General features: G+C 66.9%; 40 protein-coding genes. 15 read left to right on the top strand and 25 right to left on the bottom strand.

Annotated elements, in window-relative coordinates; genetic code table 11:
* The 6 genes from AB4Z27_RS24295 to AB4Z27_RS24270 form a co-directional block, all read right to left on the bottom strand.
* A partial coding sequence (locus AB4Z27_RS24295; RefSeq protein ID WP_441645455.1) for a T6SS phospholipase effector Tle1-like catalytic domain-containing protein occupies positions 1-1,453 on the bottom strand: 1,453 nt, incomplete at its 3' end.
* Between the two features lie 66 nt (positions 1,454-1,519).
* On the bottom strand, positions 1,520-1,996 hold the full coding sequence (locus tag AB4Z27_RS24290; RefSeq protein ID WP_255370695.1) for a DUF3304 domain-containing protein: 477 nt from the start codon (positions 1,994-1,996) through the stop codon (positions 1,520-1,522).
* On the bottom strand, positions 1,986-2,858 hold the full coding sequence (locus AB4Z27_RS24285; RefSeq protein ID WP_177219850.1) for a DUF4123 domain-containing protein: 873 nt from the start codon (positions 2,856-2,858) through the stop codon (positions 1,986-1,988). The genes AB4Z27_RS24290 and AB4Z27_RS24285 overlap by 11 nt, the downstream gene beginning before the upstream one ends.
* Positions 2,859-2,869: 11 nt before the next feature.
* Entirely contained in the window at positions 2,870-5,164 is a 2,295-nt protein-coding gene (locus tag AB4Z27_RS24280) for a type VI secretion system Vgr family protein (protein WP_441645454.1), read from the bottom strand.
* A 108-nt stretch (positions 5,165-5,272) separates the two neighbouring features.
* A complete protein-coding gene (locus AB4Z27_RS24275; RefSeq protein ID WP_441591561.1) occupies positions 5,273-6,748 on the bottom strand; it encodes a sensor histidine kinase in 1,476 nt (491 codons plus the stop codon).
* A gap of 1 nt (position 6,749) precedes the next feature.
* Positions 6,750-7,424 (bottom strand): response regulator, encoded by a 675-nt coding sequence (locus AB4Z27_RS24270; RefSeq protein WP_092291052.1) that lies wholly within the window; start codon positions 7,422-7,424, stop codon positions 6,750-6,752.
* Between the two features lie 180 nt (positions 7,425-7,604).
* Here AB4Z27_RS24270 and AB4Z27_RS24265 point away from each other — a divergent pair, with 180 nt between their 5' ends.
* Positions 7,605-8,726, top strand: a complete 1,122-nt coding sequence (locus tag AB4Z27_RS24265) for an ABC transporter substrate-binding protein (protein WP_441645456.1) — start codon at positions 7,605-7,607, stop codon at positions 8,724-8,726.
* 12 nt (positions 8,727-8,738) lie between these two features.
* On the opposite strand, the gene AB4Z27_RS24260 is transcribed toward AB4Z27_RS24265, so the two are convergent.
* The gene (locus tag AB4Z27_RS24260) at positions 8,739-9,455 is read right to left on the bottom strand and encodes a TetR family transcriptional regulator (protein ID WP_092291054.1); all 717 of its coding nucleotides are present in this window, start codon (positions 9,453-9,455) and stop codon (positions 8,739-8,741) included.
* A gap of 499 nt (positions 9,456-9,954) precedes the next feature.
* Between AB4Z27_RS24260 and AB4Z27_RS24255 the strand changes: the two genes are divergently transcribed.
* From AB4Z27_RS24255 to AB4Z27_RS24245, 3 genes are read left to right on the top strand one after another with little or no spacing between them, the layout of a single operon-like run.
* On the top strand, positions 9,955-11,121 hold the full coding sequence (locus tag AB4Z27_RS24255) for an efflux RND transporter periplasmic adaptor subunit (RefSeq protein WP_092291056.1): 1,167 nt from the start codon (positions 9,955-9,957) through the stop codon (positions 11,119-11,121).
* Between the two features lie 43 nt (positions 11,122-11,164).
* Positions 11,165-14,320 carry an efflux RND transporter permease subunit gene (locus AB4Z27_RS24250; RefSeq protein WP_441645453.1) on the top strand — a complete coding sequence of 1,052 codons (3,156 nt, stop codon included), beginning with the start codon at positions 11,165-11,167 and terminating at the stop codon, positions 14,318-14,320.
* Between the two features lies 1 nt (position 14,321).
* On the top strand, positions 14,322-15,800 hold the full coding sequence (locus AB4Z27_RS24245; RefSeq protein ID WP_092291060.1) for an efflux transporter outer membrane subunit: 1,479 nt from the start codon (positions 14,322-14,324) through the stop codon (positions 15,798-15,800).
* 69 nt (positions 15,801-15,869) lie between these two features.
* Here AB4Z27_RS24245 and AB4Z27_RS24240 read toward each other — a convergent pair whose 3' ends face one another.
* The 7 genes from AB4Z27_RS24240 to AB4Z27_RS24210 all read right to left on the bottom strand — a co-directional run bounded on the left by AB4Z27_RS24240 (position 15,870) and on the right by AB4Z27_RS24210 (position 24,283).
* Complete coding sequence (locus AB4Z27_RS24240) at positions 15,870-16,655, bottom strand: OmpW/AlkL family protein (RefSeq protein WP_441591627.1); 786 nt, start codon at positions 16,653-16,655, stop codon at positions 15,870-15,872.
* 80 nt (positions 16,656-16,735) lie between these two features.
* The gene (locus AB4Z27_RS24235) at positions 16,736-18,034 is read right to left on the bottom strand and encodes a DUF2957 domain-containing protein (protein ID WP_441645452.1); all 1,299 of its coding nucleotides are present in this window, start codon (positions 18,032-18,034) and stop codon (positions 16,736-16,738) included.
* Between the two features lie 41 nt (positions 18,035-18,075).
* The gene (locus AB4Z27_RS24230; RefSeq protein WP_441645451.1) at positions 18,076-19,467 is read right to left on the bottom strand and encodes a DUF2957 domain-containing protein; all 1,392 of its coding nucleotides are present in this window, start codon (positions 19,465-19,467) and stop codon (positions 18,076-18,078) included.
* 227 nt (positions 19,468-19,694) lie between these two features.
* Positions 19,695-20,621, bottom strand: coding sequence for a DUF1571 domain-containing protein (locus tag AB4Z27_RS24225; protein ID WP_092291068.1), 927 nt, complete (start codon positions 20,619-20,621; stop codon positions 19,695-19,697).
* Between the two features lie 200 nt (positions 20,622-20,821).
* Complete coding sequence (locus tag AB4Z27_RS24220; protein WP_441645450.1) at positions 20,822-21,763, bottom strand: TetR/AcrR family transcriptional regulator; 942 nt, start codon at positions 21,761-21,763, stop codon at positions 20,822-20,824.
* 331 nt (positions 21,764-22,094) lie between these two features.
* Positions 22,095-23,690, bottom strand: coding sequence for a GMC family oxidoreductase N-terminal domain-containing protein (locus AB4Z27_RS24215; RefSeq protein ID WP_441645449.1), 1,596 nt, complete (start codon positions 23,688-23,690; stop codon positions 22,095-22,097).
* An 11-nt stretch (positions 23,691-23,701) separates the two neighbouring features.
* Positions 23,702-24,283: a hypothetical protein gene (locus AB4Z27_RS24210; protein ID WP_441645448.1), complete on the bottom strand. Its 582-nt coding sequence runs from the start codon at positions 24,281-24,283 to the stop codon at positions 23,702-23,704.
* 318 nt (positions 24,284-24,601) lie between these two features.
* On the opposite strand from AB4Z27_RS24210, the gene AB4Z27_RS24205 reads away from it, so the two are divergent.
* The 4 genes from AB4Z27_RS24205 to AB4Z27_RS24190 are packed head-to-tail and all read left to right on the top strand — an operon-like array spanning position 24,602 to position 28,947.
* On the top strand, positions 24,602-26,155 hold the full coding sequence (locus AB4Z27_RS24205) for a flavin-containing monooxygenase (protein WP_441645447.1): 1,554 nt from the start codon (positions 24,602-24,604) through the stop codon (positions 26,153-26,155).
* 31 nt (positions 26,156-26,186) lie between these two features.
* A complete protein-coding gene (locus AB4Z27_RS24200; protein WP_441645446.1) occupies positions 26,187-27,080 on the top strand; it encodes an SDR family NAD(P)-dependent oxidoreductase in 894 nt (297 codons plus the stop codon).
* Positions 27,077-28,078, top strand: a complete 1,002-nt coding sequence (locus tag AB4Z27_RS24195; RefSeq protein WP_441645445.1) for an alpha/beta fold hydrolase — start codon at positions 27,077-27,079, stop codon at positions 28,076-28,078. The genes AB4Z27_RS24200 and AB4Z27_RS24195 overlap by 4 nt, the downstream gene beginning before the upstream one ends.
* Positions 28,075-28,947, top strand: a complete 873-nt coding sequence (locus tag AB4Z27_RS24190; protein ID WP_441645444.1) for a metal-dependent hydrolase — start codon at positions 28,075-28,077, stop codon at positions 28,945-28,947. Before AB4Z27_RS24195 ends, AB4Z27_RS24190 begins: the two co-directional genes overlap by 4 nt.
* Here AB4Z27_RS24190 and AB4Z27_RS24185 read toward each other — a convergent pair.
* Positions 28,944-29,756 carry a MerR family transcriptional regulator gene (locus tag AB4Z27_RS24185; RefSeq protein WP_441591544.1) on the bottom strand — a complete coding sequence of 271 codons (813 nt, stop codon included), beginning with the start codon at positions 29,754-29,756 and terminating at the stop codon, positions 28,944-28,946. The genes AB4Z27_RS24190 and AB4Z27_RS24185 overlap by 4 nt on opposite strands.
* A gap of 79 nt (positions 29,757-29,835) precedes the next feature.
* Between AB4Z27_RS24185 and AB4Z27_RS24180 the strand changes: the two genes are divergently transcribed.
* The 4 genes from AB4Z27_RS24180 to AB4Z27_RS24165 all read left to right on the top strand — a co-directional run bounded on the left by AB4Z27_RS24180 (position 29,836) and on the right by AB4Z27_RS24165 (position 35,145).
* On the top strand, positions 29,836-30,780 hold the full coding sequence (locus tag AB4Z27_RS24180) for a LysR family transcriptional regulator (protein ID WP_441645443.1): 945 nt from the start codon (positions 29,836-29,838) through the stop codon (positions 30,778-30,780).
* 197 nt (positions 30,781-30,977) lie between these two features.
* Complete coding sequence (locus tag AB4Z27_RS24175; RefSeq protein WP_441591540.1) at positions 30,978-31,958, top strand: Bug family tripartite tricarboxylate transporter substrate binding protein; 981 nt, start codon at positions 30,978-30,980, stop codon at positions 31,956-31,958.
* A gap of 14 nt (positions 31,959-31,972) precedes the next feature.
* Positions 31,973-32,947: a M14 family metallopeptidase gene (locus AB4Z27_RS24170; protein ID WP_441645442.1), complete on the top strand. Its 975-nt coding sequence runs from the start codon at positions 31,973-31,975 to the stop codon at positions 32,945-32,947.
* Positions 32,948-33,132: 185 nt separating this feature from the next.
* Positions 33,133-35,145 (top strand): methyl-accepting chemotaxis protein, encoded by a 2,013-nt coding sequence (locus AB4Z27_RS24165; RefSeq protein ID WP_092291092.1) that lies wholly within the window; start codon positions 33,133-33,135, stop codon positions 35,143-35,145.
* Between the two features lie 46 nt (positions 35,146-35,191).
* On the opposite strand, the gene AB4Z27_RS24160 is transcribed toward AB4Z27_RS24165, so the two are convergent.
* The 10 genes from AB4Z27_RS24160 to rpmH all read right to left on the bottom strand — a co-directional run bounded on the left by AB4Z27_RS24160 (position 35,192) and on the right by rpmH (position 43,262).
* Positions 35,192-35,791, bottom strand: a complete 600-nt coding sequence (locus AB4Z27_RS24160) for an Sbal_3080 family lipoprotein (protein WP_092291094.1) — start codon at positions 35,789-35,791, stop codon at positions 35,192-35,194.
* Between the two features lie 198 nt (positions 35,792-35,989).
* Positions 35,990-36,556, bottom strand: coding sequence for an OB-fold putative lipoprotein (locus AB4Z27_RS24155; protein ID WP_441645441.1), 567 nt, complete (start codon positions 36,554-36,556; stop codon positions 35,990-35,992).
* A gap of 33 nt (positions 36,557-36,589) precedes the next feature.
* Positions 36,590-37,213 carry a TetR/AcrR family transcriptional regulator gene (locus AB4Z27_RS24150; protein ID WP_092291098.1) on the bottom strand — a complete coding sequence of 208 codons (624 nt, stop codon included), beginning with the start codon at positions 37,211-37,213 and terminating at the stop codon, positions 36,590-36,592.
* Positions 37,214-37,252: 39 nt separating this feature from the next.
* The gene (mnmE, locus tag AB4Z27_RS24145; protein WP_441645440.1) at positions 37,253-38,680 is read right to left on the bottom strand and encodes a tRNA uridine-5-carboxymethylaminomethyl(34) synthesis GTPase MnmE; all 1,428 of its coding nucleotides are present in this window, start codon (positions 38,678-38,680) and stop codon (positions 37,253-37,255) included.
* 46 nt (positions 38,681-38,726) lie between these two features.
* Entirely contained in the window at positions 38,727-39,524 is a 798-nt protein-coding gene (locus tag AB4Z27_RS24140; RefSeq protein WP_092291102.1) for a CHAD domain-containing protein, read from the bottom strand.
* Between the two features lie 116 nt (positions 39,525-39,640).
* A complete protein-coding gene (gene tam / locus AB4Z27_RS24135) occupies positions 39,641-40,411 on the bottom strand; it encodes a trans-aconitate 2-methyltransferase (RefSeq protein WP_441645439.1) in 771 nt (256 codons plus the stop codon).
* A 122-nt stretch (positions 40,412-40,533) separates the two neighbouring features.
* On the bottom strand, positions 40,534-42,216 hold the full coding sequence (gene yidC / locus AB4Z27_RS24130; RefSeq protein WP_441645438.1) for a membrane protein insertase YidC: 1,683 nt from the start codon (positions 42,214-42,216) through the stop codon (positions 40,534-40,536).
* Between the two features lie 22 nt (positions 42,217-42,238).
* Positions 42,239-42,538, bottom strand: a complete 300-nt coding sequence (gene yidD / locus AB4Z27_RS24125; RefSeq protein ID WP_092291108.1) for a membrane protein insertion efficiency factor YidD — start codon at positions 42,536-42,538, stop codon at positions 42,239-42,241.
* Between the two features lie 8 nt (positions 42,539-42,546).
* Positions 42,547-42,984 carry a ribonuclease P protein component gene (gene rnpA / locus AB4Z27_RS24120; protein ID WP_092292073.1) on the bottom strand — a complete coding sequence of 146 codons (438 nt, stop codon included), beginning with the start codon at positions 42,982-42,984 and terminating at the stop codon, positions 42,547-42,549.
* Positions 42,985-43,127: 143 nt separating this feature from the next.
* Positions 43,128-43,262, bottom strand: coding sequence for a 50S ribosomal protein L34 (gene rpmH, locus AB4Z27_RS24115; RefSeq protein ID WP_008650850.1), 135 nt, complete (start codon positions 43,260-43,262; stop codon positions 43,128-43,130).
* A gap of 815 nt (positions 43,263-44,077) precedes the next feature.
* Here rpmH and dnaA point away from each other — a divergent pair.
* The 3 genes from dnaA to gyrB all read left to right on the top strand — a co-directional run bounded on the left by dnaA (position 44,078) and on the right by gyrB (position 50,049).
* A complete protein-coding gene (gene dnaA, locus AB4Z27_RS24110) occupies positions 44,078-45,829 on the top strand; it encodes a chromosomal replication initiator protein DnaA (protein WP_441645437.1) in 1,752 nt (583 codons plus the stop codon).
* 367 nt (positions 45,830-46,196) lie between these two features.
* The gene (dnaN, locus tag AB4Z27_RS24105) at positions 46,197-47,312 is read left to right on the top strand and encodes a DNA polymerase III subunit beta (RefSeq protein WP_092291124.1); all 1,116 of its coding nucleotides are present in this window, start codon (positions 46,197-46,199) and stop codon (positions 47,310-47,312) included.
* Between the two features lie 211 nt (positions 47,313-47,523).
* Positions 47,524-50,049 (top strand): DNA topoisomerase (ATP-hydrolyzing) subunit B, encoded by a 2,526-nt coding sequence (gyrB, locus tag AB4Z27_RS24100; protein WP_092291126.1) that lies wholly within the window; start codon positions 47,524-47,526, stop codon positions 50,047-50,049.
* Positions 50,050-51,144 lie beyond the last annotated feature (1,095 nt).

Genomic DNA, 51,144 nt, shown 5'->3' with positions numbered 1-51,144 from the left:
GAGTCTCGGCGTCCACGGGCTCGGTTACGTCATCCTGCAACACGCGCAGGACGGCAGCGCCGATGGGGTTAAGGGTGCCGACGAGGTCAGTCTGCGACGACCCGGCATGCTGCAAGCGGCGGCGCAGGGCCGTAATGTGCTCGGCGAAATCATCGACGCCCTCCTGTAGTCTGGCCCGGTCCGCGCCCAGCTTCGCGTCCAGGTAGAAGCGCCGCGTCTTCAGCGGATCCTTGTACGCCATCAGTTCCCCGCGCCACTGCAGGTATTGCAGCGTGTGAGACTTGAGCACCCCGGTGACTCCAGCCTTRCCTGTTGCCGTGGTGTCGAYGCCGCAGGTCTTGAAGAAGTCGTTCGCCGCGCTGACGAGCCGCGGTGAGCAGTGGTAGTCGACGGCGAGGTTGGGCGCTTGCCTGATTTCCGCCATGGTCATCAACGGCACCCCGGCGCTKAAGGCGGCGTGATGCATGTCGATCAATGGAATCTGGGACAGATGTGGCGATGCGCCCCATTCGGGCATTGCCTTGCCTTGCTCCCCGGGGCGATAGCCGCCACCGACGTCGGAATGCATGCCGGGATAGCCGACCTGCCGCGCACGCGCGGCGAGTTCGAGAGGGAAACTTGCACGCTGCTCGTGCAGCGCAACGAAGTGCACGCACTGATCTACCGCAGGGCTGATATCCATGTAGCCCTCGGCCCAGTCCAGATGGCCATTGAATCCCGGCACGATGTCTGGCACGCCGACCGACGCTACGGTGTCGAACAGGCCCATGAAGTAGATCCGGATCGGGACGCTGGCCAGCCGATAGGCGCCATCCTTCTGCTCCATCAACTGGAGCAGCCAGTTGGCGAATACCCGCGCTATGGCCGCGCCACGTGAGAAGCCGAACACTGCAACGTTGATCCGGGTGACCTGACGCTGGCTGCTTCTTATGATGGCTTCGAGTTTTTGCTCCCAGGCGGTTAGCACCATGCGGCGGTATGGTCCCTCGAGGCCCATATTCGCGAAGAGGGAACTTGCGTTGTTGACGACGGTTCTTGCCGTTTCGTCATCGAGAAGGAGCGCCTCGGTCAGGTAGTAGTGCACCGAATTCAGAATGCGCGTGATCGCCCAGTTAATGCGGTCCGCACCCATGTAGCCCCCCGCCATGCCCTTGTGTCCGCCGGGATCGCCGATTTTCTCGAACGGAGTGCCGAGTCCCGGTACGTAGTGGGAGAAGAATCCATCTTCGAACCTATCAATGCTCGCGTTATACAGGCGGGCAACATTGCTATGCTTACCGACGGATGTCTGAGTGCCGTTGAGGCCGGGCTCCTTCCAGTCCTTGTTGTTGCCGGTACCATCGAAGAATAGATTGACATACACCTGCCCGTTGCATTGAACAGGGCGGCATTCTTCTGGGCACGTGATTGCTCGGCAGCGCTGCAGCGATTCACGTACGGTGAGCTTGCGCATGCCGCTATTAGGCATTGGTGAGGGTGGCGAGATGCTGTAAGGCAAGTTTTTTCTCCATCCAGCGTGTTACAGGCGGGTTTCGTCCCCTCGTAGGGGATAGGCAGGGTGGCGGGGTCCGACCATCGTCACAAAGACCTTGACGTTCCCGTCGCGCAGAAAATGTACGGACAGCATTCCTCCGTCTTCGGGCCGATAGGACGGCACCATCACCTTACGTTGCTTCGGAGTGTCCTTAACGTTGTTGACCCATTCGACGTTCAGTGTCATGCCGGGCCGATAAATTCGCGAAATGCTGGCGCAACACGTGAACTTCCCGCCCCCCGAGTGCGGACCTAGGTACGCACCGCCATAGCCGTTCACCGAGAAGCTGTAGATGCCTTCGTCGGTATGGTTGTAGCCAACCACTTCCAGTGTCATAGGGTCTTCGCCACAGCCGGACAGTGCGACAGACCCTGCTGCCAGCATTACCACCAGAAATGTTCGAAACCTCGGGCGCCAACCGGCAGTGGCAGTGCTTGTCATTGAGATGGCGTTATGGTTCATGGCTTGCTCCTCGGTTGTCATCGATCGTGTCCCACAGCGGTCTTGCAATATCCAAGATGTCGTCCCCAAGGCCAGCCAGCCAGTCCTTGAAGGCTTCCTCGTGGGCGGGCGCAGGCATCGACAGGCGCTGCGCAACCCGAGGATGGTCGACATAACGTCCGGACGTATGGAGCGCCAGGGTCAGGAGTTGCAGACGGTCTGGCCTCGCGGTTAGTCCGTGCTGCCGCGCGACAAGCAGGTGCTCCTGGACGAACGGATAGAGCGTGCGATACGGTACGGACCGGAGTTCGTCCCGATTTACCTCGCGTAGATCCACGATCATCATGTCGGCCTCGCATGCGCTCATTAGCGCTGAAAGCTGGTTGTCATCGAGGCGGATAGGGGCTGGCGGCGGTTCCGTCGCGCCCGCTGCAGGCAAGGGTAGTTGTTGTGGCTCGCCGAAACGGTCGAAGTAGGTCCATGCCGAGACGTGCCGCGTGAAAAGGGCGCGCTGGTCAGCCCCCAGAATCTCCAGCCAGGCTGGAAGGATGCGGCCGTCGTACCAGCGCACGATCATTTCCCGGCCGTTGGGTATCTCGGTCAGATGGAACTGGCGAAGATGCTCGGCAAGCTCGTCAAATGGCACCGAGGCGATGAGGAGGCTGACGCAGGGCTTCAGTTTGCCCAGGTGCTCGGCTGCCGCGAGTAGGTTTTTGCGGAGTTCGTCATCTCGGTTCAAATCGATCAGGAGCGGCGCCATGTCTAGCAACGATTCTTCCGGATAGCCGGCAAAGAGGGACTGGTACGTGGCGCCCGAGCGGTCCAGTCTTCGGTGAAATCGCATCTGTTGGCTCGAGTCGATCAGTGCAAATCGATAGTCCATATCGGAATTCCCTATTTGAGAATGACGCCAGGCGTACCCCGGCGCATGGCGTCGAGCAGGCAGCTTCTGCATGTGGTACGGGGGAATTGAGGCAGCGGAACGGTCATCGACGCGCGTTCCTGGGTGCTCCAGTACGCCGACTTTTCGTAGATGTCGCCCAGCGTGACGTTCTCGATGCGCTCCCCGGTGATGCGGATGTAGGATCCTCCGGCACCGATCCAGACCTCTTTGTCTGCGGTAAGAACAAGCTTCCCGTCGGTACTGCTGATGGTGACGTCCTTAAGTGCCGCCAACTGCAATTCATCGCCCTGCGCCTGGATCTCGACCTTGCCGCGCGCCGCGAACAGTTTCATGCCGAGCTTCTGCGCGAACAGCAACACGGCGTCGCCGGCGGCGACGGTGAAGCGCTTCATCACGCCGATGTCCGCGCTGCCCCCGGCGGTGGCGATGAGATGGTTCGCCGCGCTGGTTTGCAGGTCCGCGCCAGACACCAGGGCGATACCGGCGGGGGCGCTGGCGAGCAGGCCGGCGGCGCGCAGTTGCTTGAGGCTGTCATTGAGCAAGGCCTGCTGGCGCTCGCAGTCGGCGGCGAGGGCCTGGGCGGTCTTGGCGGTCTCGGCCAGTGCCTGGCTTTGCTGGAGCGCTTGTTCGAGCAGGCGCTGGGCTGGGGCCATGTCGAGTTGCTGTCCTGTGGCCTTTGGCTGATCGTCGGCGGTGATGAACAGCCCCTTGCCGCCCCGGATCGCCCCCCAGCCGGAAGTCCTGAGTTCGAAGCCCTCACCCCGTCGCTTCCACTTCCCATCCACCATGTGGCCAAGCGTCAGCTGACTCTTCCCCGAATGCTCGGTGGACAGCTTGATGTGCTCCTGCCCCTCCCAATCCTCGAATTCGAGCTTGTTATCGCTCTGCGTACGGATGACGTTGCGGGACAGCCAGCGATCCTGATTAGTAATCAGATCCGTCTGACGACTGTTATGGTGAACGTGGGCGATATACGGCTTATTGGGATTACCGTCCCGAAATGCGATCGCCGCCTCGGTGCCGTCGATCAGCGGGAAGTGGAATCCCGTTTGCAGTGCCCCGGCGAATGGCTTGGCCAGCCGCAGCGGCACGCATTCCCCACCGCCCGGCCAGTCCTCGAAATCGAAGTCAAAGCGGACGGTGTAATAACCCTGCTGGGTCAGGTAGGCATATGGATATTGGCTCGGGGAGGTAATGCGCGCACTCAGCGTGCCCTGAATCTTCGGCCAGTTGGCCTCGTCCAGCGGTAGCCGGAAGCGCCGATCCGAAGGGATCGATTTGAAGGTATTGCGATACGCGGCGTCGCGTGCGCCGGTGTGGATGACCTCGGTGATGACCTGCCCATGCGGCGCGTCCGCCAGCGCAAGATCCATCCGCAGAATCCGCGCCGGACGCAGTTCCAGCACGTTGCTTTCGCCCTCATACACCACCTGCGAAGCCACCGCCGCCTCATGCCGAAGCTGCGCCTCCCACTTGGCGCCTTCGAAATCCAGATGATGAGTGCCGAAGACATAAGGCTGGCCGTAGGTGGTCTTGTCCTTCCTCGCGACATTGGCTTCGCCCTTCAGCGGCTCCCATGCCAGATCGGGGTTGTAGTCCGCCACCAGGAACGATGCTGGAACGGTTTTCGCAATAGTACGAAGGGCGAAGACCGCTTCGATGCCCGCTTCCAGCCCCGCCGTCTCCCGGTACGGCACCCGCAGTTCAGGCTGGTAGAGGTAATGGTCGATGTCATCGCCAAACACCACCATCTCGCCGAACTTGCCGGGAAGGAAATAGGAATACAGCCCCTCCTGCTCCATCAGCAGACGGATGGTTTCCCAATCRGACATCTGATACTGGAAGCGGAACGCGTGCTGGGGATATTGGCGTCGAAGCCTGAAGGAAAACTGATGCCCGACCAGTTCATGCCGCCGCAGAATCGCCTCGATAATCTCTGGCGCGGTCTGGTGCTGGTAGATGCGGGTGGAGCGCGTCAGCCTCAGGCGGGCGACSAGCGGTTCCACGACCATCTCATACGCATGGAAGTCCGGTGTTTGCGCCGTCTTGGAGAAGCGGGTGATGCAGCCGGCAAAGGTGCGCGGCTCGGAKTCATCGCCGGGGTCGATCAGGAATGTGGCCGGCTTGCCGAGATAATCGGCGCGGTCCAGTTCAAGAGGGTGTGTCAGTTGGACGATGGCCTCGTAGGGCTCGCCYAGCCGCTCCACCGCCTCGAATGACACCACCGACAACCCTGCGGCGCTTGTCGCACCGGGGACTTTCAGGAAATACGACTGCCGCGCCATGATTCTCGCTCCGTTGCCCGCGCAGYCCGGAAAAGCTGCGTAGGGGCCATGCTAGAAGCGTCGAAGTGGGCACTACAATCGTACTAGTTCGAAAAATCGCTGTCGCGTCTACGCGTCGCCAGCCATCGGCAATCTCAACTCCGCTCGCACCCCCCTGCCCTGYACGCCTTCGCGCAGCACCACGGTGCCGCCGAAGCGTGCGGCCATTTCCCGCGAGATGGCGAGGCCCAGGCCGGATCCCGGTTCGGTGTTTTCCACCCGTCGATAGAAGCGCGCGAACACCTTCTCGCGCTCAGCTTCGGGGATGCCGGGGCCGTCGTCTTCCACCACCAGCAGTGCATCGCCGCCCACGCGCGCGGCGGAGAGCGTGATGCGGCTGCCGCGCCCCGAGTATTGGATCGCGTTGTGCACCAGGTTGGCCAGTGCCTCGCGCAGCAGCGCGGCGTCGGCGCGCACCGGCAGCGTCAGGTCCGTCGGCCGTTCCCAGCCGAAGTCCTGCTGCTTGCCGCGCGCCAGCGGCAGGTAGTCGAGTGCCACCTGTTCTGCCACGGTCACCGCGTCGATCTCGGCCACGAATTCGGCCGGCCCGCCGCCCTCGCGCACTGGCTGCCGAGCACGCGCCAGCGCCAGTAGCTGGTTCGTCAGCCGCGCGGCTTGCTCCAGTTGCGTGACGATGCCGCCCACCGCTTCGCCAGCCGCCTCGCGCCCGGCCTCGCTGTGGCGGGCCGCCAGCTGCCGCTGGGCGAACTCGGCCTGCGTCTTGAGGATGGCCAGCGGCGTGCGCAGCTGGTGCGCGGCATCGGCGATGAACTGGGCCTGCGACTGCGCCATGGTCTCGGAGCGCGAGACGTGCAGGTTCACCGCGTCCACCAGCGGACGCACTTCCACCGGCACGCGGTCGAATTCGAGCGGCGTCAGGTCCTCGGGCGAGCGCGCGCGCACATCGTCGCGCACGCGCTGCAGCGGACGCAGCACATAGGTCACGCCGCCCACCAGGATCAGGGCCGACAGCACGATCAGCGCCAGGTCGCGCAGCAGCGCGCTGCGCCAGACATTGGCGATCAGCGCCGAGCGGGGTTCGGCGGTCTCGGCCACCTGGATGATCACGCGGATGCGCGCGTCGGGCCGGTAGACCGGCCGGGCCATCGCCGCAATGCGCACCGGCTCGCCGCGATAGGTGGCGTCGTAGAAGCGGGTCTGATTGTTGACGAGGGTGCCCGCCGGCAGCGGCAGGTCGTCATAGCCGGTCACCGTCTCCACGCGCCCTGCCCGCTCCATCGACACCCGGTAGAACACGTGGGTCTGCGCGGCGGTCTCGAACATCTCCATCGCGGCATCCGGCAGCGTCAGCTGCACGCTCTCGCCGGCCATGCCGATGGCGTTGTCGATGGTGCGCACGGAGCCGTAGAGCGAGCGGTCGTAGGCGGTGTTGGCGGCGTGGCGCAGCGTGCCGTAGGTGAACCAGCTGTCCACCGCCATCATCAGCGCCAGCGCCGGCACGAGCAGGATCAGTAGCTGGCGGCGCAGGCTGCCGCGCAGCCAGGGCCGCGCCGGCGTTGGCGTGCGCGGGCGGCGGCGCCTCATGTCAGGCCTCGGCCTCGGGTTCCAGCAGGTAGCCGAAGCCGCGCAGCGTGACGATGGTCACGCCATGGCCGGTCAGCTTCTTGCGCAGGCGGTAGACCAGCACCTCGATGGCGTCCGGACTCACGTCGGCATCGAGCGAGAAGACTTTGTCGAGCAGTTGCGCCTTGGTCAGCGGCTGGCCGCTGCGGGCCAGCAGCGCGCCGAGCAGCGTGGATTCGCGTGGCGTGAGCGCCAGCGGGGCGCCGCCGAGGGTGAAGCTGCGCGTCTCGCCATCGAATACCAGCGTGCCGCATTGCAGGCGGGGATGAGCGCGGCCACGGCTGCGGCGGATCAGGGCGAGGATGCGCGCCTCGAGTTCGGCGATGGCGAAGGGCTTGGGCAGGTAGTCGTCGGCGCCGAGGTTCAGGCCGCGCACACGTTCGTCGAGGGTGTCCTGGGCGGTCAGGATCAGCACCGGCGTGCGGTCGTCGCGGCCACGCATGGCCTTGAGCACGGCCAGGCCGTCCTTGCCGGGCAGGCGCAGGTCGAGCACCACGGCGTCGTATTCCTCGGCCATCAGCCGGGCTTCGGCCTGCAGGCCGTCCGCCACGTGCTCGATGACGAAGCCGCCCTGCTCCAGCGCGCGGGCCACCCAGCGGGCCAGTTCCACCTCATCTTCTACCAGCAGGATACGCATGCCGGACCTCCTCTGCCGGATCGGGAATCGAGGGCGCGGGCGCGTCCCGAGGGCGCCTATAATACCTCCGCCCTGCCCGCCGGTGTCGGCGGCCTGTCCCTCATCGCCCTCCGTTCCGCCTTGCCGAATCGCGTCCTGACATCGCCCCTGCCGACGCCGTCCTCCGCGCCCGCATCGCCGATGCGCCGGCACCTGCTGCGCGCGGGTGCCGCGATGGCCGCCCTGCCCGCACTGGCCCAGGCCGCRCCGCGCGTGCCGGACGGCTATCCGCCCGAGTACGCCGGCATCATCGAACGGGCCCAGCGTGAGGGCGCCGTGGCGGTCTACGCGTCGACGGATCTCGCGGTGGTCCAGCCGCTGATCGCCGCCTTCGAAGCGCGCTACCCCGGCGTGCGCGTGCGCTACGCGGACCTGAACACGGTGGAGCTGAACGATCGATTCCTGGCCGAGAGCGCCGCGCTGGGCGCCACGCGCGCGCCGCGCGACGCGGCGTTCGCCGATGTGCTGTGGAGCACGGCGATGGACCTCCAGATCAAGCTTGTCAACGACGGCTATGCCCAGCGCTACAACTCGCCCGAGCGCGCCGGCCTGCCGAGCTGGGCGGTGTGGCGTGACGAGGCCTGGGGCACGACCTTCGAGCCGGCCGTGATCGTCTACAAYCGCAAGTATTTCGATGGCGCGCATGTGCCCGGSAGCCGCAGCGGGCTGGCGCGGCTGCTGCAGGAGCGCGGGCCGCAGTGGCGCGGGCGCATCGTGACCTATGACGTGGAGCGTTCGGGGGTGGGCTACCTGCTTGCGCAGCAGGACGCGCGCATGGGCAGCGAGTTCTGGTATCTGGCGCAGGCGCTGGGTCGCGCGGGCGTGAAGCTGTCGGCCTCGACGGCGGACATGATCGAAGGCATCGCCAGCGGCGAGCTGGTGCTCGGCTACAACCTGCTGGGGTCGTACGCGCTGTCGCTGATGGAGCGCGGCGCCAGCATCGGCGTGATCGCGCCGCGCGACTACACGCTGGTGATGTCGCGCGTGGCGTTTATCGCCCGGCAGGCGCCCCGGCCCAATGCGGCGCGGCTGTGGCTGGACTTCGTGCTCTCGCGCGAGGGGCAGGCGCAGCTCGGCAAGTCGACTTCCCAGCTCTATACGATTCGCACCGATACTGACAGCGCCTACACGGCCCAGACGCTGGCGGAGCGGCTCGGCTATGCGCTCAAGCCGATCAGCGTGGGCCCCGGCCTGCTGGCCGCGCAGGACGCCCTGCGCAAGCGGGCGTTCCTGGCGCGCTGGCGCGAGGCGCTGCGGGGATAGGGCTGGGGAGGCTCATTCGGCCAGGGCCTGTGGCGTGGACGACCCGCAGAACGTGGCCATTTCGGCGTCGATCGGCCCCATCGGGCGCGGCACGTAGCCTTTCCGGAGGGCGGTGGAGAAACGCAGCATGTCGATCATGGCGTCGGCCAGCCGCTCGGCTTCGTGATTGAGTTCGAAATCCTCGGGCGAGAACAGCCAGTGCGCCAGCACGCCACCAATGGCCGCGTGGAAGGCGTTGACGGCCAGCGGGATGTCGAGATCCTCCGGTAGCTGGCCGCATTCCACGGCCATGCGCAGGTGCTCGTGCATCTTGACCAGCCCTTCCTTGTGCGACTGGCGCTGGCGTTCGAAGATCGCGCCGTTGTCCTGCACCATCTCGCACTTGTGGAAGATGATCTCGAAGACGCGGCGCCACTGCGGGTTCACCACGGTCTGCTTGAATACGAAGGCGCAGATGTCGCGGATGCTGTTCAGCGGATCCTCGCGCAGCGCACGCCGCTCGGGGGCGATCAGCGCCTCCACCGGCAGGTTCACGCGGTCGCACATGGCCGCGAAGACATCGCTCTTGTTCTTGAAGTGCCAGTAGATGGCGCCGCGCGTGACGCCGGCCGCTTCGGCAATATCTGCAAGTGACGGGCGCGCCACGCCACGGGCGTGGAACACCGCCTCGGCGGCATCCAGGATCCGGTTGCGGGTTTCCTGCGCTTCTTCCTTGGTACGTCTGACCATTTCCTCTTTCCTGCCAGCGGACGCTTATCCGCCCAGGTCTCCGTTGTGCCACACGATTGTGACGACAACCTCKCATTTGTTCATGGCGACACCGCCATCGGCGGGGCGCATCCTAACCTGCCCGCAATATTCGTGCTCACTGTTGACGCAAATCGTCAAGATTGCGTCAAAAAGGCTGCGCTTCAAAGTGTTGTAAAAGGCGCTGTTTGCGTGCCGGACTTAACATACATGCTTGAATGTATATATACTACGCGCTTGCTCGATCGTCGGCCAGCCCAAGATCCAGTGACGCCCTGCACGCAAAGTGACGTCACGGCCGACGCGCCGGGCACCAACCTGCCAGTTTTAACGCACCAACGCCGCTAGCCATGCGCCCGCTCAAGGGGGCCGGCTTGCGGTGCGCATTACGCTTTTCCGCACTCGCCACGCAGTGGCGCGCCCGTCCGGCCGTCACATGCGGCCAGTGCGGCAGATCTCAAACATCATCATGGGGTTATCGATGAGGAAGTCCCAACGTATCCATTGCGTTGCCGCCGCCGTGGCGGTCCTGGCGTTGTCCGCCTGCGGCCAGAAGGCCCCGCAGGGCGGCGCCATGCCGCCGGCCGAAGTGGGTGTGGTTACCGTCACACCGTCCGCTGTTGCCGTCATCAATGAATTGCCGGGCCGCCTGGAAGGCGTGCGGACCGCCGAAGTGCGCGCCCGCGTGGAAGGCATCGTGCTGTCCCGCAACTACACCGAAGGCGGCGAAGTGAAGGCTGGCCAGGTGCTGTTCCGCATCGATCCGGCCCCGTACCAGGCCCAGCTGGCGTCCGCCAGGGCGCAGCTGGAGCGGGCCGAGGCCAACGCCGTCTCCGCGCGTCAGAAGGCCGAGCGCTACAAGCCGCTGGTGGCCGCCAACGCGGTCAGCAAGCAGGAGTTCGATGACGCCGTGGCCGCTGCCGGCCAGGCCAATGCCGACATCGCCGCCGCCAAGGCTGCCGTGACCACGGCCCAGATCAACCTGGGYTACACCACGGTCACCGCGCCGATCTCCGGYCGCGTGGGCCGCGCGCTGGTYACCGAAGGCGCGCTGGTCGGCAAGGGCGAAGCCACCAAGCTGACGGTGGTCGAGCAGGTCGATCCGATCTGGGTGACGTTCACGCAACCTGCCGCCGAAGTGGCACGCCTGCGCCGGGCCATCGAGAATGGTCAGGTCAAGGGTGTGAATGGCGGTGCCCGTGTGCACCTGTTCCCCGAGGCGGGCGACCGCGAGTACAGCCAGACCGGGAAGCTGCTGTTCACGGACATGACCGTGGACCCGACCACCGGCTCGATCACGCTGCGCGCGGAGTTCCCGAACGCCAAGCGCGAACTGCTCTCGGGCACCTTCGTGCGCGTGAAGATCGAGCAGGGCGTGGACGAGAACGCCCTGACCGTGCCGCAGCGCGCGCTGATCCGCACGGCGCAGGGCGCCAGCGTGATGGTGGTGGGCGCCGACGGCAAGGTGGCCGTGGTGCCGGTCAAGGCACCGCAGGCGATCGACGACCGCTGGATCATCACCGAAGGCCTGAAGGGCGGCGAGAAGGTGATCGTGGAAGGGCTGCAGAAGGTGCAGCCGGGCGCGCCCGCCAAGGCCGTGCCGTTCCAGGCGCCGAAGACCGCGTCGACCCCGGCCACCCAAGGCTGACCCGCGCCATCGCACCATAAGTAATAGATAGGGAGCCAGATTCATGGCCAAGTTTTTTATCGACCGGCCGGTGTTCGCGTGGGTGCTCGCGCTGATCATCGCGCTCGGCGGGGTGCTGGCGATCCTGCAGCTACCGATCGCCCAGTACCCCAACATCGCCCCCCCGATCATTTCGGTGACCACGACTTACCCCGGTGCGTCCGCCAAGACCATCGAGGACTCGGTGGTGTCCGTGATCGAGCAGGAACTCAACGGCGCGCCGAACCTGCTGTACTACGAGTCGCAAAGCGAGGCGTCCGGGCTGGCGTCGATCAACATCGCGTTCGCGCCGGGCTCGAACGTCGACCTGAACTCCGTGGAGGTGCAGAACCGCCTCAAGCGCGTGGAAGCGCGCTTGCCGGCGGAGGTGCGCCAGCAGGGCGTGAAGGTGGACAAGGCCGGCAACAACTACATGATGTTCATCACGGTCTCGTCCAAGTCCGGCAATACGGATGCGATCGCGCTCGGTAACTTCGTCTCCGCGCAGGTGGTGGACTCCATCCGCCGCGTGCCCGGCGTGGGCTCGGCCGACCTGTTCGGTACCGAGTACGCCATGCGCGTCTGGCTGGATCCGGCCAAGCTGACCGGCTACAACCTGACGCCGCTGGACGTGACCGCGGCGGTTTCCGAGCAGAACATCCAGGTCGCCGTGGGCGAACTGGGCGGCACGCCGTCGCCCCGGGGCACGGAGCTGAACGCCACGGTGAGCACGGAAAGCCGGCTGACCACGCCCGAGCAGTTCGCCAACATCCTGCTGCGCACGAACCCGGATGGGTCGTCGGTGCGCATCAAGGACGTAGGCCGTGTGGAACTGGGCGGCGCGGACTACTCCACGCTGGCCCGCATCAACGGCAAGCCGGCGTCGGCCATCGCCATCAAGCTCGCGCCCACGGGTAACGCGCTGGCCACGGCCACCGCCGTGCGCGCGAAGATGGAAGAGCTGCAACGCTACTTCCCGCCGGACTACGAGTTCAGCGTGCCGTACGACACCTCCGCCTTCGTGAAGATCTCGATCGAGGAAGTGGTCAAGACGCTGCTCGAAGCCGTGGTGCTGGTGTTCCTGGTGATGTACCTGTTCCTCCAGAACTTCCGCGCCACGCTGATCCCGACGCTGGTGGTGCCGGTGGCGCTGCTCGGCACGTTCGGGGCGATGCTGGCCTTCGGCTTCTCCATCAACGTGCTGACGATGTTCGGCATGGTGCTGGCCATCGGTATCCTGGTGGACGATGCCATCGTGGTCGTCGAGAACGTCGAGCGGATCATGAGCGAGGAGGGGCTCTCGCCCCGCCAGGCCACCCGCAAGGCCATGGGCCAGATCACGGGCGCCATCGTCGGCATCACGCTGGTGCTGACCGCCGTGTTCATCCCGATGGCSTTCTTCTCGGGCTCGGTCGGCAACATCTACCGCCAGTTCTCGCTGTCGCTGATCGCCTCGATGGCGTTCTCGGCCGTGCTGGCGCTGACGCTGACCCCGGCGCTGTGCGCCACGCTGCTCAAGCCGGTCGAGGCCGGCCATCACGAAGAGAAGAAGGGCTTCTTCGGCTGGTTCAACCGCACGTTCGCCACGGCGTCCACCGGCTACCAGGGCATGGTCGCGCGCATCCTGAAGCGCTCGGGCCGCTACCTGATCATCTACGCGSTGATCATCGCCGGCGTGGTGCTGCTGTTCCAGCGCCTGCCGTCGTCGTTCCTGCCCGATGAGGACCAGGGCTACATGATCACGGTCGTGCAGCTCCCGCAGGGCGCCACGCAGGAGCGCACCATCGGCGTGCTCAAGCAGATCGAGGACTACTACCTGCAGAAGGAGTCGAAGGTCGTCGACCAGATGATCACGGTGGCGGGCTTCTCGTTCTTCGGCCGTGGCCAGAACGGCGGTATCGCCTTCGTGCGGCTCAAGGACTGGAAGGAGCGCCCCGGCGCGGACCAGACCGCCCAGGCGCTGGTGGGCCGGGCATTCGGCGCGCTGTCGTTCATCAAGGATGCGATCATCTTCCCGCTGAACCCGCCTGCGATCTCGGAACTCGGCAATTCGTCGGGCTTCGACTTCCGCCTGCAGGACCGCACGGGGCAGGGCCACGCCAAGCTGATGGAAGCGCGTAACCAGATGCTCGGCATGGCGGCGCAGAATCCGGTGCTCCAGGGCGTGCGCCCGGAGGGCCAGGAAGACGCGCCGCAGCTGCGCATCGACATCGACCGCGAAAAGGCGCGGGCGCTGGGCGTGACGGTGGCGGATATCAACGCCACGCTGACCATCGCCTTCGGTTCCTCGTACGTGAATGACTTCATCTACGAAGGCCGCGTGCGCCGCGTGATCGTGCAGGCTGAGGGCGCGGACCGGCAACTGCCGGACGACCTGACCAAGCTGCGCGTGCGCAATGCCAATGGCGACATGGTGGCGTTTGCCGCGTTCGCCACGTCGCAGTGGATCATGGGCTCGCCGCGCCTGGAGCGCTACAACGGCATGCCGGCCGTGAAGCTGGCTGGCCAGGCTGCGCCGGGCAAGTCCACGGGCGAGGCCATGCGCGTGATGGAGGAAAACTTCGCCAAGCTGCCGCCGGGCTTCGGCTTCGAGTGGTCGGGCCAGTCGTATGAAGAGCGCCTGGCCGGTTCGCAGGAGCCGATTCTCTACACGCTGTCGCTGGTGATCGTGTTCCTGTGCCTGGCCGCGCTGTATGAGAGCTGGTCGATCCCGGTGGCGGTGCTGCTGGTGGTGCCGCTGGGCGTGCTCGGCGCGCTGCTCGGCGTGACGCTGCGCGGCATGCCCAACGACGTGTACTTCAAGGTGGGCCTGATCGCGACGATCGGCCTCTCGGCGAAGAACGCCATTCTGATCGTGGAGTTCGCCAAGGACCTGCAGGCCCAGGGCAAGGGGCTGGTCGAGGCGACGCTCGAGGCGGTGCACCTGCGCTTCCGGCCGATCCTGATGACGTCGTTCGCATTTATCCTGGGCGTGCTGCCGCTGGCGATTGCCACCGGCGCAGGCTCGGGCAGCCAGCGCGCCATCGGGACGGGCGTGATGGGCGGGATGATCACGGCCACGGTGCTGGCGATTTTYCTGGTGCCGGTATTCTTCGTGGTGGTGCGCGGCCGCTTCAAGGGCAGCGCGAGCCAGCACGAGCGGGAACGCGCGCGCCTGGAAGAAGCCCAGGAGAAAAACTGACATGACCAAGACACTGACCACACTGCTGCTGGTGGCCGGCGTGCTGACGGGCTGCACGCTGGCGCCGCACTATGACCGTCCGGCCGCGCCGGTSGCGGCTGGCTTTCCGGCGGCGCCGGAGGGCTACGCATCGGCCGAGGTGAAGAGCGGCGAGACCCGCCGCGCCACGGACATCGGCTGGCGCGACTTCTTCACCGATCCGCGCCTGCAGGGGCTGATCGCCACGGCGCTGGAGAACAACCGCGACCTGCGCACGGCGGCCTTGCGTATCGAGGAAGCGCGCGCGCAGTATCGGATCCAGCGCGCGGACCTGCTGCCGACCCTGAACGGCAACGCGAGCTTCCAGCGCGGCCGGTTCTCCGGGGCAACCTCGGGCGTCGATCAATCGTTCACGGGCAACATCTACCAGGTGGGCCTGTCGGTGACCCAGTGGGAGCTGGACTTCTTCGGGCGCGTCCGCAGCCTGTCGAACGCCGCGCTGGCCCAGTACCTGAGCACCGAGGAGGCCCATCGCGCCGCCTACATCTCGCTGGTGTCCGAAGTCGCCAAGGCCTATCTCGCCGAGCGCGCGGCGGCCGAGCAGTACGACCTGGCCCGCAACACGCTGGAAGCGCGCCAGAGCACGTTCGAGCTGGCGAAGCGGCGTTTCGATGCGGGGGCCACCTCGGCCCTGGATCTGCGCGACAACGAGTCGCTCGTGGCGCAGGCCCGCGTGGCCGCCGCGCAGCTGGCGCGCCAGCGTGCGCAGGCGCAGAACGCGCTGGAAGTGCTGGTGGGCAAGCCGATCGGCGAGATTGCCAACCTGCCGGCACCGATGCAGCTGTCCGACGAGCACATCATCAGCGACATCCCGGAAGGCTTGCCGTCCGATCTGCTGACGCAGCGTCCGGACATCCGCCAGGCCGAGCAGGCCCTGCTGTCGGCTAACGCCAACATCGGCGCGGCGCGGGCGGCGTTCTTCCCGCGCATCACGATGACCGCGAGCGCCGGCAACATCAGCACCTCGTTCACCAACCTGTTCGACTCCGGCGCCAACATCTGGTCGTTCTCGCCGCAGCTGGTGCTGCCGATCTTCGACTACGGCCGCAATCTGTCGAACCTCGACCTGGCGAACGTGCGCAAGAACATCCAGGTGGCCAACTACGAGAAGACCATCCAGGTGGCCTTCAGCGAAGTGGCCGACGCCCTCGTGGCGCGCGGCACGCTTGAAGAGCAGGTGGCCGGCCAGCAGCAGCAGCGCGACGCGGAATCGGCGCGCTACGAGCTGTCCCGGCTGCGCTTCCGCAGCGGCGTGGCGAGCTATCTGGACGARCTCGACGCGCAGCGCCAGCTGTTCTCCGCCGAGCAGGCGCTGATCCAGGCGCGGCAGTTGCGTCTGGTCAACTCGATCGACCTGTACCGCGCGCTGGGCGGCGGGCTGACCGAGACGGGTGCAGTGGCGCAGGCCACCACGCCGCCGACGGGCACCTCGGCACAGTAAGGACTGCGGCAACGCAGATGCAAAAAGGGCGAAGCGCGAGCTTCGCCCTTTTTGCTTGGGAGCGCCGGATCAGAACTTGTACGTCGCCGCCAGGAAGAAGATGATCGGATTCGGTTCGAGCTTCGTCTTCGAGGTGGACAGCGTGGTGCCGTCAGACGCCTTGATGGTCATCGTCGAGGTGCTCTTCAGCGGGATGTAGGTCACCGCYGCCGTCACGCCCCAGTGCTCGTTGAAGTTGTAGGTGCCGCCGACGTTGAACACCGGCGCCCACGACGACGAGGCATCGGCATGGACCGAAGTCGGCCCCGGGATACCGGCGCCGGCCGCCAGCACCGCGCCGAGGTTGTTGTTGACCGACTCCGCGAAGGCCGGATTCACGCGGATATCGGTGAAGAAGTTGTACGACACGCCCACCCCCAGGAACGGCCGGAAGCGCGTGCCCGGCTCCAGGAAGTGRTACTGGACCATCGCGGCAGGGCTCCACTGGCGGGCGCGCGTGATGATCGGGTTCAGCGACGGATCGCCCAGGCTCTGCCGCCCCAGTGCGCCGGCGGGCCCCGGCGGGATCAGCTCGCCGTGGCCGTACAGCTTGAACTCGGGCGGAATGCCACCCACGGCCGTCACGGCGATATGGTCCGTGACGAAGTGGCTGAAGGTCAGCCCCAGCGTATCGGCATTCGACGTCGACAGGCCGCTGCCCGGCGCCGTGAACGTGGAGGGCAGGCCGAGCGGGTAGTTGATCGGCACGTCCACCACGCTGGTGGTCAGCGGCGGGCTCGTGCCGTGGGTCTGGATATGGAACCAGCCGGCCGAGACGACGTTGTCCCCGGCTTTCTGGGCGTGGGCGGTCGGCATGCCGGCGCACGCGGCCAGCGTGGCGATGGTGGCGAGGCGGGCGAACAGGCGGTGCAGGGTCATGTTGTGTCTCCTGTCCGTTATTCGACAAACGCGCCGACGGTGAAGTAGGGCGAGCCGTTGCGGTCCTCGACGAAGCCGAACACGCCGCGTGGGCCGGTGAACATGAACTTGCCCTTGGGGCCGCTGGCGCCGACGTCCTTGCGGGTGGTGGTGACYACGCCCGGCACCGTCTGCGAGAAGTCGAGCTTCATCGCCGTGGCCAGCGTGGCGTCCGAGGCGCGGAACGGGTCGAGCATGGCCGCGTCGCCATCGACCAGTGCCGTCACGCGGTACTCGAAGTTGCTGTCCACCCCCACGTACTCGGCGTTGTAGGTGCCCTGCGGCGCGGAGACCGCCTGCGCCATCATGCCGATGCCGATCTCGTCGTCGGCGCCCACCGGCAACTGGGTGAAGTCGTCGTTGGCAAAGCCCACCCGGATCATGATCGGCACGAGGTGCCCGGCCAGCTTGCCGACGATCAGGTAGGCGCGGCCCAGCACGGCGCCCAGCGTCGGCGGCAGTTCGCCCTCGTAGCGCGTGGAGAGCAGGGTGCCGTTGTCCTGCGGCACGAACTTGTCGCCGCGCTGCTTGCAGGTGCCGCCGGCCTTGTTGTCGCACACCGTGAACGAGCCATCGGCCGCCAGCGCCATGCGGTAGTCCTGCGCCACCATCTGGAACTTCTTCGATGGCACCTCATGGAAGCCCGAGCCGTTGTAGCTTCCGGCAATCTTGGTCAGGTCGGTCTCGGTCTGCGCGAAGCCGATGAACTGGAAGAACGGGAAGGTGGTATCCGGCACCGAGCCCGCGCCGGCGATGCCGTTGAACTGGATGCGCGCGCCCGGGATGGTGCCGCCCATCACGCCCTGCCCGATGAACAGCCGCGCCGGCCGGGCCGGGTCGAGGCTGGCGCCGAGCAGCTGGAACGCGCACTGGTTGAGCTTCTCGGTCGGCAGGCCGGTCTCTTTGGCCAGCGTGCCGGTCATCACGTTCTTGCCGCCGGTGGGGTCGGAGCGGGTCGGCTTGATGGTGCCYGTGGTGCGCGGCACCGATGAATCGAGGAAGGTGACAGCCCAGGTGCGCTGGGTGGTATCGATCTGCACCTTGACCAGTTCGCCCGAACCCGTGCCGCCGATGTAGGGCGTGGAATAGTCGATGGCGCTCGGGCACAGCCGCACCGGCGCGGCGGCCGGCGTGGCGGTGCCACCGCCGCTGTCCCCGCCGCCACCGCAGGCGGCGAGCAGGGCGGTGGCGCCGAGTACCAGCGCGAGCCGGCCCAGCCACGGTTGGCGACGGGGGACGGGGAGCGAGTCAGGAAGCGGGGAGGGCAGTTGGGGCATGAGGCGTCTCCTTGGTCTTTCTTATGGTGTGGGGTGCGGAATCAGCGGCTGGCCAGCGCGCTCACGCGGAACGTGGGGCTCGCGGCGGGGCCGAACAGGTGCGCGTAGACCGGGCCGGTGGTGATCAGCTTGCCGGTGACGCCGCTGTTGTCGGTGGTGGCCACTACGCCGGGCTGGGTGGCCTGCGTGAAGTCCATCTGGAAGCCGCCCACCGGCTTGAGCGACGAGTCCTGCGGATCGATCAGCGCGACGAGGTTGTCGTGGACGATCGACGACAGGTACTTGAAGTCGCTGCCCGAGCCGATGTAGCTGCCCTGCATCGCCGCCTGCGTGGTGGCGGTGGTGGGCGAGAGCAGCGCCAGGCCCGATTCGTCATCCACGCTGAGGATGTTCGCCGCCAGGTCGATGCGGGCATAGCCGACGCGGATCAGCAGCGGCACCTGCGCGCCGTCGAGCTTGCCGACCACCAGCACGCCCTTGGCGAGACTGTTGGGGTCCTGCAGGAAGGCCTTGTCGAAGAAATGCGGGTAGGGCTGGGTGCTATTGGCGTTGTCGCTGTCGAACGCGCCGTCGGTGCCCCCGCGCAGCTTCCACGGCTGGCCYGTGGTCACGCAGTTGCCGCTCGATGCGTGACAGGTGCCATCGGCATTGAGCGTCTCCACGGTCTGCGCCGTGGCAGGCAGGAAGTAGCCGGCCGGGRACAGCTCGCCACCGGACGGCACGAGGTGGTAGCCGAGCACGTTGTAGGTGCCGGCCACCTTGGCGAAGTCGGTCTCGGTCTGGGCGAAGGCCAGCACCGGGTACATCGGRAAGGTGGTCTTCGGGATCGCGCCGATGCCGAAGATGCCGGCGTACTCGATCGTCGCCCCCGGAATGCCGCCGCCCGCCACGCCGTTGCCGACGAAGATGATCGGCGGGTTGGCCGGGTCGATCAGCGCCTGCGAGACGCCGTCGGAGGCCGTGGCCGTCTTCAGCTCGTAGGCGCACTGGTTCTGCGCCGGGGTGGGCAGCGGGCGCGTGGGATGCGCCATCGTGCCGGTCAGCGTCACGCCGCCGCGCGTCGGGTAGATGTCGTTGGTGGCCTTCGGCACGGCCGATTCGAGGATCTGGATGCGGTAGGTGCCCTGCGTGGAGTCGAACTGCATCTTCACGAGTTCGCCAGCGCCGGAGCCGCCCGTGTAGGTGGTGTTGTAGTCGAGCGTGTCCGGGCACAGCGCGGCCACGGGCTGGTTCTGCGTGGGGCCGGTGGCGGGGCAGCTGTTGGTGGCGCCGCACTGCTGGGCGGCGGCGGGCGCCGCGGTGCCCGGGTCATCGCCCCCGCCGCCGCAAGCGGCCAGCGTGAGCGTCAGGCTTACCCCAGCCAGGGTGGCGGCGAAGCWAAGGGCGCTGTTAGGGGCGCGATGTGGCGCGSGCCGAAGGTGCAGCTCGGACATGACTTGTCTCCATGTTGTTATGACCGGCGGTCCGCTTGTTGCGGATCTCTCGCGGTGGGTCGGACTCTCGCGTCTGGCGCGTTTGAGCGTCAATAGAGCGCTCGTTCCAAACACCGGTGGCCGGTCTGTCAGCGTTGCCGTGCAAGCGCGGGGGCCCAGCGTTCAAACCGTGTGCGGRGGCCCCTGCGTCCACATTCAAACGCCCGGCGYRCGCACTCGCGCGGCGGTCAGAACTTGTATTCGCTGTTGGCGGGGTCGAACGTGGCGGCGTCGAAGGTCTTCTTCACCGCGCGCTCGAACACGATCTTCTCGACCATGTTGCCGTCCGCRTCCCACGCGGTTTCCACGCGCGGCCACGGGTGCTTGAGATCCAGCATCAGCTGCACCTTCTTGGCGTAGTACTTGGGCGCGCCCTCGGGGAGGTCCCAGGTCAGCGCCACCATGCGCACGCCCTGTTCGCGCACGATCTCGGCCCGGTTGTACTTTTCGGAGAGGCCGGCGGCGCGCAGCGAGCGCGCGTCGCGTTCGAGCATCGACAGCACGAACTGGAAGCCCAAGTCGCGGACCGTATGGTTCGACTGAGACTTGGCGAGCGTGCCATCGAGCGAGATCCACATCGACGTGAAGCCCATGATGCCGCCCAGGTGGCCGTACATCTCGTCCTTGCGGCGGGTCTCGTCATAGAGAATTTCCTGCCCGGACTGCACGCCGTTGGGCAGCCACTTGGCGTAGAGCTGGCGCGGCTGGTGGCGGTAGCGGATCATCATCCGCGCCGGGGTGTCCTGCCACTGGCCATTGAGGCGCTCCTGGCGGGTCATCCAGTATTCGTATTCGGGATAGCGGCTCATCTCGGCGCGCGCCCACATCAGCAGGGTCTCGGGCTGCAGGGCGTCGAAGGTGGCCAGTAGCTGCGCATCGGGCAGCGCGGCCAGCTCGCCGCTGGCAACCTGCTTCGAGAACAGCGCCGACTGCTGGGCGGCCGGGATGCCGTCATAGGGCGTGGCGGCGCGCGTACCCGGTGCTGCGGCGGGGGCGCTCATGGTTGGGGCGGCCGGCGGCGCGGTCTGGGCGCGGGCCAGYGGSAGGCCAACGTGTTGCGTGGCCAGCAGGCCGATGACGGCGCCGATGGCGGCGACCAGATGTAATGGCTTCATCGCGTGTCTCTTGTCTGTTGTTGTGCAAGGCGTGGGCAAATGGCGGGCAGCAGGGCGCCCGTGCGTGGCGCGCAGGGCGTCACGCCTCGCGGTGGCGTGGCGAAAAGAATCGATCTCGAATCAGGGCAATCCCGGCGCGACGCGGGTCGTCGCGCGCTCGGTGCCAGGGCGGCGGTCCCGATGGAGACCGCCGCGCACGGCTAGTTTCTGGAGCGGGTGCGCATCCAGTCGTCGAGCGGATTGCTGGGGAAAGCGGGACACATCTCGCGGCGTACCGCCAGGCTGGCGGTGGCCGCGCGCGTGGCCCCTTCGTTGCGTACCGTGCGCGTGCCGCGTCGGGCACGGTTCACGGCGGCGGCCGTGGCAACGGCGGCCTGGTGGGCCTCGTCCTCCACGGTGGCGGCCAGGGCCGCCATATGTGCCTGCTCATCGGCCTGCTGAGCATCGCCGATGTCGAACACGTCCTGCAGCGCGCCCAGCTCCTGCGTCTCGGGCGAGGGCGCCTTGAGGGCTGCCACCACCATCGACGTCAGCTGGGCCAGCACGTGCGCATCGCTCATGCTCTTGCCCTGCGTGAACGCCGGCATCAGGTTGCCGAGTTCGTCGCCGGCCAGCACGCCGGCCAGCGCCTTGAGCGCGAAATGCAGGCGCCAGCCGAGTTCCTGGCGTGGCACGTCCGGCAGCGCCAGGGCGAAGGCTTCGAAGAAGCGCCCGAAGACCGGAGCGTAGTGCCCCATCAGGTAGGACTGGATGAATGGCGAGGTGTCCGAGTACACCCGCCCGAGCAGGCGCAGGAAGGACGGACCGCCGATCTCGGGCTGGCGTGCCATCTGCAGCGCGGGCACGAACAGCGCGCCCATCACGTGTTCGCAGCGGATGGCGTGGCCGGGCCAGCGGGCCTCGCAGGCATCGAGGAGCGCCAGTCGCCGCGTGTTGAGTGGATCCAGCCGGCGGCCGAGCACCGCCTGCATCATCATTTCCTTGCTGCGGAAGTGGTAGTTGACGGCTGCGAGATTGACGATCGCCCGCGACGTGACTTGCCGCAGGGAGGTCGCTTCGTAGCCCACTTCGATGAACAGCTTCTCGGTCGCATCCAGGATCCGCGCCTTGGTATCGCCTGCCGTGCTTTTGCCGGTCTTCATGGGGTGTCTCTCGCAAAATTACTGCTGTGGACCCCTGCAAATATCCACTACCACTGTGGCTCCGTTGCTCTGTCGGCGTACGGATGCTTGAAACGGTTGTACGAAGCCTACTTCACCGCCTCGACTGTTTCACAAGTGCAATTTTCGAAGAGTTCCTCTAGACCGCGAGTACCGATCCGCCAGGCAGAAAACCTACGCGAATCCGTAGGGTCGCCACAGTCGCCGGGCCTCCGCCATGCCTTGTGATGCCAAGCCTGGCGGCGGTTTGCCTCCGCTGCGCGATCCCCAACCCAACGCTACCGCCCCCCCGAGCGGGCCGCCGCCGATCCCATCACGCCGTGATGCGAGCTGCTAGCGACATACCATTTTGCGCCGTCAATGCGAAAACTGACAACTGGGGATTCGCCCCGATGCTCGTAGGAAACACTGACCCGTCGCACACAGACAAATTGGACAAATGGTGATGCCGGCCCTGGCTATCGACCACGCCGCGCGCCGGGTCGTCGCTCATCGCGCAGCCGCCCATCAGGTGGGCGGTGAACAGCAGGGCACGGAACGGCTTCAGGGGCAGGGTCTGGATGGCGTCGCGCGCCTGCGGCCAGCTGGTGTACCAGGCGGCGTCCAGATGGGCGGGACGCACCTTTTTGGCGCCAGCGGCGAACTGGGCCTCGGCCATGCTCAGCCAGGCGCGGCGCACGCCGTCCCAGACGTAGTCGCTCAGCGCGTAGTCCAGCACCGGGCTGCCGTCGTCGGCCACGCGCACCCGGCCGCCGGGGCTATCCGGCACGAAGCCGTCGCGCAACAGCGCCAGCATGGCGTTGGTGTGCGGCAACGCGGCCATCTCGCGGCGCAGCGCATCGCCAAAATTGTTGAGCACGCCAGCGCTGATGCCGGGGAACATCGGCGGGACCTCCAGCTTGTAGCCCATCGGGCCGGTGGCGCCATTGCGCCACTGAAATTCGTCCGAGGCGATGGATTGGGGCGCCCCATAGTACGGTTCGATAAGCTCCGGCATTTCCGCAATGCTCAAATTCACCGGATGAATAAACGTGCGACGACCGACAAGATCGTGCGGATCCGGCACCCCCGAACGCAGCAGTAGCGCCGGCGAGTTGATGGCCCCGCCCGCCACCACCACATGGCGTGCCCGCACGGTCAGCGTSACGCCGGTCGGCGTATAGCCGTCGAAGCCGAGGGCCTCGCCCGTCAGCCCGTGCACGGCCTTGCCGTCATGGTCGAGCTTGCGTACCCGCACGCGGTGGATCAGCGTGGCGCCGTGGGCGAGCGCGTTGGGAATCGTCGACACCAGCATCGACTGCTTGGCGTTGACCGGGCAGCCGAAGCCGCAATAGCCGGAGTTCCAGCACCCCTTCACATTGCGCGGAATCACGTGCGATTCCCAGCCGAGCTGGTCGCAGCCCCGCTTGAGCACCGCGTTGTTCGGATTCGGTGCCATCGCCCAYGGCGCCATGCCGAGCCGGGCCTCGATGCGCGCGAACCACGGCGCCATCTCGGCCTCGCTGTGGCCCGTCACCGCGTGTTCGCTGGCCCAGTGCGCCAGCGTCCGGGACGGCGTGCGGAAGCTGGACGACCAGTTGACCGTGGTGCTGCCGCCCACCGAGCGTCCCTGCAGCACGGCGATCGCACCGTCCGACGTCGCCCGGGCGGCCGCCTCCTGGTAGAGATCGCGATAGGCGCGCGCCTCGTCCATGTCCCGGAAGCTGTTCGAGGTATGCAGCCCGCCTTCCTCGAGCAGCAGCACCCGCAGGCCCGCTTCGCTGAGGATTTCGGCGGCCATGCCGCCGCCCGCACCGGTGCCGATGATGGCCACGTCAGTGTCGAGCGTGCGCGGCGCGGTGAATGTGGCGGCGTCCAGCACCTTCCAGCCGGACGCGATGCCGGCGCTGTAAATATCGTCGATGGCCATGAGCGGGAGCCTTAGCTGTGGAGGGCGCGATAGACCGCGGGATTCGGGCCGGGATAGCCGCTCGCAGCCCAGGTGCCCGGCAGCACGAAGTAGGCGACGCTGGCCAGCTTGACCAGCACCACGCCGCCCGCGTTGAGCGTCTCGAAACGGCTGGCGCGCCAGCGCGCGAGGAAGGCGCGCACCGCATCGGGCGTGGCCTGCTCCCACGGCGACCGAACGCCCGCCACGGCCCAGCGCAGCGGCGTGCTGGCCAGCAGGTCAAGCAGCTTGCGTAGTTCCCCGCGCCCGTTCTGATCCATCGCGGCGATGGTTCCGTCGATGTTCCTTACGGCGGCGGCCAGCCGCGTCTCGTGCGTGGCGGCGTCCACCGTGGCCAGATCGCTGGCGATGGCGGGCAGCAGGGCGCGAAACAGGGTCACATCGGCCGGGCGCAGGAACGCCATGCCGGCCTCCGGCGCATCGGCGGGCGTGCAGCCGGTCAGCGCCGGGAACAGCGCCGAGCAGGCGATGGCCGCCGAGAAGCCGGCGCCAACCTTCAGGAATGCGCGACGCGCGGGTCGTTGGGGTGGGGCGAGGGAAGCTGGTCGGGGCATGCGGTGTCTCCGTTTTTGTTCTTGGGATGACGGCGTTGCGATTCTGCCTAAGCGCCCGAGAATAATTTCGACTTCCACTTCGGTTTCAAACGCGCGGCTGACATCCGTACCCACTGCTGCGCCCATCGCYGYGTCRTCGTTTTATGTGATGGCTACGACACTGGAAATCCCCCAAAAATAGAGCAATCCTTCAAGCCATCGGATTGACCGGCCCCGGAAGCGCTACCTATGATGACATCGACCAATGTCACAATAAACGGTGTCGCTAACGAACCGCCGCCAGCCGGCGCCGCCAGCGCACCCACCGGAACGCCCTCTATGAACGCACCCGTGGACCTGCCGGCCGGTCTTGGCACCGAAGTCACCTGCGACATCGCCATCATCGGCAGCGGCTTTGCCGGGCTGGGCATGGCCATCCGCCTCAAGCAGTCTGGCGAAGACGATTTCCTGATCTTCGAGCAGGCCGAGGCGGTGGGCGGCACCTGGCGCGACAACCACTACCCCGGCTGTGCCTGCGATGTGCAATCGCACCTCTATTCGTTCTCGTTCGCGCCGAACCCGGACTGGTCGCGCATGTTCTCGACCCAGCCGGAAATCCGCGCCTACCTGGAACACTGCACGGACCGCTTCGGCCTGCGCCCTCACCTGCGCCTTGGGCATTCGCTCCAGCAGGCCACCTGGGACGCCCCGGCAGGCTGCTGGCGCCTGCGCATGGCCGATGGCCGGCGCGTGCGGGCGCGGGTGCTGGTGTCGGGGATGGGCGGCCTGAGCCGGCCATCGATCCCCAATATTCCCGGCCTCGATACCTTTGCGGGCGCGATGTTCCACTCGCAGCAGTGGCGCCATGACACGCCGCTGGCCGGCAAGCGCGTTGCCGTGATCGGCACCGGTGCCAGCGCGATCCAGTTCGTGCCGCAGATCGCGCCGCTCGTCGATCAGCTCGACCTCTACCAGCGCACCCCGCCGTGGATCATGCCGAAGCCGGACCGGCCGGTCTCCGCCACCGAGCGCTGGCTGTTCCGCCACCTGCCGTTCACGCAGGCGCTGGCGCGCACGGGGATCTACTGGATGCTCGAATCGCGCGTGCTCGGCTTCGTGCTCCATCCGAAGCTGATGAAGGCGGTGGAGCGCATCGCGCGCCGCCATCTCCGGCGGCAGGTGCCGGACCCGACCCTGCGCGCCACGCTGACGCCGGACTACACCATCGGCTGCAAGCGCGTGCTGATTTCGAACGATTACTACCCGGCGCTGATGCGGCCCAACGTGGACGTGGTGACCACCGGCATCGACCACGTCGAGGCGGACGCCATCGTCATGCGCGACGGCACGCGCCGCCCGGCGGACTGCATCATCCTCGGCACCGGCTTCCACGCCACGGACCCGCTGCCGCGCGGCGTGATCGTCGGCCGCGACGGCGAAGACCTGCTCGATGCCTGGCGCGATGGCGCGCAGGCCTACCTCGGCACCACCGTGGCCGGCTTCCCGAACCTGTTCCTGATCGTCGGCCCAAACACCGGCCTGGGCCACAGCTCGATGGTGTTCATGATCGAGTCGCAGGTGAACTACGTGCTGGACGCGCTGCGCCACATGCGCCAGGCCCGCCTCCAGGCCGTGGACGTGCGCCCGCCCGTGCAGGCCGCCTTCAACCGCAACATCCAGCAGAAGCTCGGCCACGCCATCTGGAGCGCCGGCGGCTGCGCCAGCTGGTACATCGACCCACGCAACGGCAAGAACACCACGCTGTGGCCGGGCTTCACCTGGCAGTTCCGCCGCGCCACGCAGGCTTTCCAACCGGCCGATTACGAGCGATGGCCGGCACGGCAGCCGACTGGCATGCCGCAGCCCGAGGACGCCGACGCGATCCGCRTCTAGCCCCACACGCCAAATAAAAGAGGAGACCCGCATGAAGGTGTTTCGAAACAAGGTGGCCGCCATCACCGGCGCCGGTTCGGGCATGGGCCGATGCCTGGCGATCCAGCTCGCGCAGGAGGGCTGCCACGTGGCGATTTCCGATTGCAACGAGGCGGGGCTGGCGGAAACCGCTGCGCAGGTCGCGCGCCATGCGCCGGGTGTGACGATAACGGCGCACCTCGTCGATGTGGCGRACCGCGCCGCCGTCCACGCCTGGGCAGACGACGTGGCCGCCGCGCATGGCCGCGTCAACCTGATCTTCAACAACGCCGGCGTGGCGCTGTCCAGCACCGTGGACGGCATGCAGTACGACGATCTCGACTGGATCATCGGCATCAACTTCTGGGGCGTGGTCCATGGCACGAAGGCCTTCCTGCCGCATCTCAAGGCCAGCGGCGAGGGCCACATCGTCAACACCTCGAGCGTGTTCGGCCTCTTCGCGCAGCCCGGCATGGGCGCGTACAACGCCAGCAAGTACGCGGTGCGCGGCTTCACGGAGTCGCTGCGGCAGGAACTCGACCTGATGGACTGCGGCGTCTCGGCCACCACGGTGCACCCGGGCGGCATCAAGACCAATATCGCGCGCGACAGCCGCGTCTCGCCGAGCGTGAACGGCCTGCTTGTGCGCGATGCCCAGCAGGGCCGTGAAGAGTTCGAGAAGTTCTTCATCACCACGCCCGAGAAGGCCGCCGGCATCATCCTGGACGGCGTGCGCGCCAACAAGCGGCGCGTGCTGGTGGGGCCCGATGCGTACGCGGCAGACGCCATGGCGCGCCTGCTGCCGGCGGCGTACCAGTCGCTGGTGGTGCGCGAGACGCGCCGCAAGCGCAAGACGCTGATGCCGGACGGCACGCCGGCGGCGGCCAGCGAAGGAGAGCGCGCATGACCCGCGCCGCGTTGCCGCGGGAAGCCGCGCTGCAGGCGCCGCCGGGCGCGTTCACGCGCTGGTTCGGGCAGGGGCGGGTGGGCTTCTTCAGCCTGTCCCGCGCTACGCTGGCGCGCCGCTACGCGCTGCCGGCCTCGCGCTGGGTGCAGGTGATGGGCGCGCTGGTCCACTACACCGAGGAGGGCGTGCCCGAGGGCGAGCCGCTGGTGCTGATCCATGGTTTCGGCGCGTCCCTGCACACCTGGGAAGGGCTGATGCCCGCGCTGCGCCAGCGCTACCGCGTGCTGCGGCTCGACATCGCCCCGTTCGGCCTGACCGGACCGCTGCGCGACGCACGCGGCCGCGTGGTGACGATGGACATCCACGTCTACCGCGACTTCATCGACGCCTTCCTGGCCGCCGTGCAGGTCTCGCGCGCCACGCTGATCGGCAACTCGCTGGGCGGGCTGATCGCCTGGGACCTGGCCGTGCGCCGCCCCTCGCTGGTCAACCGGCTGGTGCTGATCGATGCGGCCGGTTTCCCGATGCAACTCCCTATCTATATAGATCTGTTCCGCCACGCGCTGGTGCGCTGGTCGGCGCCGCGCCTGCTGCCCGAGTGGATCATCCGGGCGGCCACGCGCGATGTGTACGGCGAYGCCTCGCGCGTGCCCGAGGCCACCTTCCGGCGCTATGTCGATTTCTTCTACGCCGAGGGCAGCCGCRAGGCCATCGGCCGGATGGTGCCGAAGCTCGATTTCGCCGACCTCGCCACCGACCTGCTGGCCGGCGTGCGCGCGCCGACGCTGGTGCTGTGGGGCGACCGCGACCGCTGGATTCCGCCCGCGCACGCCGACGCCTTCCTGGCGCGGCTGCCCRACGCCACCCTGCGCCGCTACGCCGGCCTGGGCCATATCCCGATGGAGGAAGACCCGCACCGCGTGGCGACCGACCTCCTGCCGTTCCTGGACGCCGCCGGCGCAGGCCGTCCGCTTTCGATCAAGGAGCTCACATCATGATGCCAGTCCGTCGCGACGTGCATCCGCACCTCCCGCCAGCCCGCATCAGCGACTGGCACGAGCGCGGCCCCCACGTCACCCAYTTCATCAACGCCCTGTCGATCTTCTTCCCGGCCGGCGAGCGCTTCTTCATGGACAGCGTGCGCCACTACCGCGACCAGCTCACCGACCCGGAGCTGAAGCGCGCCGTGGCCGGYTTCATCGGCCAGGAGGCGATGCACACGCGCGAGCACATCCTCTACAACCGGCTGCTCGACGACGCGGGCCTGCCGGCGAGCCAGCTCGACAACTTTGTATCAAAACTGTTGAATTTKCTGCGCAAGATCCTGCCGCACTCGTGGCAGCTCGCGCACACCATCGCGCTGGAGCACTACACGGCGATGCTGGCCGGCGGCATGCTGTCCGACCCGCGCCACATGGGCCGTTCGGAGCCGGGCTACCGGCAGGTGTGGACCTGGCACGCGCTCGAGGAAACCGAGCACAAGGCCGTGGCCTATGACGTCTGGAACGCCGTGATGAAGCCCGGCCCGTACCGCTACCTGCTGCGCGCGWTCACCATGCTGACCACCACGGTCACGTTCTGGGCGCTGGTCTTCGTCTTCCACGTGCGGCTGGTGATGGCGGACAAGACCTGCCGCCACAAGCTGCCCGGCTTCGGCAAGGTCGTCAACTTCCTCTGGGGCGCGCCGGGTGTGCTGCGCAAGATGATCCCGGAATGGTTCGACTACTTCCGGCCGGGTTTCCATCCGTGGGACGAGGACAACCGGGCCGAACTGAACCGGATCGGGCCGCTGATCGAGGAGATCGAGCAGACCGCGCTGCAGGCCGGGGCCAGCACGCGCGCGCCGTCGATCCGCAGCGCGGCCTAGCTGCGSGGTTCGGTAGGAGGTTCCGAGGGAGGCGCGGCGGGATCGTGCAGGTGTTCAAGGATCGCGGCGACGCGGTCCCCGAGGTACTTGTTGGCCGAGATYTCCAGCGCACGCATCATCTCGGTCTCCACGGCCACCATCGCCAGCGGGCGGATGCGCCAGAGGATGTCCACCAGCCGGGGCACCTCGGCCGGCGGCGGCAGCTGGCCTTCGCCAAAGCGGTCCAGCTCGCGCACGACCATGCCGACGATGCGGTCGGACACGGCCTGGAAGTGGCTGCGGGAATGCTCGATGATGTCCAGCACGTCTTCCAGCCCGAAGCCGGCCCGGGCGATCTCCGCGCCGGCCATCAGCGCGCGCGGGCTGCGCGCGAGGTAGCCGAAGCCGTCCGGCTCCAGCAGCCCCAGCGCGATGGCCTTGGCCAGCGCCGGGCGCGACACCGCACGGCCGAACAGCCGGGCCAGTGCGAGGTAGGAATAATGGCGCGGCGCCTCGCTGTTCCACGGGCTGCTGATGGCCGTCTCCAGCCCGAGGATGGAGCGCAGGTCGTGGCCTTCGACGATGGCCTTGAGCAGCTCCATGATGTTGGCGAGCGTGTAGCCGCGCGCCAGCAGGTGATGGATCAGGCGAAGGCGCCCGAGATGGGTTGGCGTGTAGATGCCGACCCGGCCACGCCGCTCGGGCGGATCGATCAGGCCGCGATCCTGGTACGAGCGGATATTGCGCACCGTGGTGCCGGCCGCGCGCGCCAGTTCGTCGATCGTGTATTCGGGATGCGGCGGCTTGGCGCCGCGCGGTTCGGTGGCCATGGGGGAAAATTCTAACCGAGTCGCGCAGGGGCCGGCGCTACAATGCCCGATCTCCCGCCTGCCCCGCCCGCCGCCCCCCATGCACATCCGTTGGCTCGAAGACTTCGTCTGCCTGGCGCAGGCCGGCAGCCTGGCGCGCGCGGCCGAGTTGCGCAATGTCACGCCGCCGGCGTTCGGCCGGCGCATGCAGGCGCTGGAGGTCTGGGCCGGCGCGCCGCTGATCGACCGCAGCGCGTTTCCCGTGCGGCTGACCGCCGAGGGCCGCCAGTTCCTTGAAGCCGCCGAAGCCGCGCTGCGCACGCTCGACGAAGCACGCCTGTCGCTGCGGGCCGCACATCGCGCTGATGCCAAAACGCTGACCATCGCCACCGGCAAGACGCTGGCCCGCTCGATGGTGCCGGCGTGGCTGGCCGGCCTGCGCCACGCGCTGCGCGACGACCCGGCCGGCGCCGGCTTCCGCACGCGCATCTCCACCCATGCCACGCACGACGCCCTCGCGCTGTTCACCGAAGGYGACGTCGATTTCCTGCTCTGCTACAGCCCGCACGACCTGCCCGTGATGCTGGACGAYGCGCGCTACACCTTCCACCCGGTGGGCGTGGAGCGGCTGGTCTGCGTGGCCGCCGCCGACGCGCGCGGCGGCCCGGCCTATCGGCTGCACCGGGCCAAGACCGCCACGCGTACCGCGCCCGTGCCGATGATCGCCTACGCCGAGACGCTGACCATGGGCCGCATGGTCAATCAGGAAATCGCACGCCGGAAGCTGGCTGCGCGGCTCGATGTGATCGCCGTGAGCGATTTCGCCGAATCGGTGCATGAGATGGTGCGCCAGTCGATGGGATTGGCCTGGCTGCCCGCCCGGCTGATTGCCGACGACCTCCACGCGGGCCGTCTGGTGCGSGCCGATCTGGACGGCGGCGACGCCTCCGACCTYGCCCTCGACATCCGCCTCTACCGGCCCCGGGCGTCGATGCGCGCGCTGGCGGAGGCGTTCTGGCGGGCGGCGGCGCAGCGGGCGGATTAGGACGCGTCTTAGCTGTCGATTCGCGCGCAGAATCGGGAGCGAACTCCGTCGATTTTCGACCCACATTTGTGCGTCCAACTGCACCATTCCGGCCCATTGCCGAAATGGCAACCCGCATTGCCAAAGCCGCATGCCGGCGCGCCCGGCGCTCACTACCATCGCCGGACAACACCACACCTGCCGGAAGAGAAATCACCATGAAAACCCTGCTGCGCGCGGCCGCTGCCGCCTCCCTGAGCTGTTGTGCCCTCGCCGCCACCGTCGCCCAGGCGGCGGGTGGCTATCCCACCAAGCCCATCACGCTGGTGGTGGGCTACACCGCCGGGGGCAGCGTCGATCTGGTCGCCCGCACCGTGGCGCCGGAGCTGGGCAAGCGGCTCGGCCAGAGCGTRGTGATCGAGAACCTCGGCGGCGCCGGTGGCACGATCGGCGCGTCGAAGGTGGTCAAGGCGGAGGCGGATGGCTACACGCTGCTGCTGGGCTCGGGCAGCGAGGTCTCCATCGCCCGCCTGACCAACCAGGCCGTGCGCTATGACGGCGAGAAGGATCTGGCGCCGATCACCTTCGTCGGCACGCAGCCGATGGTGCTGGTCGGCAAGCTGCAACTGCCGGCCAAGGACGCGGGCGAGCTGATGGCGCTGGCCAAGTCGCAGCCGGGCAAGCTGTCTTACGCCTCGTCGGGCGTGGGCACGCCGCTGAACCTGGCGGGCGAGCTGATCAAGCAGCAGGGCAAGGTCAACATCACGCACGTGCCGTACAAGGGCGCCTCCGCGATGGCCACGGACCTGCTGGGCGGCCAGATCGACCTCGCCGTGATGGTGCTGTCGTCGGCGCTGCCGCATATCCAGGCGGGCCGYGTRCGCGCCTATGGCGTGACCGAGGGCAAGCGCGCCAGCGTGGCGCCGAACGTGCCGGCGCTGGCCGAGACGCCGTCGCTCAAGGGCGTGGACATGGGCGTCTGGTTCGGCCTGATGGCGCCTGCCGCCACGCCGCGCCCGGTGATCGACCGCCTGAACACCGAGATGCAGGCCGTGCTGGCCCTGCCGGACGTCCGCAAGAAGCTGGCCGAAGCTGGCGTAGAGGTGGCGCCGGCCAATCCGGCCCAGTTCGGCACCTTTATCAAGCGCGAGACGGCCCGCTATCGGACCATCGTGCAGACCGCCGATATCCGCGAGTAAATAGGATTCTTTCCATGACGCAGACGCCTCCCGCCTTCGCCGCCTATCCGGTGGAGGTCAGCTTTCCCGATATCCGCCCCTACGCCGCCGGCAACACCGGCATCGCCTACGTCCACACGTTCGATTCCGGCCTGCCGGGCCCGCAYGTGATGGTCAACGCGCTSACRCACGGCAACGAGGTCTGCGGCGCCATCGCCGTGGCCGGCCTGCTCGACCACGGCCTGCGTCCGCGCCGGGGGCGCCTGACGCTGGCGTTCGCCAATGTGGACGCCTACGCCACCTTCGACGCCGCCCGGCCCGATGCCTCGCGCTTCGTCGACCAGGACTTCAACCGCGTCTGGACCGCCGCCGTGCTCGACGACACCACGCGCGATTCCAGCGAACTGCGACGCGCCCGCGCCATGCGCCCCGTGATCGATACCGTGGACCTGCTGCTCGACCTGCACTCGATGCACGAGAAAAGCCGGCCGCTGATCGTCTCCGGGCCGCTCGACAAGGGCATCGCGCTGTCGAAGGCGCTCGGCGCCCCGGCGGACATCATCGTCGACGAAGGCCACCCCGAGGGCCGCCGCATGCGCGACTACGCCGGCTTCGGCGACCCGGSCAGCGCGCGCAACGCGCTGCTGGTGGAGTGCGGCCAGCACTGGGAGACCGCCGCCGTGGACGTGGCGCGCGACTGCACGGCGCGCTTCCTGCTGCAGGCGGGCATCGTCGAAGAAGCGGATTTGCCGGCCGGCTGGCTGCGCCCGCTCCCGGCGGCGCAGCGCGTGGTACGCGTGACCGAGCCCGTGGTGGCGGCGAGCATGGACTTCCGCTTCGCCGGCCCGTACACGGGGCTGGAAACCTTCGACCAGGCGGGCACCGTGATCGGCTGGCGCGATGGCGAGCCGGTGACCACGCCGTACGACCACTGCGTGCTGGTGATGCCGTCGCTGCGCCAGCTTCGGCCGGGTGTGACGGTTGTGCGACTTGGTCGGCTGGACGTTTGATCGAACACATCCATGCAACCGGTTGCAATCGACATTGCATCCTGATGTGACCTATTAGAGTAAGCGTTCGATCCATTCAAGCCGGGGGGCGCGCCATCCGTTATTGACGCTGTGACGACCTGCCGTCAGAGCGGGCGTTGCCCGCGCGCCATWAAGGTGCGTGGAATTGCCACGGAGCGCCCCTTTTGACTTCTCTCTCACTCTCCCGACCCGCGTCGGCCGGCCGCGCGCGCGCGCTCGCCGGTAGCTGGAGCATCGGCACCCGCATCGCGCTGGTGGTGCTGGTCGTCCAGATCATCGCATTCGGCGCCTACGCGCTGGCGYTGTCCCTGAGCAGCATGCATCAGCTCGAGGACCAGGCCCGCGAGGCCATCTACGCCGAAAGCCAGACCCTCAGCGAACTGGTCGGCCAGCTCGACGACACCATCCTCCAGGAAGCCGATCGCTTCATGCTGAGCTTCGCGGCCGTATTGCCCGGCCCGTACAGCGTGGACCCGGCGCAGACCGTGGAAGTGGCCGGCAAGGCCACACCGACGTTCCGCAGCGGCGACCTCGTGCTCAATAACAGCTTCGACGTGCCCGACCGCTTCCTCGCCACCACCGGTGGCGTGGTGGCGACGGTGTTCGCGCGCACCGGCGACGACTACATCCGCGTAACCACCTCGCTCAAGAAGCAGGACGGCCAGCGCGCCATCGGCACGCTGCTGGACCGCGCCGGCGCCGCCTACACGGCCGTGGCGGCGGGCAAGTCCTACCGCGCGCTGACSTGGCTGTTCGGCAAGCCCTATATGAGCAAGTACGARCCGGTGCGCGACGCYGGCGGCAARATCGTCGGCGCGCTGTACGTGGGCGTGAACGTCGAGGCCGAGCTGGCGATGCTGAAGAACCGCATCCGCCGCAAAGCCATCGGCAGCGATGGCCACTTCATGGTGATCGACGCCCGGCCGGGCGCGGACCAGGGCAAGGTGCTGGTCGACCGGGCCGGCGGCGAGGGCTCGGTGCGCATCGACGCCAAGGACGCCGATGGCAAGACCTGGGTGCGCGACATGATCGCCGCCAAGGAGGGCTCGATGGTGCACACGGTGGCCATGGGCAATGACGGCAATGGCGCCACCGCCGARCGCCTGACCGCGTTCGCCACCTACCCCGAGTGGCAGTGGGTGATCGCCGGCACGGTGCCGATGGATTCGCTGCGYGGCGAACTGGTGGCGAGCCGCAACCGCTTCCTGGCCGCCGGCCTGCTGGTGGCGCTGGCGGTGTCCGCCGCGTTCTGGTGGCTGCTGCGTCGCATGGTCAGYCAGCCGCTGACGCACGCGGCCGGCGCGGCCTCCCGGCTGGCCGAGGGCGACCTGACTGCCCGGCTGGACAGCCCGCGCAATGACGAGATCGGCGAGCTGATGCGCGCCATCGACGGCGTGGGGCAGGGGCTGACCGGCATCGTGGACAAGGTGCGCGGCAGCGTGGCGGCCATCGCCGGCAGCACGAGCCAGATCGCCAGCGGCAACGCGGACCTGTCGTCGCGCACGGCCTCGCAGGCGGGCAGCCTGGAGCGCACCGTGGCCAGCATCGAACAGCTTTCCGCCACCGTGAAGCAGAACGCCGACAACGCCCACGACGCCAACGCCGCTGTGGCCAGCGCCGCCGAGGCCGCCCGCGCGGGCGGAATGACGGTGGGCAAGGTGGTGGATACGATGGCCGAGATCCATCGCAACGCGCAGCAGGTGGTGGACATCATCGGCATGATCGACGGCATTGCCTTCCAGACCAACATCCTGGCGCTGAACGCCGCCGTGGAAGCGGCCCGGGCGGGCGAGCACGGGCGCGGCTTTGCGGTCGTGGCCGGCGAGGTGCGCAGCCTGGCACAGCGCAGCGCCAACGCGGCGGGCGAAATCAAGGGGCTGATCGAGCGGACCGTGACGGACCTGAAGTCTGGCAACGAGGCCGTGCAGCAGGCCGGTTCCGCCATCGACGACATGGTGCGGCGCGTGGAAGGCATGGCGGCGCTGATGAGCGACATCAGCGTGGCCTCCCGCGAGCAGGCGCAGGGGCTGGCGCAGGTCAGCGGCGCGGTGGCGGAGATGGATACCACCACGCAGCAGAACGCCGCGTTGGTGGAAGAGGCCGCCGCGGCCGCCGAGAGCCTGCATCACCAGGCGCAGGAGCTGCGCCAGGCGGTGGAGGTGTTCCGGCTGGCCTGATGGCTGGGCTGCTGGTTGGCCTGACTGCTGGCCTGACCGGGGACGGTCAGGCGGCGGGTGCCGGCGCCGGGGCTGCCTCGGGCGCCGGTGCCGGGGCGGGCGCTGCCTGGGCCGGCTGCGGCTTGGGCTTCAGGCCCGGGAAGAGCTGGTCGACCAGTTCCTCGATCTTGGACGCCGGCGGGATCAGGTGGCTCAGGTTCACGCCGCCCGCGCTGCGGTTGGCGTTGAACAGGGCCTTGCCCACGCGCTCGCCGTTGCGGTAGATGGTGATGTCCGCCGAGGTCAGGAATGGCGTCACGTAGGTCTGGCGCTGGGCCGTGTAGGTGGCCGTCATCGGGCACGAGGCGATCGACGAATACGGCGGCAGCATCTTCACCTCGAAGTTGCGCGCGCGCAGCGAGGCCGCGAAGTCTTCCACATAGGCATTGCCGTTCACCTGGTTGGTGACCACGCAGAACAGCGCGCCATCGGCGCCAATCACCTGGTTGCCATCGACACGGAATTCGGCCGGGCCGCCATAGGCACCGGACTGGTAGCCGGCGATGGGGTCGTACGTGACCGGCCGGTCAACCGGGGTGACCGCCTGGTAGGTGGAACAGCCGGTGGCCAGCAGGGCCAGCGCAGCGGCAAGGGTTGCTCTCTTCATGGTGTGTCCTGGATCGCGTCGGCGAGGGTGCCGGCCGCCCGGGCTCACAACAACAAGCGAGGGGCGCAGTGCCGGCAGCATGCCTGCGTACTGTAGGCGTGCGGCGCGGCGGTCAATGCGGGGAACAGAGGGGGAAAATCGGCCCAGCCGTGCTGTCAGGCGGCCAGGCGGCCCGGGAGGCGCTTCTTCGTTRGGGACTTAGTTGGCGCCGCCACGTACCAGGCACTCGTTCAGCAGCGGCGTGCCACCCTCGGCCAGCCCGGCGCCGGTGCACTCCACGGCCACCTTCTGGCCGCGCCGGACCATCGTGGCGCGTGCCTCCACCTCGCATCGGCGMCCGGCCGGTCCGCAGATCTGTTCCGGCAGCAGCACGGCGCGGACCACCTGGCCCGGCGCATCGGTGCGGATCTCCAGAAACACCTCCGTCCCTTCACGGCGAATGCCGCTGGCCACGCCTTCCACGATGAAGTATTTGCCCCGATAGCGGTCGTCGGCCGCCCCGGTGTTGTCSCGATAGTCGTTGAGCAGGGCCGCCGCCGCGTACTCGGGCAGCCGGTCGGCGGGACGGTTCTCGTCGATGCTGATCGGATCGAGCGTGCCGTCGTGCGGAATGCCGCGCGGCACGCTGGCCGGCACCACCTCGGCCGTCTCGACGGGAGCGGGCCCGGTCGGCACGATCTCGCCAGTGTCATTGCCGACAAACCACAGGATGCCGATGATCGCCACGAAGACGATGATGAGAAGGGTTTGCCGGAGACGGGACATCTTGGAGGGGGGCTGAGGAGGAAAAGCGGCAGTTTACCCGGTTGGGCCGCCCGAGACCCCATCGGCGTCGCCAACCTGCGCCAGCAACTGCGCCTTGGCCGCCGCCAGCACCTCGTTGGACARCCCGGTGCCCAGCGTGGCGCGCGACAGCACGAGCGCGCCGACCATCGTGGACATCTGCGCGATGGCCGCCGCGCGCCGTGCCGCCGGGTCGTCGCCCGGCTGCACGCCCTCGAGGATCTCGAGCAGATCGCGGATACCGTCGACAAAGGCCGCACGCACCGGTTTCTCCTCGCCCTCGCGGGCGACGTCATTGGCCAGCGCCGCCGCTGCGCAGCCGGTGCCGGCGGCGTTGCGGTTGCGCACGGACAGGTAGTTCTCGATCAGCCCGGCGAGGGCGGTGGCCTTGTCCGGAGATTCCTCCACCCGCTTGCGCCAGCGCGCGCCCGATTCCTCGAACGCCCGCGTGCAGGCGATGGCCGCCAGCGCATCCTTCGACGCAAAATGGCCATAGAACCCGCCATGCGTCAGCCCAGCCGCCCCCATGAGGTCCGCCACGCTGATGCCATGAAACCCCTGCTCGCGAAACAGCCGCGAGGAGACCTGTTCGATAGTGACGCGGTGCCGTTCGGCTTCCGCCTTGGAGACGCGGGGCATGTGTAACTCCGGTTCAGGGATGTGCGGCCCGGGCAGGCCCTACTTCCCAATACAAAACCGCGTGAAGATGGTTCCCAGCAGGTCGTCGCTCGTGAACTCGCCGGTGATGCTGTTGAGGTGGTCCTGCGCCAGCCGCAGTTCCTCGGCGAACAGGTCGAGCGCCTGGGCCTGTTGCTGCGCGCGTTCGGTGGCCACGTCGAGGTGGGACTGGGCGTTGCGCAGCGCGGTGAGATGGCGCTCGCGCGCGAGGAACGTGCCCTCGTTGCCGGACTGCCAGCCGATCAGACGCAGCAGTTCGCGGCGCATGAGGTCGATGCCCGCGCCGGTGYGCGCCGAGATCCAGATCTCGGTCGGGTTCGGCCCGTTGGCCGCCACCACGTGCGGGCGGTTGCCGCCGAACATCATYTCGCCGGCGGCGGGCGCCATGTCGATCTTGTTCACCACGCGCACGATCGGCGCRCCYGGCGGCAGGCGGCCGCTGAGCTGGTCGTCGATGTGGTCGTCGATCTCGGACAGGCCATGCTCGATGTAGTCGGGGGCATCCACCAGATGCAGCACGATGTCGGCGCGGCCGATGGCCTCCCATGTGCGCTCGATGCCGATGCGCTCGACCTCGTCGGCGGCGTCCTCGCGCAGCCCGGCGGTGTCGATGATGTGGAGCGGAATGCCGTCGATCTGGATCGTCTCGCGCACGCGGTCGCGCGTGGTGCCGGCAATCGGCGTGACGATGGCCAGTTCGGCGCCCGCCAGGGCGTTAAGCAGCGACGACTTGCCCACGTTCGGCTGCCCGGCGAGCACCACCGACAGCCCCTCGCGCAGCAGCGCGCCCTGGCGCGCCTGCTTCAGCACGCCGGCGAGGTCGCTGCGGATGCGGGCCAGCTGGCCGCGCGCGTCGGAGGCTTCGAGGAAATCGATCTCTTCCTCGGGGAAGTCCAGCGTGGCCTCCACCAGCATGCGCAGATGGATGACCTTCTCGACCAGCGCGTGGATGGCCTTCGAGAATTCGCCTTCCATCGAGCGCGCGGCGGAACGCGCCGCGGCCTCGGTGCTGGCTTCGATGAGGTCGGCCACCGCTTCGGCCTGGGCGAGGTCGAGCTTGTCGTTCAGGAAGGCGCGCCGCGTGAACTCGCCGGGCTCGGCCACGCGCAGGCCAATCTCGCGCCCGGACTCCAGGCAGCGCGACAGCAGCATCTGCATGACCACCGGTCCGCCGTGGCCCTGCAGTTCGAGCACCTCTTCGCCGGTGTACGAGTTGGGGGCGGGGAAGTACAGCGCGAGGCCGTGGTCGATCACGCAGCCGCGCGCATCGAGGAAGGGCAGGTAAGTGGCATGGCGCGGCTTGAGCGTCTGGCCGCAGACCGCGCGCATCACGGTGCCCACATCGGGGCCGGAGACGCGCACGACGCCGATGCCGCCACGGCCCGGTGCGGTAGCGATGGCGGCGATAGGAAGCTGGGGAGCAGTCATGGGCACTATTGTCGCAGAACGGGATGGGTGCGGCGCATGCCGGCGGTTAGGGCGGGGTGGGTTTGGCTGTCGATTCGGCCATGGATTCGGTCGTCGATACACCGAGGCATTCCGCCATCAACCGACGTGCCACCGAGGCGTCGATCACGGCGCCGAGCTCCCCCTGCCTTGCCACGAGTTGCTTGCGCAGTCCTTTGCGATAGCGCTTCGGCAGGACATCGGACAGCGCTTCGATCGCATAGCGCAGCCGCTTGTTGCCGATGCGGAGCTTGTGCACGTGCTCGGTCCGGCCGTCGCGCGCGGTGCGGGTGAGGTCACGTACCCGATCGCGTGCCTTGCGGATGCGCTTGCGGGCGAACGCGCCCAGCTTGCCGCGTGACTTGCGCCCGGCAAGGTGCAGCAGGTCTCGGTGCAGTGTAGGCAAAGGCGCCTGCCGATATCGTGACAATCGTGTAACCATGCCTTCCCGCGCGGCCGACCGGCGTGCCTGCGCGGTCTCGATCAGCGCCACCAGCACGGCATCGCCAGGATGGTCGGCCAGCGCCGGGGACAGCGTCTCGATGACGAACACGTCCCAGTCGCGCACGTCGCTGGCGGCGTTCGCCACGTCGCGCAGCGCCCGCTTCCAGCGGGCCTTGACGCGCGCGGGCTGTACCGGGCCGAAGGCCCAGGCCACGGCGCGCAGGTGTCGCAAGGCCACGCGCAGCGCGTGGACGTCCTCTGCCTGATCGCGGTGCAAGACCAGTTCCAGCCCGTCCTCCACGGCGCTGAGGCCCTGCGTGGCCAGGTCCACGAAGGCTTGGGCCGGACGCATGTTCCGGTGCAGGGCGGGGGCGGTTGGCATCGGCAACCTCTGACCTCCACGACAATGACTGTGTCACTGCAGTGTAGGCGATAGCGCACGCGTCGCCGGAGATGCTGTGACCGCTGCGCCGCACAAGGGCGCCCAAGGAGTTGCCGCTAGCGCGTGGCGACGATGAACACGCGCGGGAAYGGCAGCAGCACCGTGCCGTCGGCCATCGCCGGGAAGACCTTGGCCAGCGCGGCTTCGTACTGGCGCAGGTAGTCGGCCTGCTCGGCGGCGTCCAGCGGCGCCAGGAATGGCCGCAGGCCGCTGCCCTTGAACCACTCCACCACGGCGGCGGGGCCGCCCTTGAGGGGATGCTGGTAGATGGTGCGCCAGACATCCACGCGCGAGCAATGCGGCTTGAGCAGTTCGTAGTACCAGCGCTCGGACGCCAGCGGCGTGCGCGCCTGCGCCGCCGCCGTGAGTTTGGGCGACCACGGCCCGTTCATGGCCGTCTCGCGCATCAGCAGGTGCGGCGGTTCGTCGAGGTTGTCCGGCATCTGCACGGCCAGGCTGCCGCCCGGCGCGAGCTTGCTCACCAGCGACGGGAACAGCGYGGCGTGATCGGGYACCCACTGGAACACCGCGTTGGCCAGGATCACGTCATAGGGGCCGGCGTCGGTCCACGTGGTGGCGTCGGCGAGGGCGAAGTCGATATTCGGCAGGCGCTTGCGGGCGGCCGTCACCATGTCGGCATCGCTGTCCAGGCCGGTGACCTGGGCGTCGGCATAGCGCGCCGCGAGCACCTCGGTCGAGTTGCCGGGCCCGCAGCCGATGTCGACCACGCGCCGCGCCTCGCGGGTGGGAATCGCCTGCACGAGGTCGCGCACCGGGCGCGTGCGCTCATCCTCGAACTGTACGTACTGGCTGGCCGACCAWGTCATCTCGCGTCCTCTTCATCGTGGCTGGATCAGGGCACAAGCATACGCCGCCGGCGCACCAAAAAAGAAGCCCGGCGCGAGGCCGGGCTTACTTTCAGATTCGTCTCAGGCGAATGTCAGCGCGATCAGCCCTTGGCCACCGCCGCCGCCTTGCCCTTGCCGAGCATCCGGTTGATCTGCCATTGCTGGGCGATCGACAGGATGTTGTTCACGACCCAGTACAGCACCAGGCCGGCCGGGAAGAAGAAGAACATGAACGAGAACACCAGCGGCATGATCATCATGACCTTCGCCTGCACGGGGTCCGGCGGGGTCGGGTTCAGCTTGGTCTGCACGAACATCGACACGGCCATCACCACCGGCAGGATGTAGAACGGATCCGGCACCGACAGGTCGTGGATCCAGCCCAGCCACGGCGCGCCGCGCATTTCCACGGACGAGAGCAGCACCCAGTACAGCGCGATGAACACCGGGATCTGGATCACGATGGGCAGGCAGCCGCCCAGCGGATTGACCTTCTCGGTCTTGTACAGCCCCATCATCTCCTGGTTCATCTTCTGCGGATCGCCCTTGTGGCGTTCGCGGATGGCGGTCATGCGCGGCTGCAGGTCCTTCATCTTGCCCATGGACTTGTAGCTCGCTGCGGACAGCGGGAAGAACACCAGCTTGATCAGCACCGTCAGCGCGATGATCGACCAGCCCCAGTTGGCCAGCACGCCATGCAGCTTCTCGAGCAGCCAGAACAGCGGCTTGGCGAGGATGGTCAGCCAGCCGTAGTCCTTCACCAGCTCCAGGCCCGGCGTGATCTGCTCGAGCATGCGCTCTTCCTGCGGACCGGCGAACAGGCGGGCATCGGTGGTCACCGAGGCGCCCGGYGCGATCTGGCCCAGCGGCTGYTGGATGCCCACGCGGTACAGGTTCGGATCGATCTGCTCGGCGTAGAAGCTGTGCTGCTTGCCAGCCTGCGGAATCCAGGCGGAGGCGAAGTAATGCTGCACCATCGCCACCCAGCCGCTGGTGGTGGCAGCCGGCACGGTGGCCTTGCCCTTGGCGATGTCTTCGAAGCTCAGCTTGTGATACTTGTCGGCATCGGTGTAGATGGCCGGGCCGGTGAAGGTGCTGTAGAACTGCGACTGCTCGACCTTGCTGCCGTCGCGCGCCAGTTCCAGGTACAGCGTCGGCGAGATCGGCGCCGTGCCGGCGTTGGTCACGTCGAAGCGCGCATCCACCACGTAGCTGCCCTTGTGGAAGATGTAAGTCTTCACGAACTTCACGCCGCTCTTCTCGGCRGTCAGCACCACTTCGAGCTTGTCCTTGCCATCCAGCGTACGCGGACCCGGCGCAACCGAGAACACCGTGGTGTGGTTGGGCAGGTCGCCGCCGATCAGGCCGGAGCGCGCCATGTAGGTGCGGTTGGCGTCACGTTCGAACAGCACGACCGGCTTGCCGTCCTTCTCGTGGTGCTTGAGCATCTCCAGGCGGGACAGGATGCCGCCGGCCGTGTCGATCTCGGCACGCAGGTCGTCGGTGGTGACCACCACCTTCTCGCCCGTGGGCTGGGCAGCGGCCTGCGGGGCGCCAGGCACTGCGCCCGGCGCCGAAGCACCCGCGGTGGCCGATGCGTTCGCCTTGGGCACGTCGCCCTGCGCCGCAGCGCCGCTCGCGCCGCCGGCCGGGGCGGCCTGCTGCTGCGTGTTGGCGCTCGGGAAGAACATCGACGCGTGGCCGTTGGCGCGCTGCCAGTTGTCGTAGAGCAGCACGAGGGCCATCGAGAAGATGACCCACAGGATGGTGCGTTTGATATCCATGTCTCGCTATGGTCGGAGGAAATCAGGGTCTCGGGAGCCGGACCGTGACAGGCGGGCGGCCTGGCGCGGCGGAGGCAGGAGTCGCCGCGGCGGCATTCCCGTGTTTCGTGGGGTCGGGCACGGGATCATACCCGCCCTGCGTGAAAGGATGGCAGCGGCAGAGCCTGCACGCGGCCATCCAGCTGCCCCGGGCCGGTCCGTGCAGCACGATGGCGTCACGGGCGTACTCGGAGCAGGTAGGCAGGAAGCGGCACCGCGAGCCCAGGTACGGACTCAATGCGATCTTGTAGATGCGCAGCAGGGCAAGCAGGATTCGCTTCATGGTGGATATCAGGCAGGCGCGTTGGGCGTGGCAGGCGCCGCCGGGCCGGCCGCATCGACGGCGGGCGGGGCGGTGGGCAAGGGTCTGGCCGCCACCTCGAGCAGGCCGGCGATTTCCGCAAGGCACGCCCGCCGGACGGCCGTCCGGCTGGCGAAGTCCGCGCGCGGAAACTTGGCCTGCAGCCGCAACAGGATGTCGCGGCCCGCGAGTTTGGCTTGCTGGCCCCGGAACAGTTCCCGCGCCATGCGCTTCACGAGGTTGCGCTCGGCGGCGCGCGGCGCGAACTTCTTGCCGACGACGATGCCCAGCCGGGCCTGCGCCTGGCCGTTGGCTCGCACGTACAGCACGAAGTGTGCGCTGCGACGCCGTGGCCGCAAAGCAAAAACGGATGAAAATTCATCCGTCTTTGTGAGCCTCGCGGCTTTGGGAAAGGCATGGGTAGACACGCTGTGCAAAGCTAGCGGGATCGCTGGGCTTGCGGCGGCTGCCCCTGGCTGACCTGAGTGCGAGGCGGTGGCGGGGACGGTCAGTGCGCGGTGCGATGGCAGGCCATCGCGGCGCTCGACCGTCCGGGCCGGTCGCCCGGCGCTCAGATGGCCAGGCGCTTGCGGCCCTTGGCGCGACGAGCGTTGATGACGGCACGGCCGCCGCGGGTCTTCATGCGCACGCGGAAACCATGGGTACGCTTGCGGCGGGTAACGGAAGGTTGGTAGGTACGTTTCATGTTGCACTCTCTGGTTGATCCGGGCTTTCCGGGCGCCGGCCAATGCCGGGGCGCCTTGGCCGCCGCGTATGGTTCGCATGGGGCCGCCGCAATTCCGATCGGGTTTGCTGCGGTCTGCCGACGATTCTGGTTCTGTCTTGCTGCCGGCCGCCGCTGGCCTGGCTGAAGGCCGAGGCGCTGACGGGGGATCAGGCCGCTTGCCTGATGCCGCACATGTTTACACGTGGCGGTACGGGCCAGACCCGGCGATGCGCATACGTGATCCCCTGCCGCATCGCAGAACCCGCCATTTAACCGATATTCGCGCGAACTGTCAAGGCAACSGATGGCCAGTGCCGCCGACGCCGCCACAATGGCAGGCGCATGCGTCGGTGCGCCATTGTCCACAATGGCCGGTGGGTAACCTTGTGGGTATCCGGGGTCACCTATATGCGGTAGCCAAGATGTCCAACTCGTTGTTTCCGATGGATTATCAGCTGCCCAGGCCCCTCTCCGGGCCGTTCTTCYTTATAGGTTGTGCACAGCAATCCACTGAATTTTCACAACTTGTCCACAGGGTTATCCTTTGTGGATAACTTGAGGCGGGGGGTACAATCCCGGTCCAAACACTACACGGGCCGCGTGGCGCACGCACAACCCGGACTTCCTGCCTTGGTATACCGCTTGATCGGGCGATGCTTGCCGCACGCCGATGGGGTGGCATTGCCGCGTCGCGCTGGCCCCCGAGGGGCCGCGTGGCGGGAAGCCGGATGATTGGCGGGCACCCCGATACTCGTGACGCGCTGCGGCCTGGCGCGATCACCAAACAAGAACACATGCAAGATTTCTGGCAGGCGGCAGCCGCGCAACTCGAGCGCGAACTGACGCCGCAACAGTTCAAGACCTGGATCAAGCCGTTGGCGCCCGTCGCCTTCGACGAGGAGGCGCATGCGCTGCGGATTGCCGCGCCTAACCGCTTCAAGCTCGACTGGGTCAAGAGCCAATTCTCGGGCCGCATCACGGCCCTCGCCTGCGAATATTGGGAAGCGCAGGTTAGCGTTCACTTTGTCCTTGACCCTGCCGCCTCGGGGCGCGCGGCCGCCTATACCCAGCAGGCCACGGCACAGATGGGTGACAACGCCGGCGCGCACGCTGCAATGGGTACGCCGATGGGCGCACCCGGCAACGGCTATCCGAGTGGACAACACGGCGCTTCTCATGCGCCGCAGGGAACCGGTTATCCCGACTATCCGAACCCGGGCGCGCCGAGCGGCTATCCCGGCATGGCTGCCCTGAATCCCCAGGGCAACTACCCGGCGCGGCCGCAGATGCCGCACACCGGTCATCCGCTGCAAGGCAATGCCGGCGGCCATGGCGCGGATATCGGTGATATCGACGTGGCCCAGATGGACCCGTCGGAGGCCAGCGCGCGTTCGTACCGCGTGCAGCCCCAGCATCCGCAGCATGTGCAGCAGCACCCGCAGCACCAACAACACCCGCAGCACCAGTCCCACCCGGGCCAGCCGCAGCCGATGGGCGGCGCCCAGCCTAGCGACACGGTGCATGAGCGCTCGCGCCTGAACCCGATCCTGACGTTCGACAACTTCGTCACCGGCAAGGCCAACCAGCTGGCGCGCGCCGCCGCGATCCAGGTGGCCAACAACCCGGGCAAGTCGTACAACCCGCTCTATCTCTATGGCGGCGTGGGCCTGGGCAAGACCCACTTGATCCATGCCATCGGCAATTTCATGCTGATGGAGAACCCGCGCGCGCGGATCCGCTACATCCACGCGGAGCAGTATGTGTCCGATGTGGTGAAGGCGTACCAGCGCAAGGCGTTCGACGAGTTCAAGCGGTACTACCACTCGCTGGACCTGCTGCTGATCGACGATATCCAGTTCTTCTCCGGCAAGAACCGTACGCAGGAAGAATTCTTCTACGCGTTCGAGGCGCTGATCGCGAATCGCGCACAGGTGATTATCACCAGCGACACGTATCCGAAGGAAATCACCGGCATCGACGACCGGCTGATCTCGCGCTTCGACTCGGGGCTGACCGTGGCCATCGAGCCGCCCGAGCTCGAGATGCGCGTGGCCATCCTGATGAAGAAGGCCGCCGCCGAGAACGTGAGCGTGCCCGAAGAGGTGGCGTTCTTCGTCGCCAAGCACCTGCGTTCCAACGTGCGCGAGCTGGAAGGCGCGCTGCGCAAGATCCTGGCGTTCAGCAACTTCCACGGCAAGGACATCACGATCGATGTCACGCGTGAGGCGCTGAAGGACCTGCTAACCGTGCAGAACCGCCAGATCTCGGTGGAGAACATCCAGAAGACCTGTGCCGACTTCTACAACATCAAGGTCGCGGACATGTATTCGAAGAAGCGGCCCGCCAATATCGCCCGGCCGCGCCAGATCGCCATGTACCTGGCCAAGGAGCTGACGCAGAAGAGCCTGCCGGAGATCGGCGAGCTGTTCGGCGGACGCGACCACACCACGGTGCTGCACGCCGTGCGCAAGATCGCCGACGAGCGGAGCAAGGACGCGCAGCTGAACCACGAGCTGCACGTGCTGGAACAGACGCTCAAGGGGTGATGCCTGAGCCGGTGACGCAGGTGAATCCTGCGCCGCCTGGCACCGTTTTATGATTTTAAAGGTTGGCCTTGCCGGGCTGGCATACTACAGGGTGCGCGCCCGGCGGCAAACGGGCGACTGAACGAAACGCTTGGATCGCGGGAAATCGGCCTCAGATAAGGCTTTGCGGTGAGTCGGGGCGGCTTGGCGGGAAGAAATGACGGATCGTGGCTTTTTAGGCACAGCCGTCCTCCGCGCCGGAGCCGGCCCGCTTCACCGCAGCGGCTTATCCTTGGTACAATGCACAATTAACTCCTTGATTCCTAAGTGAATTTGGGGTTGCGCGCAACCTGCGGTCGCTGACGACAAACGACGAAGGATAAATTCAATGCAATTGGTCAAAACCTCGCGAGACAATCTGCTGCGTCCGCTGCAAATCGTGAGCGGCATCGTGGAGCGCCGCCACACCCTCCCGATCCTGGCCAACCTGCTGATTCGCAAGTCCGGCTCGAATGTTTCCTTCCTCTCGACGGACATCGAGATCCAGATCACCACCCACGCCGAATGCGGCGTTGGCAGCGACAGCGTGGCCACCACCGTGGCGGCGCGCAAGCTGCTGGACATCCTGCGCGCGATGCCTGACGGTGACGTGGCGCTGTCGCTGAACGACAAGCGGATGACGGTGCAATCGGGCAAGAGCCGCTTCGCGCTCCAGACGCTGGCCGCCGAGGAATTCCCGACTGTGGCCGAGGCTGCGGAGTTCAACGCGAGCGTGAGCCTGCCGCAGAAGACGTTCAAGCATCTGCTGGCGATGGTCCACTTCGCCATGGCGCAGCAGGACATCCGCTATTACCTGAATGGCATGCTGCTCGTCGTGGACGGCAAGAAGGTGATGGCCGTGGCCACCGACGGGCACCGCCTGGCGTACTGCGGCGTGGAACTCGAGACCGAGGCCACCGGCGGCGGCGCGCGCCAGGAAGTGATCATCCCGCGCAAGACCATCCTGGAACTGCAGCGGCTGCTCGAAGATAACGACGATCCCGTGCAGGTGCAGCTGGCGGCCAACCAGGTCAAGTTCACGTTCGCCAACATCGAACTGATCAGCAAGCTGGTGGAAGGCAAGTTCCCGGACTTCCAGCGCGTGATCCCCAAGGGCTACAAGAATGCGTTCGCGATCGACCGCGTGAAGCTGCAGCAGGCGCTGCAACGTACCGCCATCCTGACCACGGACAAGTTCAAGGGCGTGCGCTGTATCCTCGATACGCACATGCTGAAGATCAGCTCGACCAACGCCGATCAGGAAGAGGCGCAGGAAGAACTCGAACTCGATTACTCGGGCGACGCGCTCGATATCGGCTTCAACGTGACCTACCTGCTCGACGTGCTGGCCAACCTGAAGAGCGAACAGGTGCAGGTCAGCCTGGGCGACTCCAATTCGAGCGCCCTGATTACCGTACCGGAAGACGACAACTTCAAGTACGTCGTCATGCCGATGCGGATCTGATGACCGGGACTCCGGCCATGCCCGCCCACGCGGGGATGGCCGTGGACTGTCCAGTAGACAACCGGGCACACACCGCAGCAGGGGCAGGATCCCAACGATCCGCCCCTTTTGCCGTTTTTAAGTAACCCGCCATTGCGGACCCCAGACCCCGCGCCAGCCCGGCGTCGGGACCGGATTCCGCATTTGCCGTGAGTATCGYGAGTAGGAAAACATGACCGACCAGCAAAATCCGCAGCAGGAAAACTCTTACGGAGCCTCTTCGATCCAGATCCTGGAAGGCCTGGAGGCGGTACGCAAGCGCCCGGGCATGTATATCGGCGACACCTCCGAYGGTACTGGCCTGCACCACCTCGTGTTCGAGGTCCTGGATAACTCCATCGATGAGGCGCTGGCTGGTTATTGCACCGAGATCCAGGTCACGATCCACAGCGACAACTCGATCTCCATCGTCGACAACGGCCGCGGCATTCCGCCGGCGGTGAAGTTCGACGACAAGCACGAGCCGAAGCGCAGCGCGGCGGAAATCGCCATGACCGAGTTGCACGCGGGCGGCAAGTTCAACCAGAACAGCTACAAGGTGTCTGGCGGCCTGCACGGCGTGGGCGTGTCCTGCGTGAACGCGCTGTCCAAGTGGCTGCGTTTGACCGTGCGCCGCGACGGCCAGGTCAACCTGATCGAGTTCGCCAAGGGCGAGGTGCAGAACCGCGTGATCGAGACCGTGAACGGTCCGGATGGCAACCCCGTGGAAGTCTCGCCGATGAAGGTCATCGGTGCGACCGACAAGCGCGGCACCGAAGTGCACTTCCTGGCCGACGAGGAAATCTTCACCAACGTGGAGTTYCACTACGAGGTGCTGTCCAAGCGCATCCGCGAACTCTCGTTCCTGAACAACGGCGTGCACATCCGCCTGACCGACCAGCGCACGGGCAAGGAAGAGGATTTTGCCTACTCGGGCGGCGTGAAGGGCTTCGTCGAGTACATCAATCGCGCCAAGACCGTGCTGCATCCGACCATTTTCTACGCGAATGTCGAGAAGGAAGGCATCACGGTGGAAGTGGCCATGCAATGGAACGATGGCTACAACGAGCAGGTTTTGTGCTTCACGAATAATATTCCGCAGCGCGACGGGGGGACCCACCTGACCGGCCTGCGCGCGGCRATGACGCGGGTCATCAACAAGTACATCGAAGAAAACGAGATCGCCAAGAAGGCCAAGATCGAGACGTCCGGCGACGACATGCGCGAGGGCCTGTCCTGCGTGCTGTCCGTGAAGGTGCCCGAGCCGAAGTTCAGCTCGCAGACCAAGGACAAGCTGGTGTCGTCCGAAGTGCGTCTGCCGGTGGAGGAACTGGTAAGCAAGGCGCTGACCGACTTCCTGCTGGAAACGCCGAACGACGCCAAGATCATCTGCGGCAAGATCGTGGATGCCGCTCGTGCGCGCGAGGCGGCCCGCAAGGCCCGCGAAATGACGCGCCGCAAGGGCGCTTTCGACGGCATGGGCCTGCCGGGCAAGCTGGCCGACTGCCAGGAGCGCGACCCGGCGCTGTCCGAACTGTTCCTGGTGGAGGGCGACTCCGCAGGCGGCTCGGCCAAGCAGGGCCGCGACCGCAAGTTCCAGGCAATCCTKCCGCTGAAGGGCAAGATCCTGAACGTGGAACGCGCGCGCTTCGACAAGATGCTGTCCAGCCAGGAAGTGCTGACGCTGATCACGGCGCTGGGCACCGGCATCGGCAAGGACGACTACAACCTCGAGAAGCTGCGCTACCACCGCATCATCATCATGACCGATGCGGACGTGGACGGCTCGCACATCCGCACGCTGCTGTTGACGTTCTTCTATCGCCAGATGCCGGACATCATCGAGCGCGGCTATGTGTACATCGCCCAGCCGCCGCTGTACAAGATCAAGCACGGCAAGGAAGAGCGGTAYATCAAGGACGACAACGAACTCAACGCCTACCTGCTGAAGCTGGCGATGGAGAAGGCGTCCCTGACGCGCCCGGACGGCAGCGAGATCATGGGCGACGCCCTGACCGAGCTGGCGCGCCAGTACCAGCTGGCCGAAGGCGTGATYGGCCGCCTGTCCCGCATCGTCGACCCGGACGCGCTGCGCGCCATCGCCGACGGCGTGGTGCTGGATCTCGACAACGCGGCAGCGGCGGAAGCCTCGGCCGTGGCGCTGAAGGCCAAGCTGGCCGAGATGCACGCCAAGACGCTGCTGGGCGCCGCCGTGAACGACGACGGCACCGCTGACGTGTATGCGCAATTCGACGAGAAAACCGACAAGCACCGCCTGATGATCGCRCGCCGGCACCACGGCAACGTGCGCCTGTCGCACCTGGACGCGGACTTCGTCCATGGCGCCGACTACGCCGCACTCGCCCGCGCCGCMACGACCTTCCAGGGCCTGATCCCGGAAGGCACCAAGGTCAAGCGCGGCGAAGGCGAACGCCTGCGCGATCAGACGGTGTCCGACTTCCACCAGGCCATGCAATGGCTGCTCTCCGAAGCAGAGCGCGGCGTGTCCCGCCAGCGCTACAAGGGCCTGGGCGAGATGAACCCCGAGCAGCTGTTCGAAACCACGCTGGACGTGACCCAGCGCCGCCTCCTGCGCGTGCAGATCGAAGACGCCATCGCGGCCGACCAGATCTTCACCACGCTGATGGGCGACGAAGTGGAACCGCGTCGTCATTTCATTGARTCGAATGCGCTGGTGGCGCGGAATATTGATGTTTGAGGTGGTGTCGGATGACACGGAAAGTGAAATCTGTGCCAAGTTACTGAAAACTTTGTGACGCAGTAAATGAAAAAACCGCCTTCGGGCGGTTTTTTTGTAAGCAGACGCTGGCGAGCGGTCTGCTGGAGCGTTCTGACGCGAGTAGTGACCGTCACCTTAGAAAAGGCAAGACGCGTTGTCGGGGGCTGTTGCAGCGTTCTGCGGATTAAAAAGGGCCGATACGGCTGGTCGAATGATGTAGCACCAAGGCTGCCTAACGAAGCTCGCGCCGAAGCATTCCGAAGGGCACCGCAATTCCTGAGCGACCGGCTCCGACCCATCTGCGTCGTTCGGCTATCCAGTCCTCGACGGCCGTTGTGTGACGTCATGCGGCCGTCCGGTAGCAATGATGAGGCTTGGCTCAAATATCGCGGGGCGGGAATTCAACTATCGGCACGGGTGTACGTTCTGAGAGGAATGCGGCTGCAGGTGCCCTGTCGGCGGCGGAGGGCTGGCCAGCAGGGCCCGATGCCAGCGCAGGGTGGCGCCGTTTCAATCTGTCAGCCACAGCAAAATGCGTGTCAGATTTCAATTTCATTAATATCTGATGTGCGCGATAAGATACATGGCATGACGCCGCTGTGTTTAGACTCGGCTCAAACCACAAAGCGGCATGTAAAACCGCCGCGCTCACGGGAAGGGTCGAAGAATGCGAGTTCTCCAGCTTGAGGGAATGGATTCGCCCACGCGGTTGCGATCGCTTGCTATGCCGGGGTGTCATCAGCGTCGTGTCTGGTCACGGGAGCGACTCAGGCAATACCTGCTTGGCCTACTGCTGGGCATTCTTTCGATCGGCGCAGCGTGGGCACAAGTAAAGCTCACGTGCGCGGACGTTCCAAAAGGAAAAATAGTTCGTGCAATGTATGACAACGGCTCGCAGCCACCTGTACTGGCTTATTACACCGGTGGCTATGTTGGGCAGTTAGGAGCGCCTTCGGCTCCCCCTCCCGGAATTGTGCCGCCCAACTATTCGGCTCGAGATTCAATTCCCTATTGTCGCGACACGGATGGGTATAACTATTACATCGGTATATACACTCCGCCATGGCCTTGGGT

Origin of the sequence: Cupriavidus sp. KB_39 (assembly GCF_052114485.1) — a bacterium.
GTDB lineage: Bacteria > Pseudomonadota > Gammaproteobacteria > Burkholderiales > Burkholderiaceae > Cupriavidus.
This window is presented reverse-complemented; position numbering and strand designations above follow the sequence as displayed.

What these genes read in the sequence shown, in the direction of transcription:
- AB4Z27_RS24290 (WP_255370695.1), bottom strand. Translation starts at nt 1,996, where the DNA reads ATGAACCATAACGCCATCTCAATGACAAGCACTGCCACTGCCGGTTGG.
- AB4Z27_RS24140 (WP_092291102.1), bottom strand. Translation starts at nt 39,524, where the DNA reads ATGCCAACCGCCCCCGCCCTGCACCGGAACATGCGTCCGGCCCAAGCC.
- AB4Z27_RS24220 (WP_441645450.1), bottom strand. Translation starts at nt 21,763, where the DNA reads ATGAAGACCGGCAAAAGCACGGCAGGCGATACCAAGGCGCGGATCCTG.
- AB4Z27_RS24210 (WP_441645448.1), bottom strand. Translation starts at nt 24,283, where the DNA reads ATGCCCCGACCAGCTTCCCTCGCCCCACCCCAACGACCCGCGCGTCGC.
- dnaN (WP_092291124.1), top strand. Translation starts at nt 46,197, where the DNA reads ATGCAATTGGTCAAAACCTCGCGAGACAATCTGCTGCGTCCGCTGCAA.
- AB4Z27_RS24285 (WP_177219850.1), bottom strand. Translation starts at nt 2,858, where the DNA reads ATGGACTATCGATTTGCACTGATCGACTCGAGCCAACAGATGCGATTT.
- yidD (WP_092291108.1), bottom strand. Translation starts at nt 42,538, where the DNA reads ATGAAGCGAATCCTGCTTGCCCTGCTGCGCATCTACAAGATCGCATTG.
- dnaA (WP_441645437.1), top strand. Translation starts at nt 44,078, where the DNA reads ATGCAAGATTTCTGGCAGGCGGCAGCCGCGCAACTCGAGCGCGAACTG.
- AB4Z27_RS24270 (WP_092291052.1), bottom strand. Translation starts at nt 7,424, where the DNA reads ATGCGTATCCTGCTGGTAGAAGATGAGGTGGAACTGGCCCGCTGGGTG.
- rpmH (WP_008650850.1), bottom strand. Translation starts at nt 43,262, where the DNA reads ATGAAACGTACCTACCAACCTTCCGTTACCCGCCGCAAGCGTACCCAT.
- AB4Z27_RS24160 (WP_092291094.1), bottom strand. Translation starts at nt 35,791, where the DNA reads ATGAAGAGAGCAACCCTTGCCGCTGCGCTGGCCCTGCTGGCCACCGGC.
- AB4Z27_RS24260 (WP_092291054.1), bottom strand. Translation starts at nt 9,455, where the DNA reads ATGGTCAGACGTACCAAGGAAGAAGCGCAGGAAACCCGCAACCGGATC.